We start from the raw sequence: 55,330 nt of genomic DNA, 5'->3' as shown, positions 1-55,330 counted from the left end.
GGCGGACACCGCGCCGGCGCAGCCCGCCGAGCAGCCCGGACCCCGCGCACCCGCGCGACCCGCGAGCGCCGGCGAGGCAGCGCCACCGGAGTGGGCGCGACCCGCCACCCAGGCGGACACCGCGCCGGCGCAGCCCGCCGAGCAGCCCGGACCCCGCGCACCCGCGCGACCCGCGAGCGCCGGCGAGAGCGCGCCACCACGCGAGGATCTGCAGATTCCAGCAGATCCCAGCAGATCCGAGGTCTACGGCCCGGGTCGGGTCGGGACGGGTAGGGGCGGGCCGGTGCGGGGCAGGCCGGGTCTGGACGGTGACGGGAGCGGGAGCCCACCAGGGCGGTCTGGCCGTGCTCGTGGTCGTCGAGGTCGTCGAGGGAAGGGCGGGGGCAGGTGAGCCGCGAGAAGGTGCCGGCGGTGCCCTGCCCAGGTCCGTGCAACCGGGCCTACCGGAAGTCGGACGCGCCGGCGCTGTGGGCGCGGGTCGTCGCCGAGGTCCGCTACGAGACCGAGCAGGAGTGGTTCGACGTCCTCGAGCCGGTCCCGGTGACGTGGGGTGACCCGGTGTGGTGCGCCGCTGACGGGCAGGAGGTCGGGGTCTCGATCGGCCGGCTGCCCGAGCTCGCGGCCGCGGCGTGGTCGATCGGGCACGACCCGGCGACCCCGGTCACCCGGATGGTCCTCGAGCGGCGCGTCGAGTCTCGGCTGTCGCTGGGGGTGCACGTCCCGGTCGCGTTCGTCGAGCGGCTGGGGTGCGGGCACCCGAAGCGGGTCCCGTGGTCCTCGGCGCCGCAGCCGGCGATCCGGCAGTGCTCGCAGTGCGCGGTGTCGGCGGCGACGTCCATGGGTCAGCTCGCGCCGTCAGCGCCGTCCGCGCGCCGAGGCGGTGGCGGGTTCGTCGGCTCGCCGTCGGGGTCGGCGTCGTGGGACCAGGTCGACGAGATTGTCGAGTGGCTCACCGCGACCGAGACGTGGCTGCGGGGGCACCTGGGCGACCGGCGTGTGCGCACAGCCCGAGGGTTCACCACGGCCGCGGCCCGGTCCAAGGTCGCGACGGCGTCGATGCGCTATCTCACCCGGAACCTCGCCCAGCTGCTCGAGCACGACCGCGGCGGCCGCGTCGGCCTCGAGGCGATCCGCCTGGCCCGGCGGGCGACCCGGGCGTCAGGCACCGACGACCGCTGGCGCACGACGACGCCGTGCCCGATCTGCGACCTCCGCGCGATCGAGCGCGAGGACGGCACCTCCACCGTGCGGTGCACCTACTGCAAGGCGTCCTGGACGCGCACCGACTTCGACCTCCTCGTGCGCGACCGCGCCGAGGCCACCTCCTGACAGGAGCCCACCATGACCGCCACGAGCACGACGCCGCGCCGCGGCCAGCACGTCCGCGTCACCACGAACGAGGGCGGCTGGCGCGGCCTCATCGGCCGCGTCACCGACGTCTCGGCCGACGGGTCCGCCCTGACCGTGGCCGGCAGCAACGGCCGCGCGGTGTTCCCGGTCTACGTCTCCACCCGCAACGTCGAGGTCGTCACCTTCGACCGCGAGACCGGCTCGTGGATGACGGTGCAGTGACGTACACGCCCTCGCTCGACGATGGGGCCTTGCTCACCTACTCCGAGGCCGCCGCGAGAACCGGAGTCCAGGCCTCGACGGTCCGTAAGTGGGCCGATCGGGGGCACGTGCCCAAGGTGCTGGTCGACGGGGTCACGTTGGTGCCGGAGCGGCAGCTGCTCGAGTGCGAACGGGACCGTCGACGATCAGGGCGTCGGCGCGTGTCGCACGCTGGTGTGACCAGCGGTGGTGTGTCACACTGAGAGCCGACGGACGACGTATGTCCACAGGGCCTCGAACCTCATCTGGTTCGGGGCCTTCGCGGTGTCCGGGGGTGGTCGTGGTGGCCTTCGTCGAGAAGCGCGTCTACGGGCGACAGCACCGGGCGTTGCGGGCCGAGTGGGACCCGATCGTGCAGACCGGAGGGGTGTCGTGCGCCCGGTGCGGGAAGCGGATCCGGCCGGGCTCCAAGTGGGAGCTCGGGCACACCGACGACTGGACGGCCTACTCAGGACCTGAGCACCGGCGCTGCAACCGCAAGGCGGCCGGCGAGAAGCGGATGAGGCTCGAGAAGATCCGGCACCGAACGGAGCCGGCGTCGAGGAGTTGGTGAGCATGGGCAACGTCCTCGTGGCCGGCCCGCCGTGCGCCGGCAAGACCACCTACGTCCGTGACCACGCCCCGGCCGCCGCGACCGTCGTCTGCTTCGACGCCATCGCCCGCCGGATCGGGTGGCCCTCGACGATGCCGCGGCCTCCGTTCCCCGTCGCTCGCGCCGCCGAGCGCGAGGTCCAGCTGCTCCTGGACGACGTCGCCGACAGCCTCATCACGGACGCGTGGGTCATCCGCACCATGGCCGGCCCGACCCGGCGCGCTGAGCTCGCGGCCCGGATCCACGCCGACGTCGTGCTCCTCGTCCCGCCGATGGCCGAGCTGGTCGCTCGGGCACGCCGGCGCCCGTCCTTCGACCGCACGGTCCGAGACATCAACCGCTGGTTCGAGCGCGAGCGGCTCGGCTGACCGAGGAGGAGGCGCCCGTGTCCTGGTCCGTCCCGACCATCCGTGTCGCCGAGGGGGACGACGTCGCCGAGGTGCTCGACGCGGCGACGCTCGAGGCGCGCGCCAAGCTCGACGTCGACGCGGCCCTGCAGGTGCAGGCAGCCACTGCCGCCGTGGTGGCGCTCGTAGAGAGCGGCCAGCTGGGCCAGTCCCCGTACGCGGTGACCCTGTGGGGTCACTGCAGCCCAGGCCACATCGACCACGCCGGGTGGGCGGCTGACTCGGTCGGCATCACGGTCACCCGGCTTCGTCGCTCGCCCGCGCCGTTCGTGGCCACGTGCGGCAGCTGCGGCCGGGGCATCAACGCCGGCGACCCGCTGTGCTGCTCGACCCCGCGCACCGTGAACCACGAGGCCCGCTCGTGACCCTCGCCGTCCACTCCCCCGACGACGGCGCATGGTTCGTCACACCCGACGGGAAGCTGCCGCGCTCCCGGGCCAAGGCACAGCGGTTCGCGCTCGTCGACGCCGACGTCGTCGAGCGGCGCGACCACTGCCTCGCCGTCGCGGCCGCGGCGTTCGACGCGCTCACCTCGATCGAGTCCGTGCTCGCCGAGATCGAGGACCGGGCGGCCCGACCGCACGACCCCGACCGTCCCGAGGACCTGCCACCGACCCTCGACGAGCTGTTCGGCCTGCTCGGGCCGCTGCGCGCCGACGTCGCACGCCTGCACGGCCGGCGCGCCGACGCCGGTTTTTAGCACAGCGGCTGCGCGAGCCACACCTATGGCGCGCTCCACCCCCCGAGCCTCGCGAGTCAGGTAGCGCACCCCGTCGGGCCGCTGAATAACGTTGTGGCGCAACGCTTCTCAGACCTTACGTACTTAGCGCACGGGGCGGCGCCCGATGGAGGTGATGGCCCGTGCCGGTGATCAAGCGTCCCTGCGACCACTGTGGCGCCGAGTACGAGGCAGCGCGCAGGACCTCGCGATACTGCTCGGCCGGCTGCCGCTCAGCAGCCTCACGAGCTCGCCGAGCGGCCCAACCCGACACCGCCGAGGCGCTTAAGGCCTCGCCGGCGGAGCAGCTGCCGTCCCGGGTGTACGCGATGACGCTGCGCGACCTCGAGAAGGCCGGCCGACTCGACACCGTCGACGGGCAGGCGGCGCTGGCACTGGCCCGACAGATCGACACCGGCAACGAGAGTGGTTCCGCCCTGACCTCCCTAGTGCGAGGGGTGCGGGAGGCGCTCGACCTGGCACTGATCGGCGCGGCCCCCGAGCGCCCCGCGCCGGAGGGCGACACCGCGCCGGACCCGATCGACCTGGCGAAGGAGCGCAGTGAGCGTCGTCGAGCTGCCGAGTGACATCCTCGAGCCGGCGTTCTTCTCGATCACCGACCACTTCGGCACCGCCGGCGGGGAGGCGGCCGACTTCGCGGCGTCGTGCGGGATCCACCTCGACGCGGCCCAGCGGTTCTGCCTGGACGTGCAGTACGCCGAGACGAAGGCCCCGCACGGCTGGGACTGGGCCGCGTTCGAGTTCGCGCTGATCGCGACCCGGCAGAACCTCAAGACGTACACCCTCCTGGCCGGCGCGCTCGCCGACGCCTTCCTCTTCGACCAGGGGTGCGTGTGGACCGCACACCGGATGAGGACCACCGGCAAGGCGTTCAACCTGATCCTCGGCCTGGTCGAGAACTACGACCACCTGCGGCGCCGCGTGAAGGCCGTGAGCCGGGAGAACGGCAACGAGTGGATCCAGCTGCGGACCGTGCCCGGACGCGACGAGGGTGCACTGATCGAGTTCATGGCCCGCACCGCGCTCGGCGGCCGCGGGTTCACCAGCCCCAACGTCATCTTCGACGAGGCACTCGCCCTGACCGTGCCGATGATGGACTCCCTGATGCCGGTCATCCTGGCCACGCAGAACCCCCAGATCCGCTACGCGTCCTCCGCCGGGCTCGGCGAGTCCCGCATCCTGCGCGACGTCCGCGACCGCGGCCGCGTCGGGGAGCACGGCCTGTCCTACATCGAGTGGGCGGACAAGCAGCCGCCGACGTGCCAGCGAGACGACTGCTCGCACGCGCGCAACACCCCCGGGTGTTCGCTCGATGACCGTGAGCGTTGGCGCCGGGCGAACGTCGCCTTGACCACGGGGCGGATCACCATCGCGAAGCTGGCCAACCTGCGGAAGTCGATGACCCCGGAGGGCTTCGCACGCGAGTGCCTCGGCTGGTGGGACGACCCGACCGGCGAGTCGGCGATCACCCCGGCCGTGTGGGCGGAGAACCTGGTCGACGACTCCCGGATCAAGGGCGCCGAGCACTTCGCTCTCGAGGTCGCCCCCAGCCGCTCGTCCGCGTCGATCGCCGTCGCCGGCGTCGGCTCGGCGCGCCACTGGCACGTCGAGGTCACCAGCCGCAAGCGGCGCAACAGCGACGGCGTCACCGAGCGGGTCCTGGACAACCGCACCGGCACTGACTGGGTGGTCCCCCGCTTCGTCCAGCTCAAGAAGCGGTTCCCCGACCTGGTCGTCCACGTCCGGGCCAGCTCGGCCGCGGAGTCCCTCATCCCGGCGCTCGAGGCCGCGGGCATCGACGTCGAGGTGATGTCGGCGACCAAGGCCGCGGCCGCTTGCGGGTTCTTCTACGACACGGCCTCGGCGCGCCAGCTCGCGCACCTCGGGCAGGCGACCCTCACCGCGGCGGTCCAGGCGACCGGGTGGCGGGAGATCGCCGAGAAGGCCCGCGTCTGGACCCGCCGCATCACCCGCGTGGACACGACGCCGATGTGGGCGGCGACCGTCGCGCTGTACGCCGCGTACGAGGCCGAGACGGCCGACTACGACGTCCTGGACTCGGTCCACTGAGAGGAGGCCTCGTGCGCGCCCTGCGACAGCACCTGACGACCGTTCTCGAGCTCGCCGGCGTCGCCTTCCTCGTGACCTTCGCCGGGCTCGTGTGGTGGCCCGCCGCCGTCGGCGTCGCAGGCGTCGCGTGCATCGTCCTGGCGTGGGCGCTCGAGCGCCGCCCCGCGGCACCGTCCGAGGCCGGGGGCGACGTCGCGTGAGCCTGTTCTTCACCCGCAGCGTCGGGGCCACCGCGCAGCAGCTGCTCTCCGAGCGGCTGACCGAGCGCACCGGCGTCGTCGGCAAGGTCCGCATCAAGGACGCCCGCAGCAACTCCGCCTGGTGGGCCTCGGGCCGGCTGCGCGCCGACCTCATCTCGACGATGCCGATCGACGTGTTCAAGCGGTTCGACGGAACCCAGGTCGAGCAGGTGAAGCCGCCCGTGCTCATCACCCCCGAGGGCAGCAACTCCCTCATGACGGACTGGATGTACTGCACCACCGTCGACCTCGACGACGTCGGCAACACGGTCGGCATCATCCGGGCGTTCGACGGCGCCGGGCGACCGGCCGTGATCGAGCTGCAGCCGATCGACGAGGTCGTCGTCCGGCGCGACCGGAAGGGCGTCGTGACGTACAAGATCGGCGGGACCACCTACCAGCAGCACGAGGTCTGGCACGAGCGGCAGTTCCCGATCTCCGGCTCCCCGGTCGGCCTGTCCCCCCTCGCGCACGCCGCGATGTCCCTGAACACGGCGATGTCGGCGCAGCGGTTCGCCGTCGAGTGGTTCGGCAACTCGGCCGTGCCGGCCTCCCACCTCAAGAACGTCGACAAGACGGTCAGCCCAAAGGAGGCCCGGGTCGTCAAGGACCGGTTCAAGGCCGCGGTGAGCAACGGCGACGTGTTCGTCACCGGCAAGGACTGGGAGTACCACATGCTCGCCGCGAAGGAGAACGAGCAGACCTGGGTTGGGTCGCAGGAGCTGTCGAGCGCCGACATCGCCCGGTTCCGCGGGGTGCCCGGCGACATGATCGACGTCGCCACCAAGGGCTCCTCGGTCACCTACGCCAACATCACCCAGCGGAACCTGCAGCTGTTCATCATCAACGTCGGCCCGGCCGTCTACCGGCGCGAGCAGGCGTTCTCGGCGCGGCTCCTGCCCCAGCCGCGCTACGCGAAGCTCAACACCGGCGCGCTGCTCCGCATGGACCTGGCCGGCCGGTACGAGGCGTACAAGACGGCGATCGGCGCCCGGTTCCTCACCCCCAACCACGCCCGCGAGCTGGAGGACTGGCCGCGGCTCACCCCCGAGGACGAGGCCGAGTTCGCCCGGCTCTTCCCGACCAACAGCAACCCCCAGCGGGCCAACTCAGGAGGTCAGTGATGAGCGACGCCATCCAGCGCGTGTACGAGGCCGCGGCGCAGGCGCGCGCCGACCAGGTCCGCTCCGCCGGCGACCGCCCCTCCCAGCGCCGCGGCGGCGAGCTGCCCGGCACGACCCCGCTGGTCCGGGTCAAGGCCGAGCGGATCGAGCTCCGCGCCGCCGACGGCGACGGCAAGCTGCTGCACTTCAACGGGTTCGCCTCGGTCTACAACCGCGGCTACGAGATGTGGGACATGTTCGGCCCGTACACCGAGCAGGTCTCCTCCGGCGCCGGCGCCGAGTCACTGGCCAAGCCCGACCTCGACGTGCCCCTGGTCCTGCAGCACGAGTCGCTGCGGCGGATCGCGCGCACCACGAACGGCACCCTCACCCTCGCCGAGACCACCGTCGACGACGTCGAGGGCCTGCTCACCGACGCGCCCGCCCTCGACCCCCGCGACGCCGACGTCGCGTACATCGTGCCCAAGCTCGAGTCCGGGCTCATCGACGAGATGTCGTTCCGGTTCATGATCACCAAGGGCTCCTGGTCCCCGGACTGGATGGAGTACCACATCGAGGGCTACGACATCCACCGCGGCGACGTCGCGATCGTCGGCTACGGCGCCAATCCCCACACGCAGGGCGCCGGCCTGCGCACCAAGCAACTGCCGCTGGCCGAGCGCACCGAGGCCGACCTGCGCCAGCTCGAGCGAGACGTCAAGGCCGAGCTGTACCGCCGCGGCCACCTGGCCGGCCTCGACCCGGCCACGGCGCCGGCAATGTCCCGCGAGGAGCTGGAGCGGATCGCCCGCTCGACGCTCATCGCGCCCCGGGCCTGACCGACCCCCCACCGACCCACCATCGGCGCGAGCCGACGGTGCCGCCCCACCCGCTTCGCGTAGGAGCCTGCTCGCCGCCGTTGTGCGCTGACTGGGCCACCGCCTGCTGCCTCGGGGCTCACCCCCATCAACCCTCCATGGAAGGAGACGACGGTGAAGATCAAGGATCTCATCGCCAAGGTGCGGGCCACGCAGGCAGCGAAGCTGACCGAGCGCGCCCAGCACCGCAAGGTCATCGACGACGTGCGCCAGGCGTGCTACGGCGGCGACGAGCAGCGCGACCCCACCGCCGAGGAGGCGGAGCAGGTCCGGGCCGCCGAGAAGGCGATCCGCGACATCGACGCCGACCTCGCCGCCGGTGACCAGCGCGTCAAGGAGCTCGAGGACGAGCAGGCCCGCGACGAGGCGGCCGACCGCCTCGCCCGCGAGGTCAGCCCCGGCGCCCCGGCCCCGACGAGCCGCGAGGCGAGCACCCGGGTCACGAGCGAGCCGCGCACCTACAGCCGCGAGGAGGACCCCAAGGGTGTCCAGTTCCTCAAGGACGTCGCCGGGCAGTTCCTCCGCACCGACGTCGGCGCGTCCGAGCGCCTCGCCCGTCACATGGTCGAGGAGCGCACGGAGCGCGGCGAGCAGCTCGAGCGTGCCGTCGGGACGGGCGCCTTCACCGGCCTCGTCGTCCCGCAGTACCTCGTCGACCAGTTCGCGCCGATCGCGCGGGCCGGTCGCCCGTTCGCCGACGCGTGCCGCCACCACGACCTCCCCGAGACGGGCATGACCGCCTACATCGGGCGGCTCACCACCGGCACCTCGGTGGACGAGCAGGCCGTGGAGAACACCAACGTGACCGAGCAGGACGCGGACGACACCCTCATCACGGTGCCGATCCTCACGAACGCCGGCCAGCAGACAGTGTCCCGTCAGGGCGTCGAGCGCGGGGTCGGTGTCGACGACACCCTCGCGCAGGACCTCCTGAGCGCGTACGCGACCACGCTCGACAACAAGCTGCTCAACCGGGCGACGATCGGTCTGACGAACGTCGCGACGGCGATCAGCTACACCGACGCCACCCCGACCGCCCCGGAGCTGTACCCCAAGCTCCTGCAGGCGCCGGCGGCCGTGGAGGCTTCGCTGCTCAACCAGCAGCTCGGCGCCGACACGATCTCGGTCATGCACTCGCGGCGCTGGTACTGGCTGCAGTCGCAGCTGACGTCCACGTGGCCGATGTTCGGGCAGCCGGGCTCGGCGGCGCAGCAGGCCGGCGTGAACTACGGCGAGAAGTACGGGTCCGGCTTCCGCGGCATCCTGCCGTCGGGGGTCCCGGTGATCGTCGACAACAACGTCGCCATCAACAAGGGCGCCGGCGTGAACGAGGACGAGATCTACTTCGGGTCGCAGTCCGAGTTCCACCTCTGGGAGGACCCGAACGCCCCGATGTTCATCCGGGCCGAGGAGGCGAAGGTCGCGAGCCTGTCGATCCTCCTCGTGGTGTACGGCTACTACGCCTTCCTGGCGAACCGCCGCGACCACGCCCAGAAGATCAACGGCACCGGTCTCATCACCCCGACCTTCTGACCGGTCCCCACCACCTGACGCGGGGCCCTCGCCTGCTCGAGGGCCCCGCGCCCGGAACCCGGCCCACCGACAGAAGGAGACACCGTGGCCACCCCCGAGAAGAAGCTCAGCAAGGCCGAGCTCGCCGACGCCGCCCGCAACCGCGAGGACTACCTCCGCGCCCTCAACGAGGAGCTCGTGGCCGTCACCGCCCAGGGCAAGAACGACCGGATCAAGGCCGTCAAGGCCGAGATCGACCGGGTCGAGGGCAAGCCGAAGGGCCGCTCCGCGCCCGCGAAGCAGACCGCCGCGGCCAAGCAGACGGCCGCCGCGGAGAAGGAGGCGGACAAGCACGCCGAGGCCGCGAAGGAGGCAGCCGCGCAGCAGCGCGCCGCGGCCGCCGACCAGGCCGGCTCGACCAGCTGAACCCCGCCGTCGCGCGCCGGGCGGTGCTTCCCCGCCGCCCGGCCCACGACGCTCTGCCCCGAGAGGAGGTGACCCGTGGCGCTCGAGGACTTGATCACCAAGGCCGAGGCACGCAAGCAGTTGCGCTGGCCGGCCTCGTTCACCAGCGACGACGCCGAGCTCGAGCAGGACTACATCCCGGCGGCGACCCCGGTCGTCGAGGACGTCGTCGGGCCGGTGGTGCAGCGTGCCTTCACCGAGACCCTGCCCGGCGGTGCACGCGCCGTGCTCCTCTCCCGCGCCGCTTCCTCGATCACGTCCGTGGTCGTCGACGGCGCGGCGTTCACCGACTTCACCGCGGACCTGGGCGCCGGCATCGTCTACGGCGGCGGCGTCCTCACCCCACGCACCTTCGACGGCGGCGTCGGCTCAGTCGTCGTGACCTACGTCGCCGGCAAGGTCGCCAACACCGCCGCGGTCCCGAAGAACATCAAGCTCGCGGCCCGCATCATCGTCGCCCGCGCGTGGCAGGCCGACCACCAGGGCTTCACCTCCGACGACGACCAGGCGCCGCGCATGGTGCGCACCCCCTCCGGGTTCGAGATCCCCGCGGACGCGCTCGCGTTCCTCGCCGACGACGGCGACGTGATGCCGGGGTTCGCCTGATGTCGCTCTCCGGCAAGGACGTCAAGGCCGCCCTGCACATCCTCTTCGCGAACACCCTCTACCCAGGCACCCACGTCTGCTACGGCGACCCCGGCTCGTTCCTGCCGGACACGCTGATCTCGATCGGGGACCAGCGCCTCGAGTTCGAGCCCGGCCCGATGTCGACGGCGCGCCCGCGCGAGGAGTCCGTCGACACCGACGTGGTGTTCATGTGCTTCGTCGCCGGCGACGTCGAGGCGCAGAAGGCCGCCACCGACGCCGTGTACGACCTCGCGGACGTCCTCGGCGAGCACCTGCGGGTCAAGCCGAACGAGACCCTCGGCGGCGCCTGCCGCTCCGCCACGATCACCGCCGGCGCCCTCGTCGAGGCCAAGGCCAAGCCGCGAGGCGGCGGCGTCGCCGGCCGCCTCGCCGCCCTGTCCATCACCGTCACCACCCAGGCCCGACGGCCCTGACCCGAAGGGGAACCCCCGTGAAGCTCCGAAACATCAACCCGCTCGGCGCGGTGGACCTGCCCCTGGTCGGGCGGGTGCTCGAGCCGGGTGAGGTGTTCGAGGTCGACGACACCCTCGCCGGCCGAGCGCCCTCGACCAGCGTCGACGAGGACTCCGGCGAGGAGGTGCACGACCTCGGCTCCGGGCTCCTGGCCCAGGTCGGCAACTTCGAGCAGGCCGGCGCCAAGGACCCGCTCGGTCCGCCGGTGCCCACCGAGGAGTGGTCGAAGGCGCAGCTGCTCGAGGCGGCCACCCGCCGCGGCATCGACGTCGCACCCACGGCCAAGAAGGCCGACATCGTCGCGGCCCTCACCGCCGACGCCACCCCCGCCCCTGAGGAGGACCAGTGACCACGTTCCAGGACTGCTCGGTCGGTGCCGCGGTCGAGTCGACCTACGCCACCCCGGTCACGGTCACCCGCTGGTTCGAGTTCCTCGAGGAGTCCCTCGACTTCTCCAAGAACATCGTCCAGGGCAAGGGCCTGCGCGTCTCCTCGCGCGTGGCCCGCTCCGCACGCCGGGTCGTCACCACCGCCGACGCCGGCGGCGACCTGTCGATGGAGTGCCTCAGCAAGGGCATGGGCATCCTGTGGCAGGCGTGCCTGGGGTCCGGGTCCTCGGCGCTGGTGTCCGGGACGACCTACCAGCAGCTGTTCACCCTCGGCGACGTCCTGCCGTCGCTGACGGTGCAGAAGGGCCTGCCCCGCGTCGACGGCACCGTCGACGCGTACACCCTCAGCGGCACCACGGTCGACTCGTGGGAGCTCGAGGCCGGCAACGCCGACATCGCCAAGCTGACCATGACGATGGACGCCAAGGACGTCACCACCGCCACCGCGTACGCCGCCCCCTCCTACGCCTCCGGCGCGAACCTGTTCCACTTCGCGAACGGCTCCCTGTCCACGGGCGCGTTCACCGCCCCGACCTCCACCGCGCTCGCAGCCGGCGGGACCGCGCTGGCGAACATCCGCTCCGCAGCGGTGAAGCTGACGCACAACCCGGACACGGAGCGGTACAACTTCGGCGCCGGCGGCCGCAAGGCCAAGCCGTCCACGGGCACGCGCGAGATCACCGGCTCCCTCGAGGCCGAGTACGACTCCGCCACGTTCCGTGACGCCGTGCTCAACGAGACCCCGATGTGCCTGATCCTGAACTACACCGGCGGCGCCCTCTCCACCGGCACCGAGCAGCTGCAGATCGTGCTCCCCGAGATCAAGCTCGACGGGAAACTGCCCAACGCCAACGGCGGCCAGCTCATCACGCAGTCGCTCGAGTTCACGGCGCTGGACAACCTGACCGCGGCCCAGCCGATCTGGGTCGTGGTCCGAACCGCGGACACCGCCCTGTGACGGCCACGCTGCGGGTCGAGGGCGCCGACGGGTTCGCCCGCCTCGCCCAGGCGCTGCGCGCCGCGAACCGGCCGCTGCGGCGCGCAGTGGAGCGCGCGTTCGGCGACGTCGCGCCCGGGCTGCTGCGGGCCATGCGCGCCGGCGGCGCGGACGCCGCCCCGGCCGGGGGCGGGCTCGCCGCCCGGGTCGAGCGGGCCGTCATGTCCCACCAGGTCACCGACCGCGGCGGCGACGTGCACGCCGAGCTGCGTCTGCGCATGGCGGAGGGGTACGACCTCGGCGAGCTCGACGCGGGCCGGCTGCACCACCCGACGTTCGGGCGCGCCCCGTGGGTCACCCAGCAGATACAGCCGGGCGGGTTCTCCCGGCCCGTCCGCGACGCCACCCGCGACGTCGACGAGGCGCTACGCCGACGCGTCGATGCTGTCCTGGACGAGATCGGAGCCGCGCCGTGAAGTTCTCCATCGCGGGGAAGGTCTACGAGACCGAGAGCGTCGACCGGCTGACGCTGCGCCACTGGATGCGCATCGAGACCGAGACCGCAGAGCTGGGCCGCCCGATGAAGTGGGGGCAGGTGCGGGCGATGGTCGAGCGCGCGCAGGGCCTTGGGGCGAAGGTCGAGGAGGACGACGACTTCCCGTGGTTCATCGGCATCGTCATCTGGGCGTCACGGTTCACCGCCGGCGAGTCGCAGATCAGCCTCGCCCAGGCCGTCGACTTCCCGCTCTCCGACCTCGAGTTCCTCCAGGACGAGGAGCCGCCCCTGCGGACCCCGGGGGGCGGAACCCGCCCTCGGCGGCCCCGACCGGGTTCCGGTCGGGGCGAGTCCACGGCAGCGGCCGCACGCCGGACGACGAGCCGCTCCGCGACTCCGTCGAGCGGCGCCTGACCACCGTCTGTCACCACTGGCCGGGGATCACCCCGTTCAACATCTGGGACCTGCCGCTGGCCACGTGGCTGATGTTCGCCGCGGTCGCTGACGAGATCGAGCGCCGCGCCACCGAGCAGGCCTCCGAGGCAGCCCGCCGGCGTCGCCGGCCGGTGCGCCGCTGACCGCCCTCGACCTGGGAGGAGGCCGCGATGAGCAGCACCACCACCCTCAAGGCCGTCCTCCTCGGGCAGGACCGGTCGATGGGAAAGACCTTCGACTCCGCCGGCCGGGACGCCGAGCGCGCCGGGAAGAAGGTCGGAGGCCTCGGGTCGGTGTTCGCTGGGCTCGGCGGACCCGTGGGCATCGGCCTCGCGGCCGTCGCCGGCGCCGGGGTCGCGGTGGCCAAGCTGTCGGGGTTCCTCGGCGACGCCGTCGCCGAGGGCCGGGAGGCTGCCCGCGTCGGCAAGACCACGAACGCGATCATCACCTCCACCGGCGGCGCCGCCAAGGTCACCGCGGAACAGGTCGGCGACCTCTCCGAGCGGCTCAGCGAGAAGGCCGGCATCGACGACGAGGTCATCCAGACCGGCGCGAACCTCCTGCTGACCTTCAAGAACGTCCGCAACGAGGTCGGCAAGGGCAACCAGGTGTTCGACCGGGCGACCGCGGCCGCGGTCGACCTGTCCGCCGCCGGGTTCGGCTCGGTCGACTCCGCGTCGAAGATGCTCGGCAAGGCCCTCAACGACCCCCTCAAGGGGCTCTCCGCGCTCGGCCGGGCCGGGGTGACGTTCACCTCCCAGCAGAAGGAGCAGATCAAGACCCTCGTCGAGAGCGGCGACGTCCTCGGCGCGCAGAAGCTCATCCTCGCCGAGGTCGAGTCCCAGGTCGGCGGCGTCGCCGCCGCCTCGGCCGACATGGGCGACAAGGTCGCCGTCTCGTGGGGCAACCTCAAGGAGGACCTCGGCGCCAAGCTGCTGCCCGTCCTCGACCGCCTGGGCGGCTGGTTCCTCGAGGAGGGCATCCCGGCGCTCGAGAAGTTCGGCGGCTGGGTGAGCGACGAGGTGTGGCCGGCGCTCAAGGAGGGCTACCAGACGATCCTGCCCGGGGTGAAGGAGGCGCTCGCGATCCTCACCGGCGGCGTCGACGGCAACGGCATCAGCTGGAAGAAGATGGGTGAGGTTCTCACCCAGAAGGTGATCCCGTTCGTCTCGACGCTGTTCCGGGTGTACCTGCCCGCGCTCGCGGCCCAGCTGCGCACCGTCATCGAGGGCGTCAAGATCGCGTGGCGGTACTTCGAGATCTGGCGGGACGTCGCCGGCCGGGTCCTCTCGTTCATCATCGGCGCCTTCAACGCCGTGACGCGCGTGTGGGCTGGGGTGCTGCGCGCTCTCGGGAACGTGCCCGGCTTCGGGTGGGCCCGCGACGCTGCGAACAAGCTCGACCGGGCCGCGGACCAGGCGGGCCGCGTCGCGGACAACCTGAGCCGGATCAAGTCCAAGAGCGTCACCGTGTCGATCCACTACAAGGCGACCCACTCCGGCCGGTTCGAGGAGGCCCCGACCGGCTACACCCCGGGCAAGGCGGCCGGCGGACCCACCGTCCGCGGCGCGACCTACCTCGTCGGCGAGAACGGCCCCGAGCTCCTCACCATGGGCGGCTCCGGGCACATCACCCCGGCCCGGCAGACCGCGGCCGTGCTCGCCGGCCGCTCCGCGACGGACGCCCGGCGCGACCAGGAGCGGGAGGTGCTCCAGCCGATCCAGCTCCTCCTCGACGGTCGCGTCGTCTGGCAGTCCTTCCTGCGTCTCAAGGCGTCCGGCGTGAACCTCGGGCTGGCCTGATCGTGGGGGTGCTCGACGACGTCCGGGTCGAGGTCGCGTTCGACGCCGACCCGATGACCACGACGCCGGCGTTCCGAGACCTGTCGTCCAGGGCTCGCCTCGACGCCGGGATCACGATCAGCCGCGGCCGCCTCGACCAGTACGAGGCGGTGCAGCCCGGGTCGTGCACCCTCGCCTTCGACAACGACGACGGCGCACTCACCCCCGGCTACGCCGGCGCGGTGCTGCGCACGAACCTGTGCACCAACCCTTCGATCGAGGTCAACACGACCGGGTACACCCCGACCAACGCGACACTGGTCCGGGACAACCCGGCCGGGTTCGGCGCTCAGGGAGCGTGGAGCCTGCGGGTGGTCCCGACCGGCGCCTCGACCTCCTCTTACGCCTCGCTCGTCCCGTCCGGTGGGTGGGGCCCGCTCGTGGGCCAGCAGGTCACCGTCAGCGCGTGGGTGTACACCGGCACCGCCCAGGGTGGAGCCACGGACGCGCTGGCCCGCCGCATCGTCTCGCTGAGCAGGGTCGCGGCCGAGCCGTACACCGTCACCCAGAGCGCCGCCGGCACAAACGGCCCGGTGGCCGGCGGCGAGCGGGTGAGCATGACGTTCACGGTCCTGAGCGCCGACACGGTGCTGCGGCTGTACAACGGGTCGGCCACCACGGACGCGAAGTGGGTCCACTGGGACGGCGTCCTCGTCGAGGCCGGGGTCGACCTGCGCGACTACTTCGACGGTGACACGGCAGACACGGCCGGGATCGACTACCGCTGGACCGGCACCTCCGGCCTGTCGAGCTCGCAGCAGTGGCGCGTGGCCATCTACGCGAACCTCAAGGCGCAGAACCGGATCCGCGTCTCCTACCGCGACCCTGCCGTCCCGGGGAACCTCCTCGACGCCGAGTCCGCCGGCTTCGAGGGCGGCACCGTCGGTGGCTGGACGGGGACCTCCGGCGCGGCCGTCGCCTCCTCGACGACCCGGGCGTTCTCGGGGACGCGCTCGCTGCTGGTGACGTGGCCGACCGCGGCCGCGAACGGTTCCTCGGCTCGGTGGGCGACCACACCGGAGTTCGTGATCGGCCGCCAGTACACGGTTCGCGCCCGGGTGTGGGTGCCTGCCGGGCACCCGCCGGTGCGCATCGCGTTCGTCTCCCAGACCTTCCCCTTCTATGGGGCGCAGACGAGCACCACCGGCGCGTGGGAGTGGATCTCCTCGACGTTCACCGCCGGCAGCAACGAGGTGGTCATCGTCATCCGTGCCAACGCGGCAACGACGGCCGGGCAGCAGGTGTGGGTCGACGAGGTCCGCATCGACGAGGCGGCCGCCCCGGCGACGTTCACCACGAGCCCAATGGTCTCGGGGGCGGTCGGCGGGGTCGTCAAGTACCGGTTCGACGGGTTCGTGCACGAGTGGCCGACGGCATGGCCGAAGGGCGGCCAGGAGTCGGCGGTGTCGACGGTGACGGCGTACGACCTCGCGTCACGGCTCGCCCGGACCCGGCAGCTGACGTCGGTGATCGAGGAGACCTGGCGCCTGTCGTCGCCGTCGTGGTACTTCCCTCTCGACGAGTCCGAGGGCGCGACCTCGGTCGGAGACCGCATCGGCACCGGCGCCACCCTCGCACCGACCCAGCTCGGGACCGGCGGCGAGCTCGTGTTCGGTGGGGCGACCGGGCCGCCGACCGACGGCCGCTCCGCCCCGAAGTTCACGCCGGCGTCCGCGACTGACGGGCTTTACCTGACCGGGCGGGTCCCGCAGGCGGGATGGGCCTGGATCACGACCGGGATCAGCCTCGAGGCGACGATCAACACCACCACGTCGGGGCGGGTCATCGCCCGCCTCACGGACCCGTGGGGCACCTACCTCGAGCTGTCCGTGACGAACACCGGCACCATCCGGGCGACGTTCGCGGACTCGTGGACGACGGCGGTCTCGGTGACCTCTCCGCTGTCGTACGCCGACGGCCGCACGCACACCGTCGCCCTGACCTTCACCGGGGTCGGCACCGCCCTCACGCTGCGGCTGTACGTCGACGGTGTCGAGCGGGGCACCCCCGGGAACATCACGACCTGGGTGTTCCTGCCCGGCCTGTCGCACCTGCTGTACGTCGGCGGCCGCCCCGGCGGGGACCTGTTCTCCGGGACGATCTCCCACGTCGCGGTGTTCGGGTCGACCCTGTCGGCCGGCACGCTCGCCGACCACCACACGGCAGCGTCGACCGGGTTCGCCGGCGAACGCACGGACCAGCGGATCGCGCGCGTCCTGGACTGGGTCGGCGTGCCGTCGACGTTCCGGTCCCTCGACGTCGGCAAGGCCCTGGCCGGGCACATCGACCCCACCGGCAAGGACCCGTGGGCCTTCCTCGGGATCCTGTCCACCACCGAGGCCGGCGCGGTGTTCGCAGGCGCAGACGGCCGGCTCACCTTCCACGCCCGCACCCGCTCCTACGACACCGCGGCAGCGGCCGCGGTGACCGTCGACGCGGACAGCCTCGACCCGTCGACCATGCTGCGCCACTCGGTCGAGGACCTGGTCAACAGCGCCGTGGTCACCCGCGCTGACGGCGCCACCGTCCGTGCGATGAACGCCGCCTCGGTCGCCACGTACGGCACCTTCGAGAAGTCGGTGGAGATCGCGTCGGCCACCGACGCCGACGTGTTCGACCGCGCCAACTGGCTCGTCAACGAGCGGTCCCAGCCGCGCACCCTGCTCCCCGAGCTCGCCCTCGATGCGCTCTCCGGGTCGGCCGCGGCGCGCGGGCTCGACCTCGGCGGCCGCGTCCTGGTGACGTCGATGCCGGCGCAGTCGGCGACGTCGACCTTCGACCTGCGGGCGCAGGGCTACACGGAGACGATCTCGCGCGGCGGGTGGGTCGTGCGGGTCAACGCGACCCCGTTCCTGCTGCTGCCCCCGCTGATCCTCGACGACCCGGTGTACGGGGTCCTCGACTCGACCAACCGCATCGTCTACTGAGGGGAGCCGAGCAACCGTGGGCACCATCCCGACCTACCCGGCGTTCGTCGCCGGGTCCGTGCTGACCGCGGCCCAGCTGAACCTGGCCCGCGACGTGGACACCTTCTGGGCCCTGACGCCGCGCTGCTCGGTGTACCAGGCGGTGGCGACGTCGGTGGTGCACTCGGCCGCGGTGACCACCGGCACCGTGATCGCGTTCGACACCGAGCTGTTCGACATCGTCCAGTCCGGCGACACCGAGATGCACTCGACCTCGAGCAACACCTCCCGGCTGGTGATCCGCACCCCCGGCAAGTACGAGATCGCCGGCCAGGTCCAGTTCGTCACCAACGCGACCGGCATCCGCGTCGCCCAGATCGCCCTCAACGCCGCCGGCGTCTACGGCGCGGGAACCCTGCTGGTCCAGAACAGCCAGGGCGCGCTCTCCACCGGGTCGACGTCGTGCGCCACCGGCGTCGTCGAGGCGCAGCTGGTCGCCGGCGACTACCTCGAGCTGTTCGGTGCGCAGTCCTCCGGTGCCGCCCTCAACACCTCGATCGGGCGGGCGAACACGTGGCTGCGCTGCAAGCTGGTCGCGCAGTGAGGTGCCAGTGGTGACCTGGCTCGGCCACATCAACGACGTCGCCCTCACCATCACCGCGGTCCTCGCCTGCCTCACGGCCATCGGTGTCGCCGCGAAGAGGACCCGCCGCTGGTGGAAGCAGACCGCACGGCCGTTCGCCGAGAAGGTCGACATGGTCCTCGACCTCGCGGCCTACGAGCTGCAGCAGAACGGCGGCGGGTCCATCAAGGACGCCGCGGCCCGGATCGGTCCGCTCGAGGAGAAGGTCGACGCCCACATCGAGCAGTCCCGCGAGCTCGTCGAGCAGGGCCGCGAGGTCCGGTCGGCGATCGAGAAGCGCCTCGGCGACCTCGAGTCCCAGCACGCCGACACCGTCGCCCACCTTGCCGAGGCGCTCCCGGTCATCGCGCGGGCCGTGCCGCACCCGGTCGACGCGCACCTGCCCACCACCCCCGACCCCGCACAGGAGGCGTCGTGACCCAGCACCTGATCACCCGCAAGGAGTGGGGCGCAGTCGAGCAGGACGGCACCCGCGACCGGGCACTGCCGATCTCCGAGTGGTGGGCCCACCACTCCGTCACCGTCGCACCCGACCTGCTCCCCCCGTTCGACGACGACGACGCCGCGATCCGCACCCTCGAGCGGATCGGCGAGCAGCGGTTCGGCACCGGCATCTCCTACACGTTCCCGGTCACCCCGGTCGGGCGCTGCTACCAGGGCCACTCCATGCACCGGGTCGGCTCGCACACCCGCGGCCACAACACGGTCGCCGCGGCGATCGTGTTCGTCGGCGACTACTCGACCAGGCGTCCCTCTGCGGCAGCTCAGGAGGCCGCGGCGCAGCGGATGGTCATCGAGCACCGCGCCGGCCGAGCCCGGACCCACCGGTTCGACGGCGGCCACACGCAGGCACCGGTCCCCGAGGGCGGCACCGCCCAGACCGCCTGCCCGGGCGCCGGAGTCCTCGCCGTCCTCCCCGCCATCAACGCCCGCGCCGACGCCCTGTGGGCCGCCGGCTTCCCCAACACCCCCACCGAAGGAGAGTTCATCATGGCCACCCAGGAGCAGCTCGTCGCGACCCTCACCTCCCCCGAGGTCCTCGCCGCGCTGCGGCACGCGATCGTCGGCGGACCGGTCTGCAAGAACCCGCTCGACCCGACGAGCAAGGACAAGGTCGCGCTCGGCTTCGTCGCCGAGCTCGGCGCCACCACCGCCCTCAAGGCCGACGCGCGCATCGCCGCCCTCGAGGGCGTCGTCGCCAAGCTCGTCGAGAACGGCGAGCTCACCGCCGACGAGGTCCGCGCCGCAGCCCAGGCAGGCGCGCAGGCCGCGCTCGACGCCACCATCGACGAGGCGAAGGTCGTCCTCGAGGTCGCCGCCGGCGAGGAGGCCTCATGACCCGCGCGAGCATCGGCCGCGTCGTCGACGTCGCCGTCGCCTGGCTCACCCCCGCCCGCCGCAAGGCCATCTACGCCGTCATCGCGGCTGTCGGCCTCTTCCTGTCCGTCGCCGGCGTCGTCGATCCCGCGCTCGCGGCCTCGGTCGGCGGCCTGATCGTCTCCGTCGTCGAGGTGGCCGCGATGCTCCTCGGCTCGGTGAAGGCCCGCCGCTGGGACTGGAAGGCGATCTACGCCGCGCTTGCCGCGGTCGTGACGGCCCTGAAGGTCCTCGGCTGGCTCACGCCCGGGCAGGAGTCCTACATCCTCGACGTCCTCGCCCACGGCATCGCCGTCCTCCCGCTCGTCGCGCTCGTGATCCGCACCGACCCCTCGACCGCCACCGGGGAGCCGGCCGGCGAGGTCGTCGCCGCCACCGTGCTGCCGATCCAGCGCGCCGGCGAGGACTGACCTCCGGTGACCCGGCGGGACGAGGTGATCCTGCTGCTCTCGCTCGCCGGCCTCGCTCTCAGTGGGGCCGGCCTGATGCACGTCGGGCGACGCGCCCTGCGCTGAACCGGCCCTCCCGGCCCATGAAGCCGCCCCCGCCGCCGAGAGGCGACGGGGGCGGCTTCGTCGCGCAACCGAACAGGTGGCATCGCCGCGCGCGGCGCTACCCTGAGCCGGTCCGAGGGGAAGGGAGTCCGGGGCGTGGGCCGTCGAACCAACGAGGTGCACCGCATCATCGACCGAGCTAGGTACGAGGCCTTCGTTCGGGCTGACTGGAGCACCAGGCGGGCCACGGTCCGGGGCATGTTCACGGCTTTGGTCGGGGCTGCTGCACTGGCTGCTCTGATCTTCCTTCTCACGGGCGGCGTTCTGCTGCTGCCGGTGGGCCTGGGCGGAGAGCCGGATGAGTTCTGGCCCCGGGCTACCGTCGCGGCGTTGACCGCCATTGGGATCGCGCTCGCCTACCTCGCGGCCGCGGCGCAGCGTCAGGTGGGCGTGCTCGAGCAGGCGCTCATCGACATCGACCGTGTCACCCGTGAGCCCTAGCGTCACGACATGACCCCCGGCTGGACGTACCTCGTGCACGACTTCGACCCCGCAGGCTCGGAGACCGAGGACGAGTGGGCCGCCCGCGTCGCCGGCGAAGGCTGGCGCACGTGGGCCCCGGGAGCTGGCCCCTGGGTCACCATCAACCGACGGCGCGTGCGCCGCTGGTCATTGCGCCGCTGGGTGGCCCCAGCCGAGTTCGGCGACGCAGGGGGTCAGCGGTAGAGCACCTCACTGCGGGAACCGTTGACCCAGATCGACACGTTGCCCGAGCATGGCCTAACGACGTCTGTCACACTGCTCGGACCGATTGCTGCAGCGAGTGAAGGAGGGCCACCGCATGCCGGACGACTCGACGTTCCGACTCCCGGAGTTGCCCGAGTACTACACCGATGCAACCAAGATCGGTGTGTCCCCCTACGGCTTCGTGTTTGAGTTTGGCCTCATGACGCAGAGCCCGGGCGAGGCGAAGGCCCAAGCCATCGTGAGAATGAGCCCGCAGCACACGTTCGTGTTCTACCAACTACTGAAGAAGAACCTTCGCGAGTATCAAAAGAACATGGGGGGCATCTCCCTACCAGAGGAGATGCTGAAGGATCTAGGGATCGAAGAGGAGGTCTGATGGGCTTGTTCGCCACCGCCACCACCGAGCGGCCGCTGATGGACTCGGCCGACGTTCGGCTGGGGCGCCCGAGCGACTACCACGCGGCCGACACGTCAGAGGCACTCCTGGGCACGGAGCAGAGCACCGAGGCGTTCACCTACCGCACTGCCGTTCTGCCTCTGTCAGGCGGGCGAGGCCTGCAGATGCCGCTGCCCGTTGAGGTCCGTCGTACCCGGACCTACGTGTCTGTGTTGGAGCCCGTCACCGGTATCCATGGCGTCGGTGCCACGACGGCAGAGGCCATGGCCGACTTCCGTGAGGCACTTCAGGACTTCCGGGAGGTCCTCGACTCCGCCCCCCAGCTTGCACCGGCCTTGCGTCGTCTCCAGGCGCAGCTGGTCCTTCTCACCGGCGAGTAACACCTACGTGGGGGCGGTTCTAAGGGCCGGCGACGTCGCAGCCGCACTGGTGGCAAAGGGGATGACCCCGAAGGACAACCACCACAAGATGTTTCGGCTCGACGTTGAGGGTGTGACCACGCTGGTCACGCGGGTGTCTCATGGCAGTGGGGGCGAGATCGACGATCATTTGGCGAAGTTGATGGCCAACCAGTGCTGCCTCAAGGTCAGCGAGTTTCGCGAACTTGTCGCCTGCCCTTTGACGCAGGAGCAGTGGTTGGCGCTCATCAAGGAACGGTGCGCGGGAGGCAAGAACCCGTTCATGCCGGGCTAAGTCCCTCATCGGTAGAGCGCTCGCACCGCCGCGACGTCGACCTTGGTGACGGTCGGTGAGAGGTTGTCGCTGAGCTCGGTCCAGTACATGACGGCCGGGCCGTCGACGAGGTGGCCCAGGCCGAGGCAGTGGCCGAGCTCGTGGGTGAGGACGTCGGTCATGTCCTTGCCGGCGTGCTTGGCCGGCAGGTCGACGCGGCAGCCCGTGATGGTCGAGCCCTCGGTGGCGGTGCGGGCGGTGGCGCCGACGTCGCCGGTCCGGGCCGGGCCGGTGGTGAGGACGACGTCGGCGTCGGCCTGGTCGACGAGGGTCATCGGGAAGGCGGCGGCCCACTGGTCGATCGCCGCGGCGACGTCGGTCCCTGCCCACGCGTCCTGGTCGCCGACGTGGACGGTGAGGGCGGGTTTGTCCCAGCGGGCCGGCCCGTGGATGCTGGCGCCGTGCGCGGTGATCGCGCTCGCGGTCAGCAGCACGAAGGCCAGAGTCGCGACCCGACCGAAGCGACTTCCACCTGTTGCGAACATTGCTCCCGCTCACCGCGGTGAGGTGCGTCATCCCGGTGGCGCGCATCGCCTCGGTGAGGTCGTCCGGGGTGCGGCTGGTGTCGCCGATGACGAGCCCGGGGAGCAGGCCGCGCGGGTCCTCCGGGGCGTCCTCGACGGCGGCCCTGAGCCCGGCACGGAGCCGCTCGGCCCCAGCGGCCACCGCGCCGGGCGGCTCGAGCGGGGTCGGTGCGGAGGTGACGGCGAGGGTGGCCGCGCGGTCGTCGGCCCGGTCGGTGGGCCCGAGCCGGCCGGTGACCCGCACGGTCGAGCGCCAGGCGAGCCCGACGAGCCGCTGGTCGCCCGTGAGCAGCACCGGCGCCGAGGTCCCGCGGACCCCACCGCGGGCGTCGAGGCGGTGCATCCTCGCCTCGAGGAGGACCCGCTGCCCCTCGCCCCGCCCGGCGAGGACCAGCGCGTCGCCGGTGACGACGACGTCGGCGACGACCACGGCCCGGTCCCGGGCGAGCGCCTCCACCCCGCCACGGTCGCGCAGGGTCAGCTGCCCGGCGGCCGCGACCTGGAGCGCGGCGACGAGGAGCCCGGCGACGACGAGCACCCAGCGCGCTGCTCCGGCGACGCGCCGACGGGGTGCTCGACCGGGGGGCGGCGGCCGCACGCCGGCGGCGGTGAGCGCCCGCCGCCTCGTGGGGAGCCTGCTGCGGGCCAGGACCCCGGCGAGGCTCCCCGCGGCCGCCACGGACCCGGCGACGACCGCGATGAGGAGGTGCGCCCTCGGCGACAGGTCCAGCGCCCCGGCGGCCACGACCCAGGCGGGCACAGCGGGCGCGAGGAGGCGCAGGTCGGTGGGCCCTCGCCCGACGAGGCGCCTCACAGCGTCACCAGCGGGCGCAGGTTCTCGAGGACCTTCTCGCCGATGCCGCTGACCTCGCCGAGCTCGTCGACGCTGGTGAACCGGCCGTGCGCCGACCGCCAGTCGAGGATCCGCTGGGCGAGGACCGGCCCCACCCCGGGCAGGGTGTCGAGGCCGGCGAGGTCGGCCGTGTTGATCGAGACCTTCCCTCCGCCCGAGGGCACGCCCGCGCTCCCGCCGGCGGCAGCCGCCCCCGGCGGGTCGGGGTCACCCGGCGCCGGGACGAGGACCTGCTCGCCGTCGACGAGGACGCGCGCCAGGTTGACGCGCGCGAGGTCGGCCCGGCTCGTCGCCCCGCCGGCCGCCTCGACGGCATCCGCGACCCGGGAGCCCGGCGGCAGTCGCTGGAGCCCGGGACGCCGCACCTGCCCGACGACGTGGACGACGACCCCTCCTGCCGTTCCCGGTGCTCCCGAGGGCGACGGCACACCCGTCGGCGACGCCCCCGCGCCCGCCGCCGACCCGGCGTCCGCGCCCACGGGCACCGACCCCGCGGACAGCCCGCTCGGCCCGGCCCGCGAGCCGCCACCGGGCGCCAGGACCGTCCCCTCGGACGAGGCCCAGCCCACGCGCAGCCCGAAGAGCAGGACCGCCACGGCCACCGCGAGCGCCAGGCCGAGGACGGCCCGCCCGCTCGGCTCCCACCGCGCGCCCACGAACGCCACCGGCAGCCGGAACCACCGCGCCGGCCCCCGACGGGGCGAGGCGTCGAACCCGTCGTCGTGGTCGCCCGGGAGGTCGACGTCGCCCTCGCGGTCGCTCCCGACCTCGACGTCGTCCTCCGGCCGGTGCGGCCCGGCGCGGGCCCACGGCGGCCCCTCACCCCCGACGCCGTCGGAAGGGTCCTGAGGACGCGGGCCGTGGCTCGCCGGCCCGAGCTCGCGGGCGGGAGGGCCGTGGCCCGCCGGCCCGAGCTCGCGGACGCTCGGCACCCACCCGCCGCGGGGCGTCCTCAGCCGGGCAGCAGCGCGCGGCGAGAGCGGCTCGGTACGAGGTCGACGGGGCATGGCCCGACGCTAGGCAGGGCCTGCGGACCGGTCAGCGCCCCGACCGGATCTGTGGACGGCGCCACCCGCGAGGCCCGCCTGTGGACGGGCGAGCCGCACTGCGCCCCACGGCCACCGAACCTCCGGCTGGACCCCCGATATCGGGCGCCACGACGGAGGTTCGGTGCCCGACCGCCCGACCGCCCGACTGCCCGACCGCCCGAACCTCGTCAGCGGTGCCCGCGCAGCCGGTCCCACCAGGCGAGGATGTTGCGCCGGTGCCGCCGCAGGACGATCGCCGACAGCAGCACGAGCCACACCCCCACGACGACCCCGACACCCGGCACCAGCCCGACCGCCCCGAGAACCCCGACGACGCCGATCCCCAGGACCGCGACGACCGACGCCTCCCCCACGAACGGCACGAACGCCTTCGTCACGGCGAAGACGACGACGGCCCCCAGCGCGACGAACGGCTCGACGGCGAGCACGGCCCCGAACGCGCACGCCACGCCCTTCCCCCCGCGCCCGCGCAGAAACGGGCTGTACACGTGCCCGAGGACGACCCCCAGCCCGGCGACGAGCGCCGGCACCGTCCCCATCGACCGCAGGACCAGCCACGTCGGCAGCCACGCCTTCGCGACGTCGAGGACCAGCACGAGGACGCCCCACCTCGCCCCGAGCACCCGTCCGGCGTTCGTCGCCCCGGGGTTGCCCGAGCCGGATGCCCGCAGGTCACGGCCGAGGGTGCGGGCCAGCAGGGTGGCCGGGTTGACCGACCCCACGAGGAAGCTCACGACCGCGACGAGCGCGACCTGCACGGCGAGGGCCCACGACATCGGTCAGTGCGCCGCCCCCGGCGCGTCCGCAGCCGCGGCCGCGTCCACCGGCACGAACCGCGGCACCACCGCGACCGCCAGCGTCCCGGGTCCGACGTGCGCCCCGACGACGGCGCCCAGCTCGACGACCGACACGTCCACCCGGCCCCCGAGCCGCGCCCCGAGCCGCTCCGCGAGCCTGTCGGCCCGCTCGCGCGAGTCGAGGTGGTGCACGGCGACGTCGACCCCGCACGCCCCCTCGGGGGGCGAGGAGGCGGCCTCGACCGCCATCTCCTCGATGCGCGCGATGGCCCGGGTCGACGTGCGGACCCGCTCCAGCGGCACGATGTGCCCGTCGCGCAGCCCGAGGATCGGCTTGATGGCGAGGGCCGAGCCGAGGAGGGCGCCGGCCTTCCCGATCCGCCCGCCGCGGCGCAGGTACTCGAGGGTGTCGACGTAGAACACGACGGTCGCGGCCTCGCAGGTGCGCCGCACGACGGCCGCCACGTCCTCGGCCGAGCCGCCCGCCGCCGCGAGCCGCGCCCCGGCGAGCACGGCGTGGCCCATCGCCATCCCGAGCGAGCGCGAGTCGACGACGGTCACGGGCACCGGGGAGGACGCCGCCGCCAGCTCGGCGCCGCCGATCGTGCTCGACATCTCGCCGGAGATGTGGACCGACACCACGGAGGTCGCCCCGGCGGCCGCCGCGGCCTCGTACCGCTCGAGGAAGGCGGCGGGCGCCGGCCGCGAGGTCGACACCGGGACGAACGAGCGCAGCGCCGAGGCGACGGCGGCCGCGTCGATGTCGACGCCCTCGGAGTGCTCGGTGCCGCCGATGACGACGTGGAGCGGCACGACACCGACGCCGAGGCCGGCCACGAGGTCGGCGGGCAGGTAGGACGTGGAGTCGGTGACGAGGGCGGTGCTCACGCGAGCAGGCTAGTGGCTCGCCCTCACGCGTTCTGGCGCGCGGCGAGCTTGGCCGCCCGCTCCTCGCGCTTCTCGACGAAGCGGGCGGCCTCGGCGTCGAGCGCCTTGACGGCCGCCGCGAGCTCGTCGCGCGCCGTCTCGCCCTCGGTGCCGAGCCCCTCGAGCTCCCAGATCCCCCACTGGCGCAGGATGGGCGCGACGATGTCGTCGTGGTGGATGCGCAGGTCGTAGATCCCCGCCAGCGCGATCTGCACGGACTTGCGCGCGAACCCCGGGATGATCGACCCGGGCATCTGGAACGACTTCACCTCGTCGGTGATGGCCCGCATCGTCTGGTCCGGGGACAGCTCGAGGGCCGCCTCGATGAGGTTCCGGTAGAAGATCATGTGGAGGTTCTCGTCCTTGGCGACGCGCGTGAGGAGCTTCTCCGCGATCGGCTCGTCGGCGTACTTGCCGGTGTTCCGGTGCGACACCCGGGTCGCGAGCTCCTGGAAGGTCACGTAGGCGCAGACGCTGAGCAGCGACTTGTCGCCGGAGTCGTAGCCGGTCGTCATCGTGTCCATCCGGGCGCGCTCGAGCTCGTCGGGGTCCACCCCGCGCGTCACGAGCAGGTAGTCGCGGATGCAGAAGGCGTGCCGCCCCTCCTCGGCGGTCCACCGGTTGACCCACTCCCCCCAGGCGCTCTCCTTGCCGAAGGCTCGGTCGATCTCGCGGTGGTAGCTCGGGAGGTTGTCCTCAGTGAGGAGGTTCACCTCCAGCGCCGTGCGCGCGATCGGTGACAGCTGGCTCTGCTCGACCGACCACGGCTCGCCGCCGAGGTCCTTGAAGTCACGGCCGAGGGACCACGGGACGTACTCGTGCGGCATCCACTCCTGCGCGGCCTTGAGGTGCCGGTCGAGGTTCTCCTCGACGACGGGCTCGAGCGCGGACAGCAGCTGGGTGGTGTCGAGCGCGGTCATCCGGACCTCCTCGTCGCGGCCGCCCGGGAGGCGGACGGCCTCAGGCCCCCAGCCTGCACCCTCCGACCCGGCGGGACCACCCCTGCGGACGCGGTGATGCCGCGGCGGTCCCGTGGGACCGTCCGCGGCATCACGGCGTGCGGGTCACCTCAGGGGGATGTTCTTCCCCGGGGCCACCTCCGGTGCGGACCTCTCCGCCGGCATCTGCCGGGCGGTGATCGTCGTCTGGAGCTGGGCCTTGACGGCGTCGGAGACGGCACCGGTGCCGCCGACGATGGTCAGCTGCGGGTCGAGCGAGCCGTCGACGAGGCGCTGGATCTGCGTCATGACGACCGCCGGGACCGAGCCGGGCCTGCTGAGCGCGACGCCGTAGTCCGTGCGGCCCGCGACGGGGACGGCGGCGAGGGCGTCCGGGAACTCCTGGCCGGTCGCGATGAAGGCGCCGCCCTGCGCGGGGAACTTGGCGAGGACCTTGGCCGAGGTGTCGTACCGGTCGGTGCCGGAGAACCGGGTGAGGTCGGCCCCGGTCAGCGCAGCGGCCTCGGTGGCCACGGCGGTGGAGACGGCACCGGTGCCACCGGCCACGTACAGGTCGTCGGCCGCGGCGCCCTCGAGGAAGGTCTTGACCGAGGGAGCGAGCCTGGTGCCGTCCGTCAGGACGAGCGGCGCGTTCTCCCGGGCCGCGTAGGCGCCGAGGACGAGGCCGTCCGCGAAGCTCTTGCCGGTCGCGAGCATGACCTGCTTCGAGCTGTCCTGGGTGATCTTCGCCGCGATCTTCGCCGACGTCTGGTACCGGTCGGAGCCGGCGATGCGCTCGATGGTCGCACCCGGGACGAGGGCCTGGATCTGCGCCTGGACTCCCGAGGAGACCGCACCGGTGCCGCCGACGATGATGATCGCCGTCGGGGCGAGGCGGGTCAGCTCGCCCTTGGTCTTGGCGGGGAGGACGGTCGGCTTCGTGAGGAGCATCGGCCCGGCGACCTGGTCGGCGAGCGGGGTGGCCGCGAGGGCGTCGGCGAAGACGTCCGAGGTCGCCACGAGGACCGTCGTCGCGGAGATGAAGCGCTGCGAGAGCAGGGCCGCGGTGTCGAAGCGGTCGACACCGCCGATGCGCTCGACGCCGATCTCGCACGGCCCGGCGACGTCCGGCGGGGTGAACGGGTCGGTGTAGGACAACGAGGTGATGTCGTTGCCCGCGCCGTCGATGTCGACGATGTCGATGCCGACGCCGGCGGCGCCGGTCCCGAACGTGCCGGTGAAGGTGAGGAACGCGGTGACGTCCTTCGTCGTGCCGACGGCCACCTCGGCGATGCGCTCGTCCTTCATCGTCCCGTCGTCCCAGACACGGAACGCGACGCGGTCGAAGCCACCCACGTCGTTCGTCGTGCCGGTGATGTTCGCGTCGATGCGGTACTCGTTGCGAGCGCAGCTCGCGTTGACGAACTGCTTGCCCTCGATGTGGTGCGTGTTGAGCGTCGCGGCGAGCACGGGTGCCGCGCCGGCCACCGTCACCGCAGCGGCCGCGACGCCGGCCAGAGCCGCCGTCCTCGCCCGCGTGATCCCTGAGTGCGCCATGAGTCGCCTCTTCCTCCGGCCCTGCGTCCGGATCCCCGGGGTGGCCCTGCACCACCCACGTGGCACCAAGGAGTCCCGGGACCGGGCGCGTGATACCGGCCGGAAGGGTCTCGACGCGGGCGCGCGGCCCTACCAGGGGAGGGCGGGGTCCAGCTCGCGCGGGTCGTCGACGGGGACCCAGCCCTCGCCCTCGACCTCGACGTACTCCGCGCCCGGGCCCTCCGCCGCGAGCTGTGCGACCGCCCGGACCAGCCGCTCGACGTGCTCCTCGGTCGTCGCGAGCCCGGCGCTCGCGCGGACCGCGGTGGCGTGCGGGAGGTCGGCGTCGTCCTCCTCGAGGAGGGCGTCGACGAGCAGGTGCGCGCAGAACTTGCCGGCGCGCACGCCGATGCCGTGCTCGGCCGACAGGGCCGCCGCGACGAGGTGGCTGTCGAGCCCCTCGACGGTGAAGGTGACGACGGGGCCACGCTCGTGGTCCTCGCCGAACAGGCTGTAGGTCGTGACGCCGTCGACCGCGCGCAGGCCGGTCAGGAGGGCCTCGGTGAGCCGCTCCTCGTGGTCGGCGATGACGGCGCGGTGCTCGCGGATCGTGGCGCAGGCGGCCGCGAGGGCGACGGCTCCGAGGACGTTGGGGCTGCCCGCCTCGTGGCGCGCGGCTCCGGTCGTCCACCGGGTGCCCCGCTCGCTGACGGCGGCCGTGGCGCCCCCGCCGGCGAGGTAGGGCCTGGCGGCGTCCAGCCAGTCCCGGCGGCCGGCGAGGACGCCGGTGCCGTAGGGGGCGTGCACCTTGTGCCCGGAGAACGCGACCCAGTCGACGCCGAGGGCGCCGAGGTCGATGACGCGGTGCGCGGCGGACTGCGCGGCGTCGAGGACGACGCGCGCCCCGTGCCGCTTCGCGACGGTGGTGAGGCGCTCGACCGGCCAGAGCTCGCCGGTCACGTTCGAGGCCGCCGTGAGAACGACGAGCGCCTGGCGCGGGCGGCGGGCGGTGCCGCGCGGCAGGTGGCGCAGCGCGTCCTCGAGCAGGGCCTCGGCGTCGGCGGGGGTGGCCGGGACCGGGAGGCGGTGGGTGTCACGGGCGCGCCACGGCAGGAGCGTCGCGTGGTGCTCGGAGGAGAAGACGACGACGTCGGTGTCGCGCGGGAGGGCCCGGGCGAGGAGGTTGAGCGAGTCGGTGGTGTTGCGGGTGAAGACGACGAGGTCGTCCTCGCGGGCGCCGACGAAGCGGGCGACCTCCTCGCGGGCGGCCTCGTAGTGCGCGCTCGTCACCCGGCTGAGCCAGCCGGTGCCGCGGTGGACGCTGCTGTAGGTGGCCGAGGCGGTCTCGACGGCGCGGGCGACCCGCTGCAGCGCCGGCGTGGAGGCGGCGTGGTCGAGGTTGGCGTGGTCGAGGTGGTCACCGCTGAGGGTCGGGACGAGGTCGGCCCGGACCACGGCGGGCAGGCGGTCCGGGACGGCGTGCAGCCACGGGCGGCGGTGGAACGAGGGAGGGGTGCTGGCGATCGACACGGTGTGCTCCGACGGTCTCGGTGGACCTCGGGTGCTCCCGGGATCCGCGCTTGCCGGCGCCGAAGGGTCGCCGACCAGGTCGTCACCCGGAGCACCCCACCGCGGAGGAGGGTTGCTGGCCAGCGAGCCGGGGCTTGTCACTGGCACTCATGACCTACGCCGACGAGTGTAGGAGCGCGGGCCGCACGGGCCCCATCCGGGGTCCACGACCCGAGACGCGGCCGGGGAGCCGGTCCCCCACCGTCGTGGGGAGGCCGGCCCGGGTCATGACCCGGGCCGGCCTCCCCACGGCGAGCCGTTCCGTCAGGCGGGCACGACGTTGACGAGCTTCGGGGCGCGGACGATGACGGTGCGCACCCCGTTCTCCAGCGCGGCCTGCACCTTCGGGCTGGCGAGGGCCAGCTCGCGCAGCGCGTCCTCGGTGATGTCGGACGGCACCTCGAGGCGGTCGCGCACCTTGCCCCGGACCTGGACGACGCACGTCACGGTGTCCTCGACGAGCAGCGCCGGGTCGGCCACGGGGAACGCCTCGTGGACGAGCGACTCCTCGTGCCCGAGCCGCGCCCACAGCTCCTCCGCGATGTGCGGCGCGAGCGGGGCGACCATGAGGACGAGCGTCTCGGCGGCCTCGCGCGGCACCCCGCCCTCGCGCTTGGTGAGGGCGTTGTTGAGCTCGGTGAGGCGGGCGATCGCCGTGTTGAAGCCGAGCGAGCCGTAGTCCGTGCGGACGGCGTCGATGGTGCGGTGCAGGATGCCGGCGGTCGCGTCGTCGAGCGGCTCGTCGACGACCGTGACGGCACCGGTCTCCTCGTCGACGACGTTGCGCCACAGCCGCTGCAGGAAGCGCTGGCTGCCGACGACGGCACGGGTGTCCCAGGGCTTGCTCTGCTCCAGCGGGCCCAGGCCCATCTCGTAGAGGCGGAACGTGTCGGCCCCGTACGCCGCGTACATCTCGTCGGGACTGACCATGTTCTTCAGGCTCTTGCCGATCTTCCCGAACTCGCGGGTCACCGGCTGCCCCTGCCACGTGAAGGTGCCGTCGGCGCCCTCCTCGACCTCCCTGGCCTCGACCGGCTGGCCGCGGTCGTCGCGGTAGGCGGCGGCCTGGATGTAGCCCTGGCTGAAGTAGGTGCGGAACGGCTCGTCGGAGCTCAGGTGCCCCAGGTCGTGCAGGACCTTGTGCCAGAACCGCGCGTAGAGCAGGTGGAGCACGGCGTGCTCGACACCGCCGACGTAGAGGTCGACGCCGCCGGGGTCGCGGGTACCGGGGGCGGCGGTGGCGACGGGCTCGGGGCGCGGGCCCATCCAGTAGGACTCGTTCTCGGGGTCGACGAGGGCGTCGGCGTTGTCGGGGTCGAGGTAGCGCAGGTAGTACCAGCAGGACCCCGCCCAGTTGGGCATCGTGTTCGTCTCGCGGCGGTACCGGCGCCGGCCCCGGCCGTCACCGAGGTCGAGCTCGACCTCGACCCACTCCTCCACCCGCGACAGCGGCGGCTCGGGCTCGCTGTGCGCGTCCTCGGGGTCGTAGGTCTTCGGGCTGTAGTCGGGCACGTCGGGCAGCTCGACCGGCAGCATCGACTCCGGCACGGCGTGCGCGACGCCGTCCTCGTCGAAGACCACGGGGAACGGCTCGCCCCAGTAGCGCTGCCGGGAGAACAGCCAGTCGCGCAGCTTGTAGCTGACCGTGGCGTCGCCGATGCCCGTGGCGGAGAGCCACTCGGTGATGGCCGCCTTGGCGTCGGTGACCCCGAGCCCGTCGAGGCTGAGCTGCGCGTTGGCGGAGTTGACGGCGGGGCCGTCGCCGGTGAAGGCGGTCGTCTCGTCGTGTCCCTCGCTCGGCTGGACCGTGCGGATGATCGGCAGGTCGAAGGCGGTGGCGAAGTCCCAGTCGCGCTCGTCCTGGCCGGGGACGGCCATGATCGCGCCGGTGCCGTAGCCCATGAGGACGTAGTCGGCGACGAACACCGGGATGGTCGTGCCGGTCACCGGGTTGACCGCCCAGCCGCCGGTGAAGACCCCCGTCTTGTCCTTGCCCTCGGTCTGCCGCTCGACGTCGCTCTTGCGGGAGGCGGCGCGGCGGTAGGCGTCGACGGCCTCGGCCGGGGTGGCTGCGCTGCCGGTCCAGGCGTCCTTCGTGCCCTCGGGCCAGCCGTCGGCCGGGACGAGCTCGTCGACGAGCGGGTGCTCGGGCGCGAGGACCATGAAGGTCGCGCCGAACAGGGTGTCGGGACGGGTCGTGAAGACCTCGATGCCGGTGCCAGGCGCGGCGGGGACGCCCACGGCCTCCTCGCCGGTCGGCACGCCCTGCGCGGCGATCGGGAACGTCACGCGGGCGCCGTGGCTGCGGCCGATCCAGTTGCGCTGCATCAGCTTGACCTTCTCGGGCCAGTCGACCCGGTCGAGGTCGTCGGCGAGGCGGTCGGAGTAGGCGGTGATGCGCATCATCCACTGGCGCAGGTTGCGCCGGAACACCGGGAAGTTGCCGCGCTCGGAGCGGCCCTCGTTGGTGACCTCCTCGTTGGAGAGCACCGTGCCCAGGCCCGGGCACCAGTTGACCGGCGCCTCGCTCGTGTAGGCCAGGCGCTGCCCGTCGATGATCGCGGCTCGCTCGGCGTCGGACAGGTCGTCCCAGCCGCGGCCGTCCTCGTTGGGCAGGGCGCGCCGGCCGCTGCGGTACTCGTCGACCAGCTCGGTGACGGGGCGGGCGCGGCCGGTGCCGCCGTCGGGGCGGACGGCGTCCGTGTCGTACCAGCTGTTGAAGATCTGGAGGAAGATCCACTGGGTCCAGCGGTAGTAGTCGGGGTCGATCGTCCGGATGGAGCGGCGGTCGTCGTGGCCGAGTCCCAGGCGGCGCAGCTGGCGCGCCATGATGACGATGTTGTCCTCGGTGGTCTTGCGGGGGTGCTGGCCGGTCTGGACGGCGTACTGCTCGGCGGGCAGGCCGAAGGCGTCGTAGCCCAGGCAGTGCAGGACGTTCTTGCCGAGCATCCGGTGGTAGCGGGCGAAGACGTCGGTCGCGATGTAGCCCAGCGGGTGGCCGACGTGCAGGCCGGCGCCGCTCGGGTACGGGAACATGTCGAGGACGAGCAGGTGCCCGCCGGAGTGGGCGGCCACGGCCTCGGGGTCGGCCCACGGGCCGGCGGGGTTGGGCGCGTGGTAGGTCCCGCGCTCCTCCCAGCGGTCCTGCCAGGCCACCTCGATCTCGCCGGCCAGCTCGGCGGTGTACCGGTGCGGGGTCTCGCTCATCGTGTCCTCGTCGTCTCGTCGGTCTGCGCCCATGAAAAAGCCCCTCGCTCAGGAGGGGCTGCCGCGACGGCCCGGGGGGCCGGCGCGGCTACGGAAGGAGCAGGCTCGTCACCTCGTCAGGGTAGCGCAGCCGCCTCGCCCGGCGCCCGGGAGGTCGGGCGCCGGACGGGGCGGGGACGGGGCCGCGGACGGGCACGCGGACGGGCACGTCGGGGTCAGTGGAACGCGTGGACCACCGCGTGGCCACGGCCGCGCTCGATGAGCCAGCGGTTGACCGGCACGGTGAGGACGAAGGCGACGGCGAGCGCGAACGCCAGCGCGCCCCAGAACAGCCCGGACGCGAGGCCGGCGCCCATGGCGCCCGGGACGACGAGCATGACGCCGTTGTCGACGAGCTCCATCACCGTGATGGAGACCGTGTCGGCCGCGAGGGTGACACCGAGGGCGCGGCGGAACGGGATGCCGGCCCGCAGGATCGGGGTGATGGTCAGCAGGTACCCGAAGAAGAAGGCGAGGGCGACGGCGAGGGCGATCGTCGCGCCGGTCGAGAACCCGAGGGCGGTGCCGATGACGAGGCCGAGCACCTCGCCGATGGCACAGCCGGTGAGGCAGTGCAGGGTGGCCCGGGCGGCCTGTGACCAGGAGCCGGAGGCCGCTCGGTGGTCGTGGTGCGCATCGTGCGCGGCGGCGCTGGTCGCGTGGCCGGCGTGGTCGTGGTCGTGCGTCGCGTGGTCCATGGCGGTCCCAACCATACCCCTGCGGGGTATGTTCCCGCCGCGTGCCGGAAGCTCTCAGGCGAGGAGCCCGGCCACGAGGAGCGCCTGCGCGAGGTGGTAGGTCACGATGACGAGCGGCCGCGACCCCCGCCCCTCCCGGACGAACTTCGCGAGGGCGAGCACGGTGTCGCTGACGACGAACAGCGTGGCGCCCAGCCCCACGAGGAGGTGACCGGTCGCCCACCCGAGCACCGCCATCCCCCCGATGACCGCCATGTACACGGCCACCGGGACCGCCAGCGCCGGACCGCCCTCCGCGAGGGCCGCGGGCAGGATGCGGCGCCCGACGACGAGGGCCGCGGCGAGCACCGCCGCACCGACCCAGCCCAGTGCCGGACGGTCGAGCCCCGTGGCGACGAAGGCCCCGACCCACGCGAGGTGCCCCACGAGGAAGGCCGCGAGGCCGCCGAGGAAGCGCGGCCGGGTGTCCTCGAGGAGGAGGACGTCGCCGACCATGCCGAGGACGAGGGCGAGGAGGACGAGCCGTCCGGTCGTCGTGCCGGCCGCCCCGAGGGCGAGCGCGACCGCGAGCAGCCCCACCATCACGGCGGGCTTCGCCCAGCGCTCGGTGCGGTGGTCGTCGCGAGCCACGGCCAGCCAGTCGGTGACGGCGATCGTGAGGGTCGCCAGGACGGCCGCGGACAGGGCGAGGTCGGCGCTCATCCGGCCGATCCTGCCGCCGGCGCCGGGAGTCCGGGCCGCGCCCGTGGCCGAGGTCACGCGACCACCGCCCGGCCCGCTGGGGGCCACGAACCACACCTGCCCCGACTCCTTCAACCTCCTTGACGAATTGCTCCAGCAGGGTGAGGACCTTCGGCGACGCCCGGCCCAAGGTCGTCAACCCGCTGGATCAACACGTCCAGCAGGGTGAGGACCTTGGGCGACGCCCGGCCCAAGGTCGTCAACCCGCTGGATCAAAACGTCCAGCAGGTTGCGGAAGTCCCGCCGCACCTGTGTGTGTGGCCGACCCGTCGGCCGGGCCACCGGCCCCACCGCCACCGGTCCCGGCGGACGAGCCGACGGCACCGCCACCCTCCCCGGCGGACGAACGGCCGCGCCGTCGACCGCGGGTGCCTGTGGATGACCGGCCGGCCGGCCCGCCGCCCTCCGTCATGCTCGGGAGACGGCCCGCGCCCGCCGCGGGAACGCTCGACCAGGGGGGAACCCGGCAATGGCAGAACGAGCCGACTCGTGGATGCGGCGCCGCGGCATCCCCGCGAGCGAGCGCGAGTGGTGCAGCCCCTGGCAGCGCCTCCACGAGCACCTCGCCCAGCGCTACGCCATCCACGTCGCCCTGAGCCGCCGCTGGGAGCGCCCGGACGCCGACGACCGCACCAACCTCCCGCTCCTCCTGCGACAGGCGAGCGCCGCCATCGACGCCGACGTCGCCCGGGCGGGCCGCGCGCTCAGCCCGCCGCTGTCCCCCGTCGAGTGCGACGTCCTGCGGCGGGTCCGCTCGAAGCCCTCGGCCGGCGCGAACCTCTCGGAGTACCTGCGCGTCAGCCCGCAGCGGGTCTCCCAGATCGTCCGCAGGCTGGAGGACCGAGGGCTGCTGCGCAAGGAGGAGTCCGCCCGGGACGCCCGCGTTCGCGCGCTCTCCGTCACCGATCGAGGCGCCGAGCTGGCGCGGGTCCTCGACGTGCACCTCCGCGAGCTCGCGGACCTCTGGCTCGAGGAGGCCGACGACGAGGGCGAGGACGCCAAGGACTGCGCGCTGCGACTGGTCGCCGTGCTGGCCGACCTCACCTGAGCTCGAGGTGCCCGTCGTCGTACCGGCCCAGCCGCATGACGGCGAGGTCGTACGGGTAGCTCTGCACGACCCGCCACGGCCGGCGGCGGCCCTGCCTGGGCAGCAGGTGAGCCCCGCGCAGGACATACCCCGACGTGAGGTCGAGCAGTGGCCGGTCCGACGTCCCGACCCGCTCCTCGTCGAACCGCGGCGTCGCCACCGAGAGCCCCTTGCGGTCGAGGTAGCGCACGAGCCCGCAGAACCACCGGGCCGAGACGTCGGCCCGCAGCGTCCAGCTCGCGTTCGAGTACCCGACCGCCATCGCGAGGTTCGGCACGTCCGAGAGCATCAGCCCCTTGTAGACGTGCCCGGCCGCGATGTCGACCGCTCGCCCGTCGACGACCGCCTCCGCTCCCCCGCCGAGCCGCAGCACGAGCCCGGTCGCGGTGACGACGACGTCCGCCGGCACCAGCTCGCCGGACCCCAGCCGCACACCCTCCCGCTCGAAGCGCTCCACCGTGTCGGTGACGACCGAGGCCGTCCCGGCCGCGAGATCGTCGAGGAGGTCACCGTCCGGGGCGACCGTGAGTCGCTGGTCCCACGGGTCGTACCGGGGCGTGAAGTGGGTCCCCACGTCGTACCCCTCGGGCAGGCGCTCGGCCACCCGCTTCCGCAGCAGACGCGCCCCGGCCCGGGGCCAGCGCCGCAGCGCCTGGTACGCGAGGACCGACAGCGCGACGTTCTTCGCCCGCACCGCGTGGTGGGCGGCCCGGTCCGGGAGGACGCGGTGCAGCGCGTCGGCCACGACGTCGCGGTCGGGCAGGGCCGCCACGTAGCTCGGCGAGCGCTGGAGCATCGTCACGTGCGCCGCGCCCTCGCGCACGAGGGCCGGCACGAGGGTCACCGCGGTCGCCCCGCTGCCGATGACGACCACCCGGGCACCCCTCACGTCGAGGTCCTCGGGCCACTCTTGCGGGTGGACGACCGGACCCGCGAAGTCGTCGAGGCCCGCGAAGGGCACGACGTGCCCGGCGTCGTAGTCGTAGTAGCCGGTGGCGAGGTAGACGAGGCGGGCGCGGTGCTCGACGACCCCGGATGACGTCCGTGCGGTCACCGTCCAGCGCGCGTCCTGCGACGACCACTCCAGGCGTTCGACGCGCTGCCCGAGGTGGAGCCGCTCGGTGACACCGAACTCGTCGGCCGTCTCGCGCACGTACCGCCTGATCTCGCCGGCGGTCGCGAACGAGCCGTTGCCCCGCCACGGGCGGAACGGGAAGCCCAGGGTGTACATGTCGGAGTCCGAGCGCACCCCCGGGTAGCGGAACAGGTCCCAGGTCCCCCCGATGGCGTCGCGCGCCTCGAGCACGGCCCACACGGTGTCGGGGCAGTGCTTCGCGAGGCGGCAGGCGGCGTCGACCCCGGAGAGGCCGGCACCGACGACGAGGACGTCGACGTCGAGCGGCACGGGGGCGGTCACCCCCTCAGGCTAGGACGCGCCCTGTCGAACCTCGCCCCGCCCCCGGCCGCCCGGAGCGGGCGTTGTCCGGCCCGCGTGTGACGATGAGCGCATGACGTCCCTCTCCGACTTCTCCGCGACCACCCTCTCCGGCCAGGAGGTCTCCCTCTCCGAGTACGCCGGCCACGTCGTCCTCGTCGTCAACACGGCGAGCAACTGCGGCTACACCCCCCAGTACGCCGGCCTCGAGGAGCTCCACCGCGAGCTGAAGGACGACGGCCTCGTCGTCCTCGGCTTCCCCTGCAACCAGTTCGGCGCCCAGGAGCCCGGCACCGAGGACGAGATCGGCCAGTTCTGCCAGGTCAACTACGGCGTGACCTTCCCGATGTTCGCCAAGGTCGACGTCAACGGCGACGACGCCCACCCCCTCTTCAGCTGGCTGAAGAGCGAGAAGGGCGGCCTGCTCGGCAGCTCGATCAAGTGGAACTTCACGAAGTTCCTCGTCGGGCGCGACGGCCAGGTCATCAGGCGCTACGGCCCCACCACCGAGCCGGCGGCCCTCGCCGACGACGTGCGGGAGGCCCTGCGCGACGCAGCCGCATGAGCGGCTGGCTCGTCCTCGTCCCGATCGCGGTCCTCGTCGGGTTCCTCGTCTTCCTCTGGCACCGGCTCGCGGTCGCCCCGGGGTGGCCCTGGTGGGTCCGCGGGCTGATCGCCCTGCTCCTCGCCGCGCTCGCCTCGCTCGTCCTCGCCGCGTTCGACGCCTGGGGCGGGGCGTTCACCCCTGCCGAGATGCGCCCGTTCGTGTGGGTCGGCATGGCCTTCATGGCCAGCTGCCTCTACCTCTTCCTCGGGCTGGTCCCCGTGTGGCTGGCGAGCATTCTCATCTGGCTGGTCCGCTGGCGCCACGACCACGGCGCCGCCGCTCGACGCCGGCTCAACCGGGTCGCCGCCCCCCTCGTCACCGCCGTCGCGGTCGCCGCCACCGGGTACGGGGCGTGGGAGGCCGCGAACCCCCGCATCACGACCGTCGAGATGTCCTCACCCGAGCTGCCCGCCGAGCTCGACGGTCTGCGGGTCGCCCTCGTCGCCGACATCCACGCCGGGGCGGTGCGCAGCGCCGACTTCACCCGCCGAGCCGTCGAGCTCGTCAACGCCCAGCGACCCGACCTCGTCGTCATCGCCGGCGACCTCGTCGACGGCCAGTCGGCCCGCTACGCCCCCGAGATCGCCCCGCTGGCCGACCTCGAGGCGCCACTCGGCGTGTTCGCCACGACGGGCAACCACGAGATGTACCGGGACACGCAGGGCTGGATGGCCGCCTTCGACGCCCTCGGGCTGCAGATGCTTACGAACCGCTCGGTGCCGCTCGAGCGTGACGGGGCCACCGTGACCCTTGCCGGGGTCCACGACCTCGAGGGCGACGGCGAGTGGGCCCCCGACGTCGACGCCGCCCTCGAGGGCGTCGACCCCGCCGGCTTCACGATGTTCGTCGCGCACCAGCCCCGACAGGCCCTGGCGCTCGAGGGGCTGGGGGTCGACCTCCAGCTCTCCGGGCACACCCACGGCGGCCAGATGTGGCCGCTGCGCTACCTCGTCCCGCTCCAGCAGCCCACCGTCGACGGCCTCGCCACGGTGGCCGGCACCCCGGTGCTCACCTCTCGCGGCGTCGGGGCGTGGGGGCCTGCCATCCGGGTGCTCGCCAGCCCGGAGGTCCCCGTCATCACCCTGAGGCGCGGATGACGACCCGCGTGGCGGCGTGAGCGAGCCCGGCAGCGTGGGCGAGCCCGGCAGCGTGGGCGACCCCGGCAGCGTGGGCGACCCCGGCCTCGTCGTCGGGGAGGACGGCCTGGCCCGGCCGGTGTGGGCCTCGGTCGACCCGATGCTGCGCGACTACTACGACACCGAGTGGGGCATGCCGGTCCGCGACGAACAGGGACTCTTCGAGCGGCTCTCGCTCGAGGCGTTCCAGTCGGGGCTGTCCTGGGCGACGATCCTGCGCAAGCGCCCGGCCTTCCGCACCGCGTTCGACGGCTTCGACCCCGAGGCGGTCGCGCGGTACGACGAGCGCGACGTCGAGCGCCTCATGGCCGACGCCGGCATCGTCCGCAACCGCGCGAAGGTGCTCGCCACCATCCGCAACGCCGGGGCCACGCTCGCCCTGCGCGAGGACCCCGACGGCGACCTCGCCCGGTTCGTCTGGTCCTTCCGCCCGGCCGACACCCCGCGCCCCCGCACGTACGCCGACGTGCCCACGACCTCGGCCGAGTCCGTCGCGCTGTCCAAGGCGCTGAAGCGGAAGGGGTTCGCCTTCGTCGGCCCCACGACGATGTACGCGCTCATGGAGGCGGTCGGCATCGTCGACACCCACCTCCTCGGGTCCCACCGCCGCGGCACGAGCGGCGTCTGGCCCGCCTGACGCGCCGCACGACGACCGCGGCCCGGGTCCCCTGGAGGGGCCCGGGCCGCGGTGGTGTCGGACCGGCTGTCAGCGGTGCAGGTCGAAGCGGTCGAGCTCCATGACCTTGGTCCACGCCGCGACGAAGTCGCGGACGAACTTCTCCTCGGCGTCGTCGCTGGCGTACACCTCGGCGATCGCGCGGAGCTGAGCGTGCGAGCCGAACACGAGGTCCACGGCGGAGGCGGTCCAGCGGGTCTCGCCGGTCGCGGTGTCCTTGCCGTCGTAGACGTTCTCGTCGGACTGCGAGGGGCTCCACTCCGTGCCGGGCGCGAGCAGGGTCCGGAAGAAGTCGCCCGTCAGCTGCCCCTTGCGCTCGGTGAACACGCCGAGCGGGGAGTCGCCGACGTTGGCGCCGAGGACGCGCAGGCCGCCCACGAGGACGCTCGCCTCGGGCGCGGTGAGGGTCAGCAGGTTCGCGCGGTCCAGCCACAGCGTCTCCGGCGAGAGCTTCTCGCCGGGGCGCAGGTAGCTGCGGAACCCGTCGGCGCGCGGCTGGAGGACGCGGAACGACTCGACGTCGGTCTGCTCCTGCGTGGCGTCGGTGCGGCCCGGGTGGAACGGCACGGTGACGTCGTGGCCGGCGTCTCGGGCCGCCCTCTCGACCGCGGCAGTGCCGCCGAGGACGATGAGGTCGGCGAGGGACACCGAGGCGCCGCCGCGGCCGTCGAAGTCGCGCTTGACCTGCTCGAGGGCGCTGACGACGGCGTCGATCTCGGCGGCGTCGTTGGACTCCCACGAGCGCTGCGGCTCGAGGCGGATGCGGGCGCCGTTCGCGCCACCGCGCTTGTCGGTGCCGCGGAAGCTGGCCGCGGACGCCCACGCGGTGCGGATGAGCGCCTCGCGGCTCACCCCGCTGGCGAGGACCGCCTCCTTGAGGTCCGCGACGTCGGCGTCGGACACGAGCTCGCCCTCGCGCGCGGGCACCGGGTCCTGCCAGGGCTGGGCCTCGGGCACCCACGGGCCGAGGAAGCGCTCGACCGGGCCCATGTCGCGGTGGAGCAGCTTGTACCAGGCCTTGCCGAAGGCCTCCGTGAACGCGTCGAAGTCCTCGAGGAAGCGGCGCGAGATCGCCTCGTAGGCGGGGTCGGCCCGCAGCGCGAGGTCGGTCGTCAGCATGGTCGGCGGCCTTGTCAGCGAGCCGTCCTCGGGGTCGGGGAAGGTGTTCGCGCCGGCGCCGTCCTTGGCCTGCCACTGGTGGGCCCCCGCCGGGCTCTTGACGAGCTCCCACTCGAAGCCGAAGAGGTTCTCGAAGAACTTGTTGCTCCACTGCGTGGGGGTCTGGGACCAGGTGACCTCGAGGCCGGAGGTGATGGCGTCGCGTCCCTTGCCGGAGCCGTGCAGGCTCTTCCAGCCCAGGCCCTGCGCGTGCACCGGGCAACCCTCCGGCTCGGGGCCGACGAGGTCGGGGTCACCGGCCCCGTGGGTCTTGCCGAAGGAGTGGCCGCCCGCGATGAGGGCGACGGTCTCCTCGTCGTTCATCGCCATCCGCTTGAACGTCTCGCGGATGTCGCGCGCCGCCTTGAGCGGGTCGGGCTCGCCGTTGGGCCCCTCGGGGTTGACGTAGATCAGGCCCATCTGGACCGCGCCGAGGCTCTCGCCGAGCTCGCGGTCACCGCTGTAGCGCTCGTCGCCGAGCCAGGTGTCCTCGGGACCCCAGAAGACCTCCTCCGGCTCCCAGACGTCGGTGCGGCCGAAGGCGAAGCCGAAGGTCGGGAAGCCCATGTCCTCGAGGGCGACGTTCCCGGCGAGGACGAGCAGGTCGGCCCAGGAGAGCTTCTGGCCGTACTTCTGCTTGACCGGCCACAGCAGGCGCCGGGCCTTGTCGAGGTTGGCGTTGTCGGGCCAGGAGTTCAGCGGGGCGAAGCGCTGCTGGCCGTCGCCCGCGCCGCCGCGGCCGTCCTCGATGCGGTACGTGCCGGCCGCGTGCCAGCTCAGCCGGATGAAGAGCCCGCCGTAGTGGCCGAAGTCGGCCGGCCACCAGTCCTGCGAGGTGCGCATGACCTGGACGATGTCGGCCTTGACGGCGTCGACGTCGAGGGTCTGGACCGCCGCGGCGTAGTCGAAGTCCGGGTCGAGCGGGTTGCCCTTCGACCCGTGCGTGTGGAGCACCGACAGGTCGAGCTGGTCGGGCCACCAGTCCTTGTTGGTGCGGGGCCGGTGGGGCTTGGGGGTCGGCGCGTCGATCGCCGGGTTCTCGCTCTCGCTGCCCTGTGCGGTCACGCCGTCATGGGTGTCGGTCACGGTCGTCCATCTCCTGTTCGGTGGTGCGGGTCGTGGTCGTGCCGGTCCGGGCGGGACCGGGCGGGTCAGGTGGTCGTCGCGGCGGCGAGGCAGTCGGGGCAGCGGCCCCAGTAGACAACCTCGGCCTCCTCGATGGCGAAGCCGTGGTCGTCCGAGGCGTGGAGGCAGGGCGCCGCGCCCGTGGCGCAGTCGACGTCGGCGATGGCCCCACAGGCCCGGCACACGACGTGGTGGTGGTTGTCGGCGACGCGCGCCTCGTAGCGGGCGACCGAGCCCATCGGCTGGATGCGCCGGACGATCCCCGCGCGGTTGAAGGCCGCGAGGCAGTCGTAGACCGCCTGGTGGCTCACCGCCGGCAGCGCGCGCCGGACCGTGCCGATGACGGTGTCGGTGTCGGCGTGCGGCGTCTGGTGCACCGCGGCGAGGACGGCGAGCCGCGGCTGGGTGACCCGCAGCCCGGCGGAGCGGAGCAGCTGCTCGAGCTCGGCCGTCGGGGTCATGTCGGCGACCCTGCCACCGTTACTTGAACGAGTCAAGACAGGGAGGCGTCATGGGTGTGAGGCGATCTGGTGGGGTCGCTGAGGGGAACCGTCGGTCGCTCGTCCCTCACGACCTCCGCCCGTGTGACCACGGGACCCGCCGAATCCCCGCCGTTCCGTTTCGCAAACGACAGAACGACCAGACGAAAAGCGTGTCTGGTCGTTCTGTCGTTTGTGGAGCTGAGGGGATTCGAACCCCTGACCCCCTCCATGCCATGGAGGTGCGCTACCAACTGCGCTACAGCCCCGGGTGGGACACCCCCGAAGGGGCGACCGCGAGTTTACGCAGCCACTCGCCCGGCGACCAAATCGGCTCAGGGAGGCGGGGTCCCCGGCACCGACTCGGCCCCCGACGAGGCGTTCCACGTGTGCAGACGCCAGCCCTCGCGCCCCTCGACGAGCTCGGCCCAGTGGCAGTTGCCCAAGGGTGCGAGGACCCGCCAGGCCACGTCCTGGTCGAGCCCGAGGAGCCACGCGACCCCGGCCCGACCCGCCGCACCGTGCGTCGCGACGACGAGGCACTCCCCCGGCCCGATGTCGGCGAGGTGCTCCTCGAGGGCCTCGCCGAAACGGGCGGTGACCTCCGCGAGCGTCTCGCCGTCGTCGCCCCGGCGGGCGTCCTCCCCGCGCCCCAGCGCGTCCAGGACCTCCGCCCAGCCGGCCCGCACCTCCTCGGTCCGCAGTCCCTGCCAGGCGCCGACGTGGATCTCGCGGAACCGCGCGTCGGTCTCGACGGGCAGCCCGATGACCCGTGACACCGCCTCCGCCGTCGAGCGGGCTCGCGTGAGGTCGCTGGAGACGAGGTGGGTCGGGTTGAGGGCCGCGATCGCCGGTCCCGCGGCCTCCGCCTGGCGCACGCCGCGCTCGGAGAGCGTCGAGTCGAGCTGGCCCTGCCAGACGCCACCGGCGTTGTGGTCGGTCTCGCCGTGACGCAGGACGACGACGCGGCGCGGCCCGGGCGACGCCATGGGGTCGGGGCTCACCGACCGCCCTGCTCGGTGCCGACGACGCCGAGGTCGAGCGCCGGGCAGTCCTTCCACAGCCGCTCGAGCTCGTAGAAGGCCCGCTCCTCGTCGTGCTGGACGTGGACGACGATGTCGACGAAGTCGATGAGGACCCAGCGACCCTCGCGCTGCCCCTCGCGCCGGACCGGCTTCGAGCCGAGGGCGCGCAGGACGTCCTCGACCTCGTCGACGATCGAGCCGACCTGGCGCTCGGACTCGGCCGAGACGATGACGAAGACGTCGGTCAGCGCGAGCTGTTCCGAGACGTCGATGCCGCTGATGGTCGTGGCGAGCTTGTCGGCGGCGGCGCCGGCGGCGGCGCGAGCCAGCTCGAGAGAACGGTCGGTGGCGGTCACGCTGCTCCTTGCGGTGGTGGTGCGTCGGCGTCGCCAGACGCCGTGTAGAGGCGGTGCTTGTTGATGTACTGGACGACGCCGTCGGGCACGAGGTACCAGACGGGCTCGCCGTCGCGGACCCGGTCACGGCAGTCGGTCGAGCTGATCGCCATCGCCGGGACCTCCATGAGGTCGACCCGGTCGGCGGGCAGCCCGGTCTCGGACAGCTCGTAGCCGGGGCGGGTCACCCCGATGAACTGGGCGAGCTCGAACAGCTCGTCGGCGTCCTTCCACGACAGGATCTGGGCGAGGGCGTCGGCGCCGGTGATGAAGAACAGCTCGGCGTCCGGGTGCTGCGCGTGCAGGTCGCGCAGGGTGTCGATCGTGTAGGTCGGCCCCTCCCGGTCGATGTCGACGCGGGAGACGGTGAACCGGGGGTTCGAGGCGGTCGCGACGACGGTCATGAGGTACCGGTGCTCGGCGGGGGCGACGTCACGCCCCTCCTTCTGCCACGGCTGGCCGGTGGGGACGAAGACGACCTCGTCGAGGTGGAGCGCGGCCTGGACCTCGGACGCCGCGACGAGGTGACCGTGGTGGACGGGGTCGAAGGTCCCGCCCATCACCCCGAGCCGGCGGCGTGCCTTGTTCAGTGCTGGTGCCCCGGGTGCTCGGGCCAGTGCGGGTCGGCGTCGCCGGTGGAGACCTCGTTGGGCCCGATGTGGGACTCCCCGTGCCGCGCCCCCGAGGTGTTGGGGCGGACGTACTTCTGCGCGGTGCCACGGAAGGACCAGGTGACGCCGAGGAGGAAGGCGAACGCGACGAGCGCGAGGACCCCGAAGACCCACGGGGGCATCGGCAGCTCGGAGTGTGCGGCCTCGGCGACGAGGAAGCGGGAGGTCATGGGCTCCACCCTAGCGGTTCGTCTGTCCACGGCTTTCGTCCACACCCCTGTGCACGGAGGGGTGCGTCCCGCACGATGGTTGTGGACGACACGCCGCGTCCTGAGATAGCACATCTTTTCTTCCCGATGCGCTTGCGGGGCAGTGTGATTCGGCACTAGAAAGGGCGTCACGCCCGAACGGGTCGACACCGGCGGGAGACTGTCGGGGTGGGCACGGGAGGGCAGGTCGTACGGATAACGGCACACCGGTCTCTCCGGGTCCACTCAGCAGGGCTCGCCCCGCGAGGGGGAGGACACACGCGCGCGACGGCGCTGGTGCCGCGGCCGACGGCCTGAGTCGAAGTCCGTCCCCTCGGGGACGGCGCCATCGTCGCGTGGCAGACCGACGCGGGAGACCGCGCGGACCGACCGGCTCGACACGTGGCGCGCAGCGCCGACGGAGGGCCCCCGATCTCATACTCGGGGGCCCTCGGTCGCGTCCGGGTCCGGCCGAGTCACCCGCCCGGGGAGGCGGGGCGACCTATCCTTGGCGCCATGCCCGACGCCGACGTCGACCTGACGGTCGTCATCCCCATGTACGAGGAGGAGGAGGTCCTCCCCCTCCTCGTCGAGCGGCTCCGACCGGTGGCCGACTCGTGGGGCGTCACCTACGAGGTCCTCTGCGTCGACGACGGCTCGACCGACGCGACCCCCGTCATCCTCCAGCGGCTTCGGCGCGAGTGGCCCCAGGTGCGCGTCGTCCGGCTGCGGGCCAACGCCGGCCACCAGGCCGCCATCTCCGCGGGGCTGGCTCGGGCCCGCGGACGCTGGGTCGTGACGATCGACGCCGACCTGCAGGACCCGCCCGAGGTCATCGGCGAGATGCTCGCCGTCGCCCGGGGGCAGCGGGTCGACGTCGTCTACGGGGTCCGTGAGGACCGCTCGAGCGACACCCCCTTCAAGCGGGTCACCGCCCGGGCGTTCTACCGCTCGATCCGACGGCTCTCCGACGTCGACGCCCACGTCGACGCGGGCGACTTCCGGCTGATGTCCCGCGCCACGGTCGACGCCGTCAACGCCCTCCCCGAGCACCACCGCGTGCTGCGGCTCGTCGTGCCGGCGCTCGGCTTCCCGAGCGCGTCGGTCGGCTACCGCCGCGCACCGCGGGCCGCCGGGGACTCCAAGTACCCGCTCGGCAAGATGCTGCGCCTGTCCATCGACGGGGTCACGGGGTTCTCGACCGCGCCCCTGCGGTTCGCGACGTGGCTCGGGCTGCTCGGCGGGGTCGCCGCGATCATCGTCCTCGCCTATGCGCTCGTGGCGATGCTCATGGGCAACACGCTGCCCGGCTGGACGTCGACGGTCGTCATCGTCTCGGCCGTCGGGGCGGTGCAGCTGCTCGCGCTCGGGATCCTCGGCGAGTACGTCGGGCGCACGTACAGCGCCCTGCAGGGGCGGCCGTCGTACTTCGTCGCGCACGACTCGCTCGAGGCGGTCGGAGGCGTCGGCGGCGACGCGGTCGGCGACACCCTCGGCGGCCCGGCGGGTGGCGCCGGGGTCGACGCCCCGGTCGAGGACCGCGGCGGGCCTCAGACGCGGACCTGACCGTCCCCTTCGACGACCCACTTCGTCGTCGTCAGCTCGGGCAGGGCCATCGGGCCGCGGGCGTGCAGCTTCTGGGTCGAGATGCCGATCTCGGCACCGAACCCGAACTCGCCGCCATCGGTGAACCGGGTGCTGGCGTTGACCATGACGGCCGCGGCGTCGACCTCGGCGGTGAAGCGGCGGGCGGCGGCGCGGTCCTCGGTGACGATCGCCTCGGTGTGGCCGGAGCCGTGGCGGCGGATGTGCTCGAGCGCCTGGTCGAGGCCGTCGACGACACCGACCGCCATCTCGAGGCCGTGGAACTCGGTGTCGTAGTGCTCCTGCGTGACCGCGTCGTGCGGGACGCCGGCGGTGTCGGCCTGCGCCCCGGCCTCGTCGTCGGTGTGGAGCGCGACGCCCTCACCGCTGAGGGCGGCGAGCGCCTTCGGGAGGAACTCGGTGGCGACGGCGCGGTGGACGAGGAGGGTCTCGGCCGCGTTGCACACGCTCGGGCGGTGCGTCTTGGAGTTGACGGCGATGGCGAGCGCCTTGTCGAGGTCGGCGGCGGCGTCGACGTACACGTGGCAGTTGCCGACGCCGGTCTCGATGACGGGCACGGTCGACTCGGTGACGACGCTGCGGATGAGGTCGGCTCCCCCGCGCGGGATGAGGAGGTCGACGAGGCCACGGGCCGTCATGAGCGCGCGGACCGCGCCGTGGCCGCCCTCGAGGAGGCCGACCGCGTCGGCCGGGAGGCCCTGCTCGGCGAGGGCGGCGCGCAGGACGGCGACCGTGGCCCGGTTGGTCTCGGCGGCGGCGCTTCCCCCGCGCAGGATCACGGCGTTGCCGGACTTCAGGCCCAGTCCGGCGGCGTCGACCGTGACGTTGGGGCGCGCCTCGTAGATCATCCCGACGACACCCATCGGGACGCGGACCTGGCGGATCTGGAGGCCGTTGGCGAGCGTGGAGCCGCGGACGACCTCACCGACCGGGTCCGGCAGCGCCGCGATGTCGCGCAGGGCCTGCGCGACGGCCGCGACGCGGGTGGCGTCGAGGCGCAGGCGGTCCTGGAGGCTCTCGGGCATGCCGGTCTCGCGGCCGCGGGCGAGGTCGCGCTCGTTGGCCTCGACGACCGTGTCGGTGGCGGCGTCGAGGGCGTCGGCGAGGGCGCGCAGGGCGGCGTCCTTCTCGGCGCGGCTGAGGAGGGCGAGCCGGCGGGCGGCGACGCGGGCGGCCTCGGCGAGGACGCGGACCTGCTCGACGTCGGCCGGGTCGATGCCGGTGGTGCGGTCGGACATGGTCCAAGCGTAAGTCCGCGCCCGGCCGCCCCGTTCCCGCCTCCCGACCCGCGAACGGGCCGGAGCCTCCCGACCCGCGAACGTGGGTGAAGATCGTCGGCGGGGCGACGATCTTCACCCACGTTCGCCGCGGAGCGGGGCGAGGGGCGGGAGCGGCGCGGACCGGCGCGGCGCGGCGCGGTGCGAGGATGGGCGATGTGACGACGATCCTGTCCATCCAGTCCTCGGTGGCCTACGGCCACGTCGGCAACTCCGCCGCCGTCTTCCCGCTCCAGCGCCTCGGCGTCGAGGTGTGGCCGGTCCACACGGTCCACTTCTCCAACCACACCGGCTACGGCCAGTGGCGCGGGCCGCTCATGCCGCCCGAGGACGTCCGCGAGGTCGTCACCGGCATCGAGGAGCGCGAGGCGCTCACCGACGTCGACGCCGTCCTCTCCGGCTACCAGGGCGGAGAGCAGATCGGCGACGTCATCCTCGACGCCGTCGCCCGCACGAAGGCCGCCAACCCCGACGCGATCTACGCGTGCGACCCGGTCATGGGCAACGCGAAGAGCGGCTGCTTCGTCCACCCGGCGATCCCCGTGCTCCTGCGCGAGAAGGTGGTCCCCCGCGCCGACCTCATCACCCCGAACCAGTTCGAGCTGGGCTTCCTCACCGAGACCGAGCCGGACGACCTCGACTCCACGCTCGCCGCGGTCGAGCAGGCCCGGGCGATGGGCCCGCAGACGGTGCTCGTCACCAGCGTCCTGCGCCCGGACCGTCCCGAGGGCACCATCGAGATGCTCGCCGTCCACGGCGACGGCGCCTGGATCGTCCAGACCCCGCACCTGCCGATGAAGGCGAACGGGTCCGGTGACGTCACGGCCGCCCTGTTCACCGCCCACCTGCTCGACACGCAGGACGCCGCGGTCGCCCTGGGCCGCACCGTCAGCAGCGTCTTCGACCTCCTCGACCGTACCCACACCTCGGGGCGCCGCGAGCTCCAGCTCGTGCAGAGCCAGGACGAGATCGCCAACCCGCGGATGCAGTTCGAGGTGCAGCAGATCCGCTGACTCGGAACCCTCGCACCAGAAGGTCGACGCAGGCGGGGGCGAGGGTCAGAGGACGACGAGGTCGTCGCGGTGGATGACCTCGCGCTCGTACGCCTTGCCCAGCTCGGCGGCGAGGTCGTGCGTCGAGCGACCCAGCAGCCGGGGCAGCTCCCCCGACGCGTACGTGACGAGACCCCGCGCGATGACCTGCCCGTCGGGCCCGCACACGTCGACCGGGTCGCCGGCCGCGAACGACCCCGTGACCGCGGTGATCCCCGCGGCCAGCAGGGACTTCCGCCGCTCGGTCACCGCCGCCACCGCACCCTCGTCGAGGATGAGGCTCCCGCGAGAGGTCGTCGCGTGCGCCAGCCACCGCTTGCGCGAGGCGCGGGTCGCGGCCGCCGGGGCGAACACCGTGCCGACGTCGGCACCCGCCAGGGCGCGGGAGACGTCGACGAGACGGGTCAGCAGCGTCGGGATGCCCGCCGCGCCGGCGATCCCGGCGGCCTCGACCTTCGTCACCATGCCACCGGACCCGACCGAGGACCCCGTGCCGCCGATCGTCACGGCGTCGAGGTCGTCCGTCGTCGCGACGAGCGGCACCCGCCGCGAACCCCCGCGCGACGGTGGCCCGTCGTAGAGGGCGTCGACGTCGGTGAGGAGCACCAGCCCCTGTGCGGCGACGAGGTCGGCGACGAGCGCGGCGAGCCGGTCGTTGTCCCCGAAGCGGATCTCCTGGGTCGCCACGGTGTCGTTCTCGTTGACGATCGGCACGATGCCGAGCTCGAGCAGCCGATCGAGGGTGCGCCGTGCGTTCGTGTAGTGCGAGCGCCGGGTCGTGTCGTCGGCGGTGAGCAGCACCTGCCCGACGGTCAGGCCGTAGGCGCCGAACGCCGCCTGGTACGCGGCGACGAGCGCTCCCTGCCCCACCGACGCCGCGGCCTGCTGGGTCGCGAGGTCGCTGGGACGGGTCGCCAGCCCCAGCGGGCCGATGCCGGCGGCGATGGCACCAGAGGACACGAGGACGACCTGGCGCCCCTCCCCCCGGCGCGCGGCGAGGACGTCGACGAGCGCGCGGAGCGCGACCTCGTCCAGGTGTCCCCCGTCAGCGGACGTCAGCGAGGACGACCCCACCTTGACGACGAGGCGCTGGGCGTCGCCCACCGCCTCGCGCAACCGCGCGGCGAGGTCGTCGGACATCACTGGTCCTCGTCGTCCGCGTGCGCCCAGTGGCCGGCGCGCCGCTCCGTGGCGAGCTCGTCGCGCGCGGCGGTCTGGGCGTCCTTGCGGGCGTGGAAGTCCTCGCGCTTCTCCGCGCGCGTCCGCCGGCCCTCCGGCTCGAGGCGCAGGTCGGTCCCGCGCGGCCCGGCGAGCAGCTCGGCCCCGGCGGACATCGTCGGCTCCCAGTCGAAGACGACCGCGTCGTCCTCGGGGCCGATGAGGACCGTCGAGCCCGCCACGGCACCGGCCTTGAGCAGGGCCTCCTCGACACCGAGGCGGCTGAGCCGGTCGGCGAGGTAGCCGACGGCCTCGTCGTTGGAGAAGTCGGTCTGGCGCACCCACCGGGTCGGGCGCTCGCCGAGGACGCGGAAGACCTCGCCGTCGGACGTGCCCTCGCGCCGCACGTGGAAGCCGCTGTCGTCGACGGCCCTGGGCCGGATGACGACGCGAGGGCGCTCGACGACCGCCGCCTCCAGCTCGGCCCGGGCTGCGGCCACGTGCCGGGCCAGCGCGAAGGTCAGCTCCTTGAGGCCGAGGTGGGCCACCGCGGACACGATGAACACCTCGAGCCCGCGCTCCTCCAGCATCGGCTTGACCATCTCCGCGAGGTCGCGCGCCTCGGGCACGTCCGCCTTGTTGAGGACGACGACGCGCGTGCGCTCCGACAGCGGGCGTCCTCCAAGGGAGTCGTCGGTGACGTAGGCGGCGAGCTCGGCCTCGATGACCTCGAGGTCGGTCATCGGGTCGCGGTTCGGCTCGAGGGTGGCGCAGTCGACGACGTGGACGAGCACGGAGCAGCGCTCGACGTGGCGGAGGAACTCCAGGCCGAGCCCCTTGCCCTCGCTCGCGCCGGGGATGAGGCCGGGCACGTCGGCGACGGTGTACCGCTCCGACCCCGCGGTGACGACACCGAGGTTCGGCACGAGGGTCGTGAACGGGTAGTCGGCGATCTTCGGCCGCGCCGCCGACAGCACCGACACGAGAGAGGACTTGCCCGCGCTCGGGAACCCGATGAGGGCGACGTCGGCGAGCGACTTCAGCTCGAGGACGACCTCGAGGGTCTCCCCCGGCTCCCCGAGGAGGGCGAAGCCGGGCGCCTTGCGGCGCGCGCTGGCGAGGGCCTTGTTGCCCAGGCCGCCTCGCCCGCCGCGGGCCGCGACGAAGGTCGAGTCGAAGCCGACGAGGTCGGCGAGGACGGTGCCGTCGCGGTCCTTGACGACGGTCCCCGCCGGGACCGGGAGGACGAGGTCGTCACCGTCGGCGCCGTTGCGCTCGTCGCCCGCGCCGGGCTTGCCGTTCGTCGCCTTGCGGTGCGGGGTGTGGTGGTAGTCGAGCAGCGTCGTCGACTGCGGGTCGACGGCGAGGATCACCGAGCCGCCCTTGCCGCCGTTGCCGCCGTCGGGGCCGCCGAGGGGCTTGAACTTCTCGCGTTTGACCGAGGCCACGCCGTGGCCGCCGTTCCCGGCGGCGACGTGCAGGACGACGCGGTCGACGAAGGTCGTCATGCCTGTCGCTCCTTGCGTGTGCCGGCCCGGACGGGCCGTGGGGTGGGATGCATGAGGGGCGGGCCCGGTGTCAGGCCCGCCCCTCACGAGTGTGGTGCGTGGGTGCCGGGAGCGTGTCCCGGCGACGCGTCACTCGGCGGCGGTGGCCGCCGGGACGATGTTGACGGTCTTCTTGCCGCGCTTGGCGCCGAACTTCACCGCACCCGCGACGAGCGCGAAGAGGGTGTCGTCGCCGCCGCGGCCGACGCCGTCACCGGGGTGGAAGTGCGTGCCGCGCTGGCGGACGAGGATCTCGCCGGCCTTGACGGCCTGGCCGCCGTAGCGCTTGACGCCGAGGTACTGGGCGTTGCTGTCGCGACCGTTGCGGGTCGAGGACGCACCCTTCTTGTGTGCCATCTCAGGAGTCCTTCGTGAGTTCCGGGATCAGGCGTCGATCGCCGTGATCTTGACCTGCGTGAGCGGCTGGCGGTGGCCCTGGCGCTTCCGGTAGCCGGTCTTGTTCTTGTACTTGAGGATGGTGATCTTCGGGCCCTTCGCGGCCTTGACCACCTCGGCCGTGACCTTCACCTTGGCGAGCTTGCTCGCGTCGGAGGTGACGGTGCCCCCGTCGACGACGAGCAGCGGCTGGAGCTGCACCTTGTCGCCGGCCTGGCCGACCTTGTCGATGAGCAGGACGTCGCCGACGGAGACCTTCTCCTGGCGACCACCTGCGCGCACAATCGCGTACACAGTCGTACTCACTCTCACTCGTTGTGCGCCTCCTGGAACCGGCCGACAGCGACCCCGTGGACGACACGGGACGTCAGCGCGGTGGGCGCACCAAGGGTCAAGACTACCGGTGCCCCGGCGGAACCCGAAATCACTCGGCGGCGGCCTCGGGGGTGGGCTGGGCGGTGGGCTCGGTGGGCCCGTCGCCGGAGGACGAACCGGCCCCGCTGCGCGGGGGTCCGGCCGGGGACACGACCCGGCCGCGGCGACGGCGACCGCGACGCCCGGAGGCCGGCTGCTCGGGCTGCTCGGGCTCGCCGGCGTCGTCCGGGGTCTGCGCCTCGTCGGTAGCGGCGACCGGGCCGTCGCTGGCCACGGGCCCGACGGCCTGGGGCTCGGCGGGCACGTCCGCGAGGACGGCCTCGTCGGCCACGGCCGCCACGTCCTCCGCCGGCGCGACGTCCGCGACCTCGGGAAGGCTGTCGGGCGTGGCGTCGGCAGCGACCTCGACGGGGTCGGCGTGCTCGGTGTGGTCGTGGTGGTCGTGGTGCTCGCCCTCGGCCTTGCGCAGTGCGGCGGCATGGGCCGCGGCGGCGATCTGCGCCGCGGACGGCCCGCTGGGCCGGTGCTCCTCGACCTTCTCGGCGGTGGCCCCGCCCGAGCCGGAGCCGCCGGACCCACCGGTCCCACCGGAGCCCCCGCGACCACCCCGCCCGCGGCCGGAGCGCGAGGACCCGGACTCGGCCGGCGAGGACCCGCCACGGTCGACCGGCTCGCTGTGGACGATGATGCCGCGGCCGGCGCAGTGCTCGCACGGCTCGGAGAAGACCTCGACCAGGCCCGACCCGACCCGCTTGCGGGTCATCTGGACCAGGCCGAGCGAGGTGACCTCGGCGACCTGGTGCTTGGTCCGGTCGCGGCCGAGGCACTCGAGGAGGCGACGCACGACGAGGTCGCGGTTGGACTCCAGGACCATGTCGATGAAGTCGATGACGATGATGCCGCCGATGTCGCGCAGGCGGAGCTGGCGGACGATCTCCTCGGCGGCCTCGAGGTTGTTCTTGGTGACGGTCTCCTCGAGGTTGCCCCCGGAGCCGACGAACTTGCCGGTGTTGACGTCGACGACGGTCATCGCCTCGGTGCGGTCGATGACGAGCGAGCCGCCCGAGGGCAGCCAGACCTTGCGGTCCATCGCCTTTGCGAGGGCCTCGTCGATGCGGTGCGCGGCGAAGACGTCGTCCTCGGAGGTCCACCGGGTGAGGCGCGGCGCGAGGTCGGGGGCGACGTCCTCGACGTACTCGCTGACCTCGGCCCAGGCCTTGTCGCCCGAGATGACGAGCGAGGTGAAGTCCTCCGTGAAGACGTCGCGGATGACGCGGACGGTGAGGTCGGGCTCGCCATGCAGGAGGACGGGCGCGCCGCCCGACCCCGCCTTCTTGGCCTTCGCGGCCTCGGCCTTCTTCGAGATCTTCTCCCACGCCTTGGTGAGCCGCTCGACGTCGGCGCGCAGCTCCTCCTCCGAGGCTCCCTCCGCGGCGGTGCGGACGATCACGCCCGCGGTGTCGGGCACGACCTCCTTGAGGATGGCCTTGAGCCGCGCCCGCTCGGTGTCCGGGAGCTTGCGCGAGATGCCGGTCATCTGGCCCTCGGGCACGTAGACGAGGTAGCGGCCGGGCAGCGAGATCTGCGAGGTGAGCCGCGCGCCCTTGTGGCCGATCGGGTCCTTGGTCACCTGGACGAGGACGGTGTCGCCCGAGGACAGCGCGTTCTCGATCCGGCGCGCCTGGCCGCCCTCGAGCCCGGCGGCATCCCAGTTGACCTCGCCGGCGTAGAGCACGGCGTTGCGGCCCTTGCCGATGTCGACGAACGCGGCCTCCATCGACGGGAGGACGTTCTGGACGCGCCCGAGGTAGACGTTGCCGGCCATCGAGGCGGTCGTCTCGCGCGAGACGTAGTGCTCGACGAGCACGCCGTCCTCGAGGACGCCGATCTGCGTCCGGTCGCCACGACCGCGCACGACCATGACGCGCTCGACGCTCTCGCGGCGGGCGAGGAACTCGGCCTCGGTGATGATCGTGCGGCGGCGACCGGCCTCGCGGCCCTCGCGCCGGCGCTGCTTCTTCGCCTCGAGGCGGGTCGAGCCCTTGACCGCGGTCGGCTCGTCGCGCTGGGCGCGCGGCTCGCGGACCCGCGTGACGGTGCCGGGCGGGTCCTCGCCCTCGACGTCGGACCCGCCCCGGCGGCGACGGCGGCGCCGGCGGCTCGAGCCGCTCTCGGTCGCGTCGTCCTGCTCGGGACCGGTCGTCGCGGCGTCGGAGCGGTCCGAGGACGCGTCGTCAGCGGTGGCGGGGGCCGTGTCGTCGGCGCCCTTGTCACGACCGCGGCGGCCGCGGCCCCCGCGGCGTCGGCGGCGCGGGCCGCCGTCACCGTCGGTGTCGTCGTCGGAGCGGTCCTGCGTGCCGTCGGCCTCGCGGCCCTCTCCGCCGTCCGCGCCGTCACCCTCGGTGCGGTCCGCACGGTCCGCACGGTCGGTTCGGTCGGTGCGGCCGGCGGGCTCGGCGGGGGTGTCGCCGACCTCGTCGGCCGGGCGCTCGACGGGGGCCTGCGCGGGAGCGGTGGCCCGGCGTCGGGGCCGGACCACCGGCTCGGGTGCCTGGAACAGCAGGCCGAAGCTGGGGACGGTGGCCGCGGTCTCCTCGTCCTCGGCCTCCTCCTCGTCCTCGGCCTCGGGGGCCGCCTCGGCCTCGACGTCGAGGACCGGCAGCTGCTCCGGGGCCTCCTCGGGAGCCGGCGCCGCGTCCTCCGCAGCGGCCTCCTCCGCGGTGGTGTCGGCGGCCTTCTTCGCTGCCTTCTTCGTCGTCTTCTTCGCCGCACGCTTGCGCGTCGCCTTCGGTGCGGGCGCCTCGTCGGTGGGGGCCTCGCCATCGGCGGGCGGCGCGGCGTCGCGCTCCGGCGCGTCATCGGCGGCGGTCTCGGCGACCGGCGCGGGTGCGGAGGCCTTCTTCGTCGCGCGACGGCGCTTGGGCCTGGCGGGCACCTCGTCGGTCGCCG

60 protein-coding genes, 1 tRNA gene, 1 pseudogene and 1 riboswitch (2 of these 63 only partly in view) are annotated in these 55,330 nt (G+C 73.2%); of the genes and pseudogenes, 37 read left to right on the top strand and 25 right to left on the bottom strand.

Annotated elements, in window-relative coordinates; genetic code table 11:
- From ACK8HX_RS02155 to ACK8HX_RS02005, 31 genes are all read left to right on the top strand, one after another.
- Positions 1 to 391 carry the 3' end of an HNH endonuclease gene (locus tag ACK8HX_RS02155; protein ID WP_411938994.1) on the top strand. 791 nt of this gene lie to the left of the window's left edge, so 391 of the gene's 1,182 nt are visible here — the last part of the coding sequence; its start codon lies beyond the left edge, outside the window; its stop codon occupies positions 389 to 391.
- A complete protein-coding gene (locus tag ACK8HX_RS02150; RefSeq protein WP_411938993.1) occupies positions 388 to 1,329 on the top strand; it encodes a hypothetical protein in 942 nt (313 codons plus the stop codon). Before ACK8HX_RS02155 ends, ACK8HX_RS02150 begins: the two co-directional genes overlap by 4 nt.
- A 12-nt stretch (positions 1,330 to 1,341) precedes the next feature.
- A complete protein-coding gene (locus ACK8HX_RS02145) occupies positions 1,342 to 1,572 on the top strand; it encodes a hypothetical protein (RefSeq protein ID WP_411938992.1) in 231 nt (76 codons plus the stop codon).
- Positions 1,573 to 1,894: 322 nt separating this feature from the next.
- The gene (locus ACK8HX_RS02140; RefSeq protein ID WP_411938991.1) at positions 1,895 to 2,164 is read left to right on the top strand and encodes a hypothetical protein; all 270 of its coding nucleotides are present in this window, start codon (positions 1,895 to 1,897) and stop codon (positions 2,162 to 2,164) included.
- Between the two features lie 2 nt (positions 2,165 to 2,166).
- The gene (locus ACK8HX_RS02135) at positions 2,167 to 2,571 is read left to right on the top strand and encodes a hypothetical protein (RefSeq protein WP_411938990.1); all 405 of its coding nucleotides are present in this window, start codon (positions 2,167 to 2,169) and stop codon (positions 2,569 to 2,571) included.
- A 17-nt stretch (positions 2,572 to 2,588) separates the two neighbouring features.
- On the top strand, positions 2,589 to 2,975 hold the full coding sequence (locus tag ACK8HX_RS02130) for a hypothetical protein (protein ID WP_411938989.1): 387 nt from the start codon (positions 2,589 to 2,591) through the stop codon (positions 2,973 to 2,975).
- Positions 2,972 to 3,310: a hypothetical protein gene (locus ACK8HX_RS02125; protein ID WP_411938988.1), complete on the top strand. Its 339-nt coding sequence runs from the start codon at positions 2,972 to 2,974 to the stop codon at positions 3,308 to 3,310. The genes ACK8HX_RS02130 and ACK8HX_RS02125 overlap by 4 nt, the downstream gene beginning before the upstream one ends.
- A gap of 347 nt (positions 3,311 to 3,657) precedes the next feature.
- Complete coding sequence (locus ACK8HX_RS02120) at positions 3,658 to 3,915, top strand: hypothetical protein (protein WP_411938987.1); 258 nt, start codon at positions 3,658 to 3,660, stop codon at positions 3,913 to 3,915.
- A complete protein-coding gene (locus ACK8HX_RS02115; protein WP_411938986.1) occupies positions 3,890 to 5,419 on the top strand; it encodes a hypothetical protein in 1,530 nt (509 codons plus the stop codon). Before ACK8HX_RS02120 ends, ACK8HX_RS02115 begins: the two co-directional genes overlap by 26 nt.
- An 11-nt stretch (positions 5,420 to 5,430) precedes the next feature.
- Positions 5,431 to 5,619, top strand: coding sequence for a hypothetical protein (locus ACK8HX_RS02110; RefSeq protein WP_411938985.1), 189 nt, complete (start codon positions 5,431 to 5,433; stop codon positions 5,617 to 5,619).
- On the top strand, positions 5,616 to 6,782 hold the full coding sequence (locus ACK8HX_RS02105) for a phage portal protein (protein WP_411938984.1): 1,167 nt from the start codon (positions 5,616 to 5,618) through the stop codon (positions 6,780 to 6,782). Before ACK8HX_RS02110 ends, ACK8HX_RS02105 begins: the two co-directional genes overlap by 4 nt.
- A complete protein-coding gene (locus ACK8HX_RS02100) occupies positions 6,782 to 7,600 on the top strand; it encodes an HK97 family phage prohead protease (RefSeq protein ID WP_411938983.1) in 819 nt (272 codons plus the stop codon). The genes ACK8HX_RS02105 and ACK8HX_RS02100 overlap by 1 nt, the downstream gene beginning before the upstream one ends.
- 153 nt (positions 7,601 to 7,753) lie before the next feature.
- Positions 7,754 to 9,172, top strand: a complete 1,419-nt coding sequence (locus tag ACK8HX_RS02095) for a hypothetical protein (protein WP_411938982.1) — start codon at positions 7,754 to 7,756, stop codon at positions 9,170 to 9,172.
- An 84-nt stretch (positions 9,173 to 9,256) separates the two neighbouring features.
- On the top strand, positions 9,257 to 9,577 hold the full coding sequence (locus ACK8HX_RS02090; RefSeq protein ID WP_411938981.1) for a hypothetical protein: 321 nt from the start codon (positions 9,257 to 9,259) through the stop codon (positions 9,575 to 9,577).
- A 75-nt stretch (positions 9,578 to 9,652) separates the two neighbouring features.
- Positions 9,653 to 10,222: a hypothetical protein gene (locus ACK8HX_RS02085; RefSeq protein ID WP_411938980.1), complete on the top strand. Its 570-nt coding sequence runs from the start codon at positions 9,653 to 9,655 to the stop codon at positions 10,220 to 10,222.
- A complete protein-coding gene (locus ACK8HX_RS02080) occupies positions 10,222 to 10,677 on the top strand; it encodes a hypothetical protein (RefSeq protein ID WP_411938979.1) in 456 nt (151 codons plus the stop codon). The genes ACK8HX_RS02085 and ACK8HX_RS02080 overlap by 1 nt, the downstream gene beginning before the upstream one ends.
- A 17-nt stretch (positions 10,678 to 10,694) precedes the next feature.
- On the top strand, positions 10,695 to 11,066 hold the full coding sequence (locus tag ACK8HX_RS02075) for a hypothetical protein (RefSeq protein ID WP_411938978.1): 372 nt from the start codon (positions 10,695 to 10,697) through the stop codon (positions 11,064 to 11,066).
- Positions 11,063 to 12,064 (top strand): phage tail tube protein, encoded by a 1,002-nt coding sequence (locus ACK8HX_RS02070; RefSeq protein WP_411938977.1) that lies wholly within the window; start codon positions 11,063 to 11,065, stop codon positions 12,062 to 12,064. The genes ACK8HX_RS02075 and ACK8HX_RS02070 overlap by 4 nt, the downstream gene beginning before the upstream one ends.
- On the top strand, positions 12,061 to 12,519 hold the full coding sequence (locus tag ACK8HX_RS02065; protein WP_411938976.1) for a hypothetical protein: 459 nt from the start codon (positions 12,061 to 12,063) through the stop codon (positions 12,517 to 12,519). The genes ACK8HX_RS02070 and ACK8HX_RS02065 overlap by 4 nt, the downstream gene beginning before the upstream one ends.
- Positions 12,516 to 12,953 (top strand): hypothetical protein, encoded by a 438-nt coding sequence (locus tag ACK8HX_RS02060; protein ID WP_411938975.1) that lies wholly within the window; start codon positions 12,516 to 12,518, stop codon positions 12,951 to 12,953. Before ACK8HX_RS02065 ends, ACK8HX_RS02060 begins: the two co-directional genes overlap by 4 nt.
- 191 nt (positions 12,954 to 13,144) lie before the next feature.
- Positions 13,145 to 14,776 (top strand): hypothetical protein, encoded by a 1,632-nt coding sequence (locus ACK8HX_RS02055; protein WP_411938974.1) that lies wholly within the window; start codon positions 13,145 to 13,147, stop codon positions 14,774 to 14,776.
- Positions 14,777 to 14,784: 8 nt separating this feature from the next.
- A complete protein-coding gene (locus ACK8HX_RS02050; protein ID WP_411938973.1) occupies positions 14,785 to 17,742 on the top strand; it encodes a LamG-like jellyroll fold domain-containing protein in 2,958 nt (985 codons plus the stop codon).
- A gap of 16 nt (positions 17,743 to 17,758) precedes the next feature.
- Positions 17,759 to 18,325: a hypothetical protein gene (locus ACK8HX_RS02045; protein WP_411938972.1), complete on the top strand. Its 567-nt coding sequence runs from the start codon at positions 17,759 to 17,761 to the stop codon at positions 18,323 to 18,325.
- Between the two features lie 10 nt (positions 18,326 to 18,335).
- Entirely contained in the window at positions 18,336 to 18,782 is a 447-nt protein-coding gene (locus tag ACK8HX_RS02040) for a hypothetical protein (protein WP_411938971.1), read from the top strand.
- Positions 18,779 to 19,702, top strand: a complete 924-nt coding sequence (locus ACK8HX_RS02035; RefSeq protein WP_411938970.1) for a peptidoglycan recognition protein family protein — start codon at positions 18,779 to 18,781, stop codon at positions 19,700 to 19,702. Before ACK8HX_RS02040 ends, ACK8HX_RS02035 begins: the two co-directional genes overlap by 4 nt.
- Positions 19,699 to 20,151 (top strand): phage holin, encoded by a 453-nt coding sequence (locus ACK8HX_RS02030; RefSeq protein ID WP_411938969.1) that lies wholly within the window; start codon positions 19,699 to 19,701, stop codon positions 20,149 to 20,151. The genes ACK8HX_RS02035 and ACK8HX_RS02030 overlap by 4 nt, the downstream gene beginning before the upstream one ends.
- A gap of 240 nt (positions 20,152 to 20,391) precedes the next feature.
- On the top strand, positions 20,392 to 20,736 hold the full coding sequence (locus ACK8HX_RS02025; RefSeq protein ID WP_411938968.1) for a hypothetical protein: 345 nt from the start codon (positions 20,392 to 20,394) through the stop codon (positions 20,734 to 20,736).
- A 9-nt stretch (positions 20,737 to 20,745) separates the two neighbouring features.
- Entirely contained in the window at positions 20,746 to 20,961 is a 216-nt protein-coding gene (locus ACK8HX_RS02020; protein WP_411938967.1) for a hypothetical protein, read from the top strand.
- Positions 20,962 to 21,076: 115 nt separating this feature from the next.
- Positions 21,077 to 21,358 (top strand): DUF3467 domain-containing protein, encoded by a 282-nt coding sequence (locus ACK8HX_RS02015; RefSeq protein ID WP_411938966.1) that lies wholly within the window; start codon positions 21,077 to 21,079, stop codon positions 21,356 to 21,358.
- Complete coding sequence (locus ACK8HX_RS02010; protein WP_411938965.1) at positions 21,358 to 21,759, top strand: hypothetical protein; 402 nt, start codon at positions 21,358 to 21,360, stop codon at positions 21,757 to 21,759. The genes ACK8HX_RS02015 and ACK8HX_RS02010 overlap by 1 nt, the downstream gene beginning before the upstream one ends.
- A 61-nt stretch (positions 21,760 to 21,820) precedes the next feature.
- Positions 21,821 to 22,072, top strand: coding sequence for a hypothetical protein (locus ACK8HX_RS02005; protein ID WP_411938964.1), 252 nt, complete (start codon positions 21,821 to 21,823; stop codon positions 22,070 to 22,072).
- Between the two features lie 5 nt (positions 22,073 to 22,077).
- On the opposite strand, the gene ACK8HX_RS02000 is transcribed toward ACK8HX_RS02005, so the two are convergent.
- The 11 genes and pseudogenes from ACK8HX_RS02000 to ACK8HX_RS01950 form a co-directional block, all read right to left on the bottom strand.
- Positions 22,078 to 22,545, bottom strand: coding sequence for a matrixin family metalloprotease (locus ACK8HX_RS02000; RefSeq protein WP_411938963.1), 468 nt, complete (start codon positions 22,543 to 22,545; stop codon positions 22,078 to 22,080).
- A 58-nt stretch (positions 22,546 to 22,603) separates the two neighbouring features.
- A pseudogene (locus tag ACK8HX_RS01995) lies at positions 22,604 to 22,978 on the bottom strand (ComEC/Rec2 family competence protein); the annotation flags it as partial.
- Positions 22,979 to 23,445: 467 nt separating this feature from the next.
- Entirely contained in the window at positions 23,446 to 24,495 is a 1,050-nt protein-coding gene (locus ACK8HX_RS01990) for a helix-hairpin-helix domain-containing protein (RefSeq protein WP_411938962.1), read from the bottom strand.
- Between the two features lie 209 nt (positions 24,496 to 24,704).
- Complete coding sequence (locus tag ACK8HX_RS01985) at positions 24,705 to 25,313, bottom strand: glycerol-3-phosphate acyltransferase (protein ID WP_411938961.1); 609 nt, start codon at positions 25,311 to 25,313, stop codon at positions 24,705 to 24,707.
- Between the two features lie 3 nt (positions 25,314 to 25,316).
- Entirely contained in the window at positions 25,317 to 26,222 is a 906-nt protein-coding gene (locus ACK8HX_RS01980) for a DegV family protein (RefSeq protein ID WP_411938960.1), read from the bottom strand.
- A gap of 23 nt (positions 26,223 to 26,245) precedes the next feature.
- The gene (locus ACK8HX_RS01975) at positions 26,246 to 27,181 is read right to left on the bottom strand and encodes an acyl-ACP desaturase (RefSeq protein ID WP_411938959.1); all 936 of its coding nucleotides are present in this window, start codon (positions 27,179 to 27,181) and stop codon (positions 26,246 to 26,248) included.
- Positions 27,182 to 27,325: 144 nt separating this feature from the next.
- Positions 27,326 to 28,756, bottom strand: a complete 1,431-nt coding sequence (locus ACK8HX_RS01970) for a cell wall-binding repeat-containing protein (protein WP_411938958.1) — start codon at positions 28,754 to 28,756, stop codon at positions 27,326 to 27,328.
- Between the two features lie 129 nt (positions 28,757 to 28,885).
- Positions 28,886 to 30,265, bottom strand: coding sequence for an aminotransferase class V-fold PLP-dependent enzyme (locus ACK8HX_RS01965; protein WP_411938957.1), 1,380 nt, complete (start codon positions 30,263 to 30,265; stop codon positions 28,886 to 28,888).
- Positions 30,266 to 30,306: 41 nt separating this feature from the next.
- Positions 30,307 to 30,420: riboswitch (SAM riboswitch) on the bottom strand.
- 148 nt (positions 30,421 to 30,568) lie between these two features.
- Positions 30,569 to 33,511 carry a leucine--tRNA ligase gene (gene leuS / locus ACK8HX_RS01960; protein ID WP_411938956.1) on the bottom strand — a complete coding sequence of 981 codons (2,943 nt, stop codon included), beginning with the start codon at positions 33,509 to 33,511 and terminating at the stop codon, positions 30,569 to 30,571.
- A 215-nt stretch (positions 33,512 to 33,726) separates the two neighbouring features.
- The gene (locus tag ACK8HX_RS01955) at positions 33,727 to 34,248 is read right to left on the bottom strand and encodes a DUF4396 domain-containing protein (protein WP_411938955.1); all 522 of its coding nucleotides are present in this window, start codon (positions 34,246 to 34,248) and stop codon (positions 33,727 to 33,729) included.
- Positions 34,249 to 34,302: 54 nt separating this feature from the next.
- Positions 34,303 to 34,950, bottom strand: a complete 648-nt coding sequence (locus ACK8HX_RS01950; protein ID WP_411938954.1) for a lysoplasmalogenase — start codon at positions 34,948 to 34,950, stop codon at positions 34,303 to 34,305.
- Positions 34,951 to 35,458: 508 nt separating this feature from the next.
- Here ACK8HX_RS01950 and ACK8HX_RS01945 point away from each other — a divergent pair.
- Positions 35,459 to 36,037 carry a MarR family winged helix-turn-helix transcriptional regulator gene (locus ACK8HX_RS01945; RefSeq protein WP_411938953.1) on the top strand — a complete coding sequence of 193 codons (579 nt, stop codon included), beginning with the start codon at positions 35,459 to 35,461 and terminating at the stop codon, positions 36,035 to 36,037.
- Here the strand turns inward: ACK8HX_RS01945 and ACK8HX_RS01940 are convergent.
- A complete protein-coding gene (locus ACK8HX_RS01940) occupies positions 36,030 to 37,493 on the bottom strand; it encodes a flavin-containing monooxygenase (protein ID WP_411938952.1) in 1,464 nt (487 codons plus the stop codon). The two genes, ACK8HX_RS01945 and ACK8HX_RS01940, sit on opposite strands and share 8 nt — an antisense overlap.
- Before the next feature lie 91 nt (positions 37,494 to 37,584).
- On the opposite strand from ACK8HX_RS01940, the gene ACK8HX_RS01935 reads away from it, so the two are divergent.
- From ACK8HX_RS01935 to ACK8HX_RS01925, 3 genes are read left to right on the top strand one after another with little or no spacing between them, the layout of a single operon-like run.
- Positions 37,585 to 38,076: a glutathione peroxidase gene (locus tag ACK8HX_RS01935; protein WP_411938951.1), complete on the top strand. Its 492-nt coding sequence runs from the start codon at positions 37,585 to 37,587 to the stop codon at positions 38,074 to 38,076.
- Positions 38,073 to 39,215 carry a metallophosphoesterase gene (locus tag ACK8HX_RS01930; protein ID WP_411938950.1) on the top strand — a complete coding sequence of 381 codons (1,143 nt, stop codon included), beginning with the start codon at positions 38,073 to 38,075 and terminating at the stop codon, positions 39,213 to 39,215. The genes ACK8HX_RS01935 and ACK8HX_RS01930 overlap by 4 nt, the downstream gene beginning before the upstream one ends.
- A gap of 52 nt (positions 39,216 to 39,267) precedes the next feature.
- Positions 39,268 to 39,891, top strand: a complete 624-nt coding sequence (locus ACK8HX_RS01925) for a DNA-3-methyladenine glycosylase I (protein ID WP_411939338.1) — start codon at positions 39,268 to 39,270, stop codon at positions 39,889 to 39,891.
- Positions 39,892 to 39,960: 69 nt separating this feature from the next.
- Here ACK8HX_RS01925 and katG read toward each other — a convergent pair whose 3' ends face one another.
- The 7 genes from katG to ACK8HX_RS01890 form a co-directional block, all read right to left on the bottom strand.
- Positions 39,961 to 42,174, bottom strand: coding sequence for a catalase/peroxidase HPI (gene katG / locus ACK8HX_RS01920; protein WP_411938949.1), 2,214 nt, complete (start codon positions 42,172 to 42,174; stop codon positions 39,961 to 39,963).
- 65 nt (positions 42,175 to 42,239) lie between these two features.
- Positions 42,240 to 42,674, bottom strand: a complete 435-nt coding sequence (locus ACK8HX_RS01915) for a Fur family transcriptional regulator (RefSeq protein WP_411938948.1) — start codon at positions 42,672 to 42,674, stop codon at positions 42,240 to 42,242.
- A gap of 214 nt (positions 42,675 to 42,888) precedes the next feature.
- Positions 42,889 to 42,961, bottom strand: a tRNA-Ala gene (locus ACK8HX_RS01910).
- A gap of 66 nt (positions 42,962 to 43,027) precedes the next feature.
- Positions 43,028 to 43,696, bottom strand: coding sequence for a histidine phosphatase family protein (locus ACK8HX_RS01905; RefSeq protein WP_411938947.1), 669 nt, complete (start codon positions 43,694 to 43,696; stop codon positions 43,028 to 43,030).
- Positions 43,693 to 44,073, bottom strand: coding sequence for a ribosome silencing factor (gene rsfS / locus ACK8HX_RS01900; RefSeq protein WP_411938946.1), 381 nt, complete (start codon positions 44,071 to 44,073; stop codon positions 43,693 to 43,695). The genes ACK8HX_RS01905 and rsfS overlap by 4 nt, the downstream gene beginning before the upstream one ends.
- A complete protein-coding gene (nadD, locus tag ACK8HX_RS01895) occupies positions 44,070 to 44,702 on the bottom strand; it encodes a nicotinate-nucleotide adenylyltransferase (protein ID WP_411939337.1) in 633 nt (210 codons plus the stop codon). Before nadD ends, rsfS begins: the two co-directional genes overlap by 4 nt.
- Entirely contained in the window at positions 44,699 to 44,953 is a 255-nt protein-coding gene (locus tag ACK8HX_RS01890; RefSeq protein ID WP_411939347.1) for a hypothetical protein, read from the bottom strand. The genes nadD and ACK8HX_RS01890 overlap by 4 nt, the downstream gene beginning before the upstream one ends.
- Positions 44,954 to 45,487: 534 nt before the next feature.
- On the opposite strand from ACK8HX_RS01890, the gene ACK8HX_RS01885 reads away from it, so the two are divergent.
- The gene (locus tag ACK8HX_RS01885; protein ID WP_411938945.1) at positions 45,488 to 46,537 is read left to right on the top strand and encodes a glycosyltransferase family 2 protein; all 1,050 of its coding nucleotides are present in this window, start codon (positions 45,488 to 45,490) and stop codon (positions 46,535 to 46,537) included.
- Here ACK8HX_RS01885 and ACK8HX_RS01880 read toward each other — a convergent pair.
- Positions 46,522 to 47,814 (bottom strand): glutamate-5-semialdehyde dehydrogenase, encoded by a 1,293-nt coding sequence (locus ACK8HX_RS01880; protein WP_411938944.1) that lies wholly within the window; start codon positions 47,812 to 47,814, stop codon positions 46,522 to 46,524. The two genes, ACK8HX_RS01885 and ACK8HX_RS01880, sit on opposite strands and share 16 nt — an antisense overlap.
- A 197-nt stretch (positions 47,815 to 48,011) precedes the next feature.
- On the opposite strand from ACK8HX_RS01880, the gene pdxY reads away from it, so the two are divergent.
- Complete coding sequence (pdxY, locus tag ACK8HX_RS01875) at positions 48,012 to 48,866, top strand: pyridoxal kinase PdxY (protein WP_411938943.1); 855 nt, start codon at positions 48,012 to 48,014, stop codon at positions 48,864 to 48,866.
- 45 nt (positions 48,867 to 48,911) lie between these two features.
- Here the strand turns inward: pdxY and proB are convergent, their stop codons facing one another.
- The 5 genes from proB to ACK8HX_RS01850 all read right to left on the bottom strand — a co-directional run.
- Positions 48,912 to 50,045: a glutamate 5-kinase gene (gene proB, locus ACK8HX_RS01870; protein ID WP_411938942.1), complete on the bottom strand. Its 1,134-nt coding sequence runs from the start codon at positions 50,043 to 50,045 to the stop codon at positions 48,912 to 48,914.
- Positions 50,045 to 51,571, bottom strand: coding sequence for a GTPase ObgE (gene obgE / locus ACK8HX_RS01865; protein WP_411938941.1), 1,527 nt, complete (start codon positions 51,569 to 51,571; stop codon positions 50,045 to 50,047). Before obgE ends, proB begins: the two co-directional genes overlap by 1 nt.
- Positions 51,572 to 51,700: 129 nt before the next feature.
- A complete protein-coding gene (gene rpmA, locus ACK8HX_RS01860) occupies positions 51,701 to 51,967 on the bottom strand; it encodes a 50S ribosomal protein L27 (protein WP_411938940.1) in 267 nt (88 codons plus the stop codon).
- Between the two features lie 27 nt (positions 51,968 to 51,994).
- On the bottom strand, positions 51,995 to 52,300 hold the full coding sequence (gene rplU / locus ACK8HX_RS01855) for a 50S ribosomal protein L21 (RefSeq protein WP_411939336.1): 306 nt from the start codon (positions 52,298 to 52,300) through the stop codon (positions 51,995 to 51,997).
- A 130-nt stretch (positions 52,301 to 52,430) separates the two neighbouring features.
- Positions 52,431 to 55,330, bottom strand: partial view of an Rne/Rng family ribonuclease gene (locus tag ACK8HX_RS01850; protein ID WP_411938939.1) — the 3' portion only. 52 nt of this gene lie beyond the right edge of the window; only the last 2,900 of its 2,952 coding nucleotides appear in the window; the start codon falls outside the window, past its right edge; it ends in the stop codon at positions 52,431 to 52,433.

It is taken from the genome of Oryzobacter faecalis, from assembly GCF_046764005.1.
GTDB classification, from domain to species: Bacteria; Actinomycetota; Actinomycetes; order Actinomycetales; family Dermatophilaceae; genus Oryzobacter; species Oryzobacter faecalis.
This window is presented reverse-complemented; position numbering and strand designations above follow the sequence as displayed.

Bases quoted from the DNA above. Each gene is read 5' to 3' on its own strand.
- ACK8HX_RS02145 (WP_411938992.1), top strand. From the start codon at position 1,342: ATGACCGCCACGAGCACGACGCCGCGCCGCGGCCAGCACGTCCGCGTC.
- ACK8HX_RS02135 (WP_411938990.1), top strand. From the start codon at position 2,167: ATGGGCAACGTCCTCGTGGCCGGCCCGCCGTGCGCCGGCAAGACCACC.
- ACK8HX_RS02120 (WP_411938987.1), top strand. From the start codon at position 3,658: ATGACGCTGCGCGACCTCGAGAAGGCCGGCCGACTCGACACCGTCGAC.
- ACK8HX_RS02100 (WP_411938983.1), top strand. From the start codon at position 6,782: ATGAGCGACGCCATCCAGCGCGTGTACGAGGCCGCGGCGCAGGCGCGC.
- ACK8HX_RS02080 (WP_411938979.1), top strand. From the start codon at position 10,222: ATGTCGCTCTCCGGCAAGGACGTCAAGGCCGCCCTGCACATCCTCTTC.
- ACK8HX_RS02055 (WP_411938974.1), top strand. From the start codon at position 13,145: ATGAGCAGCACCACCACCCTCAAGGCCGTCCTCCTCGGGCAGGACCGG.
- ACK8HX_RS02030 (WP_411938969.1), top strand. From the start codon at position 19,699: ATGACCCGCGCGAGCATCGGCCGCGTCGTCGACGTCGCCGTCGCCTGG.
- ACK8HX_RS02020 (WP_411938967.1), top strand. From the start codon at position 20,746: ATGACCCCCGGCTGGACGTACCTCGTGCACGACTTCGACCCCGCAGGC.
- ACK8HX_RS02015 (WP_411938966.1), top strand. From the start codon at position 21,077: ATGCCGGACGACTCGACGTTCCGACTCCCGGAGTTGCCCGAGTACTAC.
- ACK8HX_RS02010 (WP_411938965.1), top strand. From the start codon at position 21,358: ATGGGCTTGTTCGCCACCGCCACCACCGAGCGGCCGCTGATGGACTCG.
- ACK8HX_RS02005 (WP_411938964.1), top strand. From the start codon at position 21,821: ATGACCCCGAAGGACAACCACCACAAGATGTTTCGGCTCGACGTTGAG.
- ACK8HX_RS01990 (WP_411938962.1), bottom strand. From the start codon at position 24,495: ATGCCCCGTCGACCTCGTACCGAGCCGCTCTCGCCGCGCGCTGCTGCC.
- ACK8HX_RS01985 (WP_411938961.1), bottom strand. From the start codon at position 25,313: ATGTCGTGGGCCCTCGCCGTGCAGGTCGCGCTCGTCGCGGTCGTGAGC.
- ACK8HX_RS01975 (WP_411938959.1), bottom strand. From the start codon at position 27,181: ATGACCGCGCTCGACACCACCCAGCTGCTGTCCGCGCTCGAGCCCGTC.
- ACK8HX_RS01970 (WP_411938958.1), bottom strand. From the start codon at position 28,756: ATGGCGCACTCAGGGATCACGCGGGCGAGGACGGCGGCTCTGGCCGGC.
- leuS (WP_411938956.1), bottom strand. From the start codon at position 33,511: ATGAGCGAGACCCCGCACCGGTACACCGCCGAGCTGGCCGGCGAGATC.
- ACK8HX_RS01955 (WP_411938955.1), bottom strand. From the start codon at position 34,248: ATGGACCACGCGACGCACGACCACGACCACGCCGGCCACGCGACCAGC.
- ACK8HX_RS01950 (WP_411938954.1), bottom strand. From the start codon at position 34,950: ATGAGCGCCGACCTCGCCCTGTCCGCGGCCGTCCTGGCGACCCTCACG.
- ACK8HX_RS01945 (WP_411938953.1), top strand. From the start codon at position 35,459: ATGGCAGAACGAGCCGACTCGTGGATGCGGCGCCGCGGCATCCCCGCG.
- ACK8HX_RS01935 (WP_411938951.1), top strand. From the start codon at position 37,585: ATGACGTCCCTCTCCGACTTCTCCGCGACCACCCTCTCCGGCCAGGAG.
- ACK8HX_RS01930 (WP_411938950.1), top strand. From the start codon at position 38,073: ATGAGCGGCTGGCTCGTCCTCGTCCCGATCGCGGTCCTCGTCGGGTTC.
- ACK8HX_RS01915 (WP_411938948.1), bottom strand. From the start codon at position 42,674: ATGACCCCGACGGCCGAGCTCGAGCAGCTGCTCCGCTCCGCCGGGCTG.
- ACK8HX_RS01890 (WP_411939347.1), bottom strand. From the start codon at position 44,953: ATGACCTCCCGCTTCCTCGTCGCCGAGGCCGCACACTCCGAGCTGCCG.
- ACK8HX_RS01885 (WP_411938945.1), top strand. From the start codon at position 45,488: ATGCCCGACGCCGACGTCGACCTGACGGTCGTCATCCCCATGTACGAG.
- ACK8HX_RS01880 (WP_411938944.1), bottom strand. From the start codon at position 47,814: ATGTCCGACCGCACCACCGGCATCGACCCGGCCGACGTCGAGCAGGTC.
- proB (WP_411938942.1), bottom strand. From the start codon at position 50,045: ATGTCCGACGACCTCGCCGCGCGGTTGCGCGAGGCGGTGGGCGACGCC.
- obgE (WP_411938941.1), bottom strand. From the start codon at position 51,571: ATGACGACCTTCGTCGACCGCGTCGTCCTGCACGTCGCCGCCGGGAAC.
- rpmA (WP_411938940.1), bottom strand. From the start codon at position 51,967: ATGGCACACAAGAAGGGTGCGTCCTCGACCCGCAACGGTCGCGACAGC.